The sequence below is a fragment of the Microbacterium tumbae genome, from assembly GCF_054780175.1.
In genome coordinates, this window is the sequence record NZ_BAAGWV010000001.1 from 1 (window position 1) to 54,567 (window position 54,567).

At 68.7% G+C, this 54,567-nt stretch carries 61 protein-coding genes and 1 tRNA gene; 9 read left to right on the top strand and 53 right to left on the bottom strand.

The window, feature by feature from the left end:
- Window positions 1-513: 513 nt before the first annotated feature.
- The 6 genes from ACYVGQ_RS00005 to ACYVGQ_RS00030 all read right to left on the bottom strand — a co-directional run bounded on the left by ACYVGQ_RS00005 (window position 514) and on the right by ACYVGQ_RS00030 (window position 3,723).
- Window positions 514-879 (bottom strand): iron chaperone, encoded by a 366-nt coding sequence (locus tag ACYVGQ_RS00005; RefSeq protein ID WP_460782435.1) that lies wholly within the window; start codon window positions 877-879, stop codon window positions 514-516.
- A 76-nt stretch (window positions 880-955) separates the two neighbouring features.
- Window positions 956-1,645 (bottom strand): 50S ribosomal protein L1, encoded by a 690-nt coding sequence (gene rplA / locus ACYVGQ_RS00010; RefSeq protein WP_460782436.1) that lies wholly within the window; start codon window positions 1,643-1,645, stop codon window positions 956-958.
- Window positions 1,646-1,659: 14 nt separating this feature from the next.
- Window positions 1,660-2,091, bottom strand: a complete 432-nt coding sequence (gene rplK / locus ACYVGQ_RS00015; RefSeq protein WP_460782437.1) for a 50S ribosomal protein L11 — start codon at window positions 2,089-2,091, stop codon at window positions 1,660-1,662.
- A 197-nt stretch (window positions 2,092-2,288) separates the two neighbouring features.
- Window positions 2,289-3,299 carry a transcription termination/antitermination protein NusG gene (nusG, locus tag ACYVGQ_RS00020; protein ID WP_460782438.1) on the bottom strand — a complete coding sequence of 337 codons (1,011 nt, stop codon included), beginning with the start codon at window positions 3,297-3,299 and terminating at the stop codon, window positions 2,289-2,291.
- Window positions 3,300-3,346: 47 nt separating this feature from the next.
- A complete protein-coding gene (gene secE, locus ACYVGQ_RS00025; RefSeq protein ID WP_452329467.1) occupies window positions 3,347-3,610 on the bottom strand; it encodes a preprotein translocase subunit SecE in 264 nt (87 codons plus the stop codon).
- A 40-nt stretch (window positions 3,611-3,650) separates the two neighbouring features.
- Window positions 3,651-3,723 (bottom strand) — tRNA-Trp (locus ACYVGQ_RS00030).
- A gap of 155 nt (window positions 3,724-3,878) precedes the next feature.
- On the opposite strand from ACYVGQ_RS00030, the gene ACYVGQ_RS00035 reads away from it, so the two are divergent.
- Window positions 3,879-5,696: an HSP90 family protein gene (locus tag ACYVGQ_RS00035; RefSeq protein ID WP_460782439.1), complete on the top strand. Its 1,818-nt coding sequence runs from the start codon at window positions 3,879-3,881 to the stop codon at window positions 5,694-5,696.
- Window positions 5,697-5,716: 20 nt separating this feature from the next.
- Window positions 5,717-8,515 (top strand): hypothetical protein, encoded by a 2,799-nt coding sequence (locus tag ACYVGQ_RS00040; protein WP_460782440.1) that lies wholly within the window; start codon window positions 5,717-5,719, stop codon window positions 8,513-8,515.
- Between the two features lie 650 nt (window positions 8,516-9,165).
- Here the strand turns inward: ACYVGQ_RS00040 and ACYVGQ_RS00045 are convergent.
- From ACYVGQ_RS00045 to gabT, 8 genes are all read right to left on the bottom strand, one after another.
- Window positions 9,166-9,603 carry a pyridoxamine 5'-phosphate oxidase family protein gene (locus ACYVGQ_RS00045; protein ID WP_460782441.1) on the bottom strand — a complete coding sequence of 146 codons (438 nt, stop codon included), beginning with the start codon at window positions 9,601-9,603 and terminating at the stop codon, window positions 9,166-9,168.
- Window positions 9,604-9,665: 62 nt separating this feature from the next.
- The gene (poxB, locus tag ACYVGQ_RS00050) at window positions 9,666-11,390 is read right to left on the bottom strand and encodes a ubiquinone-dependent pyruvate dehydrogenase (RefSeq protein WP_460782442.1); all 1,725 of its coding nucleotides are present in this window, start codon (window positions 11,388-11,390) and stop codon (window positions 9,666-9,668) included.
- A 428-nt stretch (window positions 11,391-11,818) separates the two neighbouring features.
- Window positions 11,819-13,180 (bottom strand): aldehyde dehydrogenase family protein, encoded by a 1,362-nt coding sequence (locus ACYVGQ_RS00055; RefSeq protein WP_460782443.1) that lies wholly within the window; start codon window positions 13,178-13,180, stop codon window positions 11,819-11,821.
- Window positions 13,181-13,257: 77 nt separating this feature from the next.
- The gene (locus ACYVGQ_RS00060) at window positions 13,258-14,730 is read right to left on the bottom strand and encodes an NAD-dependent succinate-semialdehyde dehydrogenase (RefSeq protein WP_460782444.1); all 1,473 of its coding nucleotides are present in this window, start codon (window positions 14,728-14,730) and stop codon (window positions 13,258-13,260) included.
- A 43-nt stretch (window positions 14,731-14,773) separates the two neighbouring features.
- Window positions 14,774-16,315 (bottom strand): APC family permease, encoded by a 1,542-nt coding sequence (locus ACYVGQ_RS00065; protein WP_460782445.1) that lies wholly within the window; start codon window positions 16,313-16,315, stop codon window positions 14,774-14,776.
- Window positions 16,312-17,208: a universal stress protein gene (locus ACYVGQ_RS00070; RefSeq protein ID WP_460782446.1), complete on the bottom strand. Its 897-nt coding sequence runs from the start codon at window positions 17,206-17,208 to the stop codon at window positions 16,312-16,314. Before ACYVGQ_RS00070 ends, ACYVGQ_RS00065 begins: the two co-directional genes overlap by 4 nt.
- Window positions 17,205-18,563, bottom strand: coding sequence for a flavin monoamine oxidase family protein (locus ACYVGQ_RS00075; protein WP_460782447.1), 1,359 nt, complete (start codon window positions 18,561-18,563; stop codon window positions 17,205-17,207). Before ACYVGQ_RS00075 ends, ACYVGQ_RS00070 begins: the two co-directional genes overlap by 4 nt.
- A 95-nt stretch (window positions 18,564-18,658) precedes the next feature.
- Window positions 18,659-20,017, bottom strand: coding sequence for a 4-aminobutyrate--2-oxoglutarate transaminase (gabT, locus tag ACYVGQ_RS00080; RefSeq protein WP_460782448.1), 1,359 nt, complete (start codon window positions 20,015-20,017; stop codon window positions 18,659-18,661).
- Between the two features lie 359 nt (window positions 20,018-20,376).
- Between gabT and ACYVGQ_RS00085 the strand changes: the two genes are divergently transcribed.
- Window positions 20,377-21,867 carry a PucR family transcriptional regulator gene (locus ACYVGQ_RS00085; RefSeq protein ID WP_460782449.1) on the top strand — a complete coding sequence of 497 codons (1,491 nt, stop codon included), beginning with the start codon at window positions 20,377-20,379 and terminating at the stop codon, window positions 21,865-21,867.
- A gap of 86 nt (window positions 21,868-21,953) precedes the next feature.
- Here the strand turns inward: ACYVGQ_RS00085 and ACYVGQ_RS00090 are convergent, their stop codons facing one another.
- Window positions 21,954-23,390 (bottom strand): helix-turn-helix domain-containing protein, encoded by a 1,437-nt coding sequence (locus ACYVGQ_RS00090; protein WP_460782450.1) that lies wholly within the window; start codon window positions 23,388-23,390, stop codon window positions 21,954-21,956.
- A 178-nt stretch (window positions 23,391-23,568) separates the two neighbouring features.
- Between ACYVGQ_RS00090 and aceA the strand changes: the two genes are divergently transcribed.
- From aceA to ACYVGQ_RS00110, 4 genes are all read left to right on the top strand, one after another.
- Window positions 23,569-24,882 (top strand): isocitrate lyase, encoded by a 1,314-nt coding sequence (aceA, locus tag ACYVGQ_RS00095; protein WP_460782451.1) that lies wholly within the window; start codon window positions 23,569-23,571, stop codon window positions 24,880-24,882.
- Window positions 24,883-25,023: 141 nt separating this feature from the next.
- Complete coding sequence (aceB, locus tag ACYVGQ_RS00100; RefSeq protein WP_460782452.1) at window positions 25,024-26,652, top strand: malate synthase A; 1,629 nt, start codon at window positions 25,024-25,026, stop codon at window positions 26,650-26,652.
- A 94-nt stretch (window positions 26,653-26,746) separates the two neighbouring features.
- Window positions 26,747-27,142, top strand: a complete 396-nt coding sequence (locus tag ACYVGQ_RS00105) for a hypothetical protein (protein ID WP_460782453.1) — start codon at window positions 26,747-26,749, stop codon at window positions 27,140-27,142.
- A gap of 21 nt (window positions 27,143-27,163) precedes the next feature.
- Window positions 27,164-27,598, top strand: coding sequence for a hypothetical protein (locus tag ACYVGQ_RS00110; RefSeq protein ID WP_460782454.1), 435 nt, complete (start codon window positions 27,164-27,166; stop codon window positions 27,596-27,598).
- Window positions 27,599-27,631: 33 nt separating this feature from the next.
- On the opposite strand, the gene ACYVGQ_RS00115 is transcribed toward ACYVGQ_RS00110, so the two are convergent.
- The gene (locus ACYVGQ_RS00115) at window positions 27,632-28,450 is read right to left on the bottom strand and encodes an NADPH-dependent oxidoreductase (protein WP_460782455.1); all 819 of its coding nucleotides are present in this window, start codon (window positions 28,448-28,450) and stop codon (window positions 27,632-27,634) included.
- Between the two features lie 140 nt (window positions 28,451-28,590).
- On the opposite strand from ACYVGQ_RS00115, the gene ACYVGQ_RS00120 reads away from it, so the two are divergent.
- Entirely contained in the window at window positions 28,591-29,790 is a 1,200-nt protein-coding gene (locus ACYVGQ_RS00120; protein WP_460782456.1) for a pyridoxal phosphate-dependent aminotransferase, read from the top strand.
- Between the two features lie 88 nt (window positions 29,791-29,878).
- Here the strand turns inward: ACYVGQ_RS00120 and ACYVGQ_RS00125 are convergent, their stop codons facing one another.
- Genes ACYVGQ_RS00125 through ACYVGQ_RS00150 form a run of 6 tightly spaced genes read right to left on the bottom strand, consistent with a single transcriptional unit; the run spans window position 29,879 to window position 33,993 of the window.
- Complete coding sequence (locus ACYVGQ_RS00125) at window positions 29,879-30,274, bottom strand: VOC family protein (protein ID WP_460782457.1); 396 nt, start codon at window positions 30,272-30,274, stop codon at window positions 29,879-29,881.
- Window positions 30,275-30,314: 40 nt separating this feature from the next.
- Entirely contained in the window at window positions 30,315-31,451 is a 1,137-nt protein-coding gene (locus tag ACYVGQ_RS00130) for a UDP-N-acetylmuramate dehydrogenase (protein ID WP_460783901.1), read from the bottom strand.
- A gap of 5 nt (window positions 31,452-31,456) precedes the next feature.
- The gene (locus ACYVGQ_RS00135) at window positions 31,457-31,855 is read right to left on the bottom strand and encodes a MaoC/PaaZ C-terminal domain-containing protein (protein WP_460783902.1); all 399 of its coding nucleotides are present in this window, start codon (window positions 31,853-31,855) and stop codon (window positions 31,457-31,459) included.
- Window positions 31,856-31,857: 2 nt separating this feature from the next.
- Window positions 31,858-32,310 (bottom strand): FAS1-like dehydratase domain-containing protein, encoded by a 453-nt coding sequence (locus tag ACYVGQ_RS00140; protein ID WP_460782458.1) that lies wholly within the window; start codon window positions 32,308-32,310, stop codon window positions 31,858-31,860.
- A 30-nt stretch (window positions 32,311-32,340) separates the two neighbouring features.
- On the bottom strand, window positions 32,341-33,132 hold the full coding sequence (locus ACYVGQ_RS00145; RefSeq protein WP_460782459.1) for a sulfite exporter TauE/SafE family protein: 792 nt from the start codon (window positions 33,130-33,132) through the stop codon (window positions 32,341-32,343).
- Between the two features lie 9 nt (window positions 33,133-33,141).
- The gene (locus ACYVGQ_RS00150) at window positions 33,142-33,993 is read right to left on the bottom strand and encodes an ion transporter (protein ID WP_460782460.1); all 852 of its coding nucleotides are present in this window, start codon (window positions 33,991-33,993) and stop codon (window positions 33,142-33,144) included.
- Window positions 33,994-34,170: 177 nt separating this feature from the next.
- Here ACYVGQ_RS00150 and ACYVGQ_RS00155 point away from each other — a divergent pair, with 177 nt between their 5' ends.
- Complete coding sequence (locus ACYVGQ_RS00155; RefSeq protein ID WP_460782461.1) at window positions 34,171-35,745, top strand: AMP-binding protein; 1,575 nt, start codon at window positions 34,171-34,173, stop codon at window positions 35,743-35,745.
- A gap of 346 nt (window positions 35,746-36,091) precedes the next feature.
- Here the strand turns inward: ACYVGQ_RS00155 and rplQ are convergent, their stop codons facing one another.
- The 31 genes from rplQ to rpsJ form a co-directional block, all read right to left on the bottom strand.
- A complete protein-coding gene (gene rplQ / locus ACYVGQ_RS00160; RefSeq protein ID WP_460782462.1) occupies window positions 36,092-36,625 on the bottom strand; it encodes a 50S ribosomal protein L17 in 534 nt (177 codons plus the stop codon).
- Window positions 36,626-36,659: 34 nt separating this feature from the next.
- Window positions 36,660-37,649 (bottom strand): DNA-directed RNA polymerase subunit alpha, encoded by a 990-nt coding sequence (locus tag ACYVGQ_RS00165; RefSeq protein WP_460782463.1) that lies wholly within the window; start codon window positions 37,647-37,649, stop codon window positions 36,660-36,662.
- Window positions 37,650-37,768: 119 nt separating this feature from the next.
- Window positions 37,769-38,167, bottom strand: coding sequence for a 30S ribosomal protein S11 (gene rpsK, locus ACYVGQ_RS00170; RefSeq protein ID WP_045249905.1), 399 nt, complete (start codon window positions 38,165-38,167; stop codon window positions 37,769-37,771).
- Window positions 38,168-38,196: 29 nt separating this feature from the next.
- Entirely contained in the window at window positions 38,197-38,571 is a 375-nt protein-coding gene (gene rpsM / locus ACYVGQ_RS00175) for a 30S ribosomal protein S13 (protein WP_460782465.1), read from the bottom strand.
- Window positions 38,572-38,810: 239 nt separating this feature from the next.
- Window positions 38,811-38,927 (bottom strand): 50S ribosomal protein L36, encoded by a 117-nt coding sequence (gene rpmJ / locus ACYVGQ_RS00180; RefSeq protein WP_005050492.1) that lies wholly within the window; start codon window positions 38,925-38,927, stop codon window positions 38,811-38,813.
- A gap of 64 nt (window positions 38,928-38,991) precedes the next feature.
- Entirely contained in the window at window positions 38,992-39,213 is a 222-nt protein-coding gene (infA, locus tag ACYVGQ_RS00185; RefSeq protein ID WP_013583992.1) for a translation initiation factor IF-1, read from the bottom strand.
- A gap of 166 nt (window positions 39,214-39,379) precedes the next feature.
- A complete protein-coding gene (locus ACYVGQ_RS00190) occupies window positions 39,380-40,042 on the bottom strand; it encodes a DsbA family protein (RefSeq protein ID WP_460782467.1) in 663 nt (220 codons plus the stop codon).
- Window positions 40,043-40,257: 215 nt separating this feature from the next.
- Window positions 40,258-41,238 (bottom strand): hypothetical protein, encoded by a 981-nt coding sequence (locus ACYVGQ_RS00195; protein ID WP_460782469.1) that lies wholly within the window; start codon window positions 41,236-41,238, stop codon window positions 40,258-40,260.
- Between the two features lie 205 nt (window positions 41,239-41,443).
- Entirely contained in the window at window positions 41,444-42,268 is an 825-nt protein-coding gene (map, locus tag ACYVGQ_RS00200) for a type I methionyl aminopeptidase (protein ID WP_460782470.1), read from the bottom strand.
- A 2-nt stretch (window positions 42,269-42,270) separates the two neighbouring features.
- Window positions 42,271-42,867: an adenylate kinase gene (locus ACYVGQ_RS00205; protein WP_460782471.1), complete on the bottom strand. Its 597-nt coding sequence runs from the start codon at window positions 42,865-42,867 to the stop codon at window positions 42,271-42,273.
- A complete protein-coding gene (gene secY / locus ACYVGQ_RS00210; RefSeq protein ID WP_460782472.1) occupies window positions 42,864-44,186 on the bottom strand; it encodes a preprotein translocase subunit SecY in 1,323 nt (440 codons plus the stop codon). Before secY ends, ACYVGQ_RS00205 begins: the two co-directional genes overlap by 4 nt.
- Before the next feature lie 101 nt (window positions 44,187-44,287).
- Window positions 44,288-44,959 carry a 50S ribosomal protein L15 gene (gene rplO / locus ACYVGQ_RS00215; protein ID WP_460782473.1) on the bottom strand — a complete coding sequence of 224 codons (672 nt, stop codon included), beginning with the start codon at window positions 44,957-44,959 and terminating at the stop codon, window positions 44,288-44,290.
- On the bottom strand, window positions 44,959-45,144 hold the full coding sequence (rpmD, locus tag ACYVGQ_RS00220; RefSeq protein ID WP_067194508.1) for a 50S ribosomal protein L30: 186 nt from the start codon (window positions 45,142-45,144) through the stop codon (window positions 44,959-44,961). The genes rplO and rpmD overlap by 1 nt, the downstream gene beginning before the upstream one ends.
- A complete protein-coding gene (rpsE, locus tag ACYVGQ_RS00225) occupies window positions 45,144-45,824 on the bottom strand; it encodes a 30S ribosomal protein S5 (RefSeq protein WP_460782474.1) in 681 nt (226 codons plus the stop codon). The genes rpmD and rpsE overlap by 1 nt, the downstream gene beginning before the upstream one ends.
- Window positions 45,821-46,180 (bottom strand): 50S ribosomal protein L18, encoded by a 360-nt coding sequence (gene rplR, locus ACYVGQ_RS00230; protein WP_460782475.1) that lies wholly within the window; start codon window positions 46,178-46,180, stop codon window positions 45,821-45,823. Before rplR ends, rpsE begins: the two co-directional genes overlap by 4 nt.
- A gap of 2 nt (window positions 46,181-46,182) precedes the next feature.
- Entirely contained in the window at window positions 46,183-46,719 is a 537-nt protein-coding gene (gene rplF, locus ACYVGQ_RS00235; RefSeq protein ID WP_460782476.1) for a 50S ribosomal protein L6, read from the bottom strand.
- A gap of 7 nt (window positions 46,720-46,726) precedes the next feature.
- Complete coding sequence (rpsH, locus tag ACYVGQ_RS00240; RefSeq protein WP_460782477.1) at window positions 46,727-47,125, bottom strand: 30S ribosomal protein S8; 399 nt, start codon at window positions 47,123-47,125, stop codon at window positions 46,727-46,729.
- A gap of 163 nt (window positions 47,126-47,288) precedes the next feature.
- Window positions 47,289-47,879: a 50S ribosomal protein L5 gene (rplE, locus tag ACYVGQ_RS00245; protein WP_460782478.1), complete on the bottom strand. Its 591-nt coding sequence runs from the start codon at window positions 47,877-47,879 to the stop codon at window positions 47,289-47,291.
- Window positions 47,879-48,238, bottom strand: coding sequence for a 50S ribosomal protein L24 (gene rplX, locus ACYVGQ_RS00250; RefSeq protein ID WP_460782479.1), 360 nt, complete (start codon window positions 48,236-48,238; stop codon window positions 47,879-47,881). The genes rplE and rplX overlap by 1 nt, the downstream gene beginning before the upstream one ends.
- Window positions 48,239-48,240: 2 nt before the next feature.
- Window positions 48,241-48,609 (bottom strand): 50S ribosomal protein L14, encoded by a 369-nt coding sequence (gene rplN / locus ACYVGQ_RS00255; protein WP_067354309.1) that lies wholly within the window; start codon window positions 48,607-48,609, stop codon window positions 48,241-48,243.
- Entirely contained in the window at window positions 48,606-48,923 is a 318-nt protein-coding gene (rpsQ, locus tag ACYVGQ_RS00260) for a 30S ribosomal protein S17 (protein WP_460782480.1), read from the bottom strand. Before rpsQ ends, rplN begins: the two co-directional genes overlap by 4 nt.
- Window positions 48,923-49,237 (bottom strand): 50S ribosomal protein L29, encoded by a 315-nt coding sequence (gene rpmC / locus ACYVGQ_RS00265; RefSeq protein WP_460782481.1) that lies wholly within the window; start codon window positions 49,235-49,237, stop codon window positions 48,923-48,925. The genes rpsQ and rpmC overlap by 1 nt, the downstream gene beginning before the upstream one ends.
- The gene (gene rplP / locus ACYVGQ_RS00270; RefSeq protein ID WP_310018780.1) at window positions 49,237-49,656 is read right to left on the bottom strand and encodes a 50S ribosomal protein L16; all 420 of its coding nucleotides are present in this window, start codon (window positions 49,654-49,656) and stop codon (window positions 49,237-49,239) included. The genes rpmC and rplP overlap by 1 nt, the downstream gene beginning before the upstream one ends.
- Window positions 49,656-50,408 carry a 30S ribosomal protein S3 gene (gene rpsC, locus ACYVGQ_RS00275; RefSeq protein WP_460782482.1) on the bottom strand — a complete coding sequence of 251 codons (753 nt, stop codon included), beginning with the start codon at window positions 50,406-50,408 and terminating at the stop codon, window positions 49,656-49,658. The genes rplP and rpsC overlap by 1 nt, the downstream gene beginning before the upstream one ends.
- Window positions 50,408-50,806, bottom strand: a complete 399-nt coding sequence (gene rplV / locus ACYVGQ_RS00280; protein WP_460782483.1) for a 50S ribosomal protein L22 — start codon at window positions 50,804-50,806, stop codon at window positions 50,408-50,410. Before rplV ends, rpsC begins: the two co-directional genes overlap by 1 nt.
- A 25-nt stretch (window positions 50,807-50,831) precedes the next feature.
- Window positions 50,832-51,113, bottom strand: a complete 282-nt coding sequence (gene rpsS, locus ACYVGQ_RS00285; RefSeq protein WP_120229702.1) for a 30S ribosomal protein S19 — start codon at window positions 51,111-51,113, stop codon at window positions 50,832-50,834.
- Between the two features lie 12 nt (window positions 51,114-51,125).
- Window positions 51,126-51,965 carry a 50S ribosomal protein L2 gene (rplB, locus tag ACYVGQ_RS00290; RefSeq protein WP_460782484.1) on the bottom strand — a complete coding sequence of 280 codons (840 nt, stop codon included), beginning with the start codon at window positions 51,963-51,965 and terminating at the stop codon, window positions 51,126-51,128.
- A 20-nt stretch (window positions 51,966-51,985) separates the two neighbouring features.
- Window positions 51,986-52,309, bottom strand: a complete 324-nt coding sequence (gene rplW / locus ACYVGQ_RS00295) for a 50S ribosomal protein L23 (RefSeq protein ID WP_460782485.1) — start codon at window positions 52,307-52,309, stop codon at window positions 51,986-51,988.
- Window positions 52,306-52,968: a 50S ribosomal protein L4 gene (gene rplD / locus ACYVGQ_RS00300; protein ID WP_460782486.1), complete on the bottom strand. Its 663-nt coding sequence runs from the start codon at window positions 52,966-52,968 to the stop codon at window positions 52,306-52,308. Before rplD ends, rplW begins: the two co-directional genes overlap by 4 nt.
- Window positions 52,969-52,970: 2 nt before the next feature.
- Entirely contained in the window at window positions 52,971-53,630 is a 660-nt protein-coding gene (gene rplC / locus ACYVGQ_RS00305) for a 50S ribosomal protein L3 (RefSeq protein ID WP_460782487.1), read from the bottom strand.
- 8 nt (window positions 53,631-53,638) lie between these two features.
- Entirely contained in the window at window positions 53,639-53,947 is a 309-nt protein-coding gene (gene rpsJ / locus ACYVGQ_RS00310; protein WP_017201594.1) for a 30S ribosomal protein S10, read from the bottom strand.
- Between the last annotated feature and the right edge of the window lie 620 nt (window positions 53,948-54,567).

Sequence of the window (54,567 nt, forward strand, 5' to 3'; positions counted from 1 at the left end):
CCAACCAAAAAGGCTGAGACGAGGTTATTTGGCATTTGACAAGTGCACGCTGTTGAGTTCTCAAGGATCGGACGCACCCACGACCCAGCCATCACAACCAGGCCCGCAAGGCAACTTCTCAATCTTATCCGCGCTTCTCAGCCTGTCAAAACGACATGCGAGAGCGAGGAACCAGAGGTGCCGCCCGAAGCTCTTCGAGCTTCGGGACAACTTCTCTAGCTTATCCGTTTCGCGGCTGTTGTCAAATCGGCGCTTCCGGATCGAAGATCCGCTGCACGACCGCTGACGACGTACCACGAGGTGGATCCCCCATCCTAGACGCGAACGCCAGGACTCTCAAGAGCGAGAGCGGATCGGGGTGGTTCTCCGCTTGAGGGGGGTGAGGCTCTCGGCCTTTCCGCTTCCCTGTGGGGCGAACAGGTAATAACTTACGCGGGATCCGGCCTCGGGCCAAATCGGAACCGAATCCCTGGCGTGTCGCGCGGTTCTCCACGGCTCCCCTGCGGCGCGAGCTCAGGATCTGCGACGCAGAGAGGGGTCTTCGATCTCCGCGATCCGCGCCAGGACGATCGCGCGGATCGCGTCGTCCGGCAGCGGATGCTCCGGCTGGAACCGGATCGTGCCCTTGTCGTGCTCGTACCCGGTGAGCGCATGCGCGACCGCCTCCGGCACCCGGCCGCTGTACGGGTACACGCCGATGTGCTTCCTGGTCCGCATGACCGAGAGCAGAGCCTTCCCGCGATGCAGCAGCGCCGGCATGCCGTAGCTCGTGCCCTGCTCGGTCTCCCCCGCCGCCTCGGCCGCCACGGCGTAGACGTGCGCGATCACCGCGCTGTCCACGGCGTCGAGTCCCTCGAGATAGTCGTCGATCGTTCCCATGGACGCATCATGGCACCGCCGGAGAGAACGCGGAAGAGCCCCCACCGCACGGTGAGGGCTCTTCCGCGACGCGAGATCAGATGGCGTTGACGTCCAGCGGGATGCCGGGGCCGAACGTGGTCGACACGGCGCCCTTCTGGATGTAGCGGCCCTTCGAGCTCGACGGCTTGAGGCGGACGATCTCCTCGAGCGCCGCGCCGATGTTCTCGTTCAGCTGCTCGGCCGTGAACGAGGCCTTGCCGACGACGAAGTGCACGTTGGCGTGCTTGTCGACGCGGAACTCGATCTTGCCGCCCTTGATGTCCTCGACGGCCTTGGCCGTGTTCGGGGTCACCGTGCCGGTCTTCGGGTTCGGCATCAGGCCGCGCGGGCCGAGCACCTTGCCCAGTCGACCGACCTGGCCCATCAGCTCGGGAGTCGAGACGGCCGCGTCGAACGCGGTCCAGCCGCCCGCGACCTTCTCGATGAGCTCGGCGCCGCCGACCTCATCCGCGCCTGCGGCGATCGCGGCCTCGGCCGCGGCGCCGGTGGCGAACACGATGACGCGGGCGGTCTTGCCCGTGCCATGCGGGAGGATGACGGTGCCGCGCACCATCTGATCCGCCTTACGCGGGTCGACGGCGAGCTTCAACGCGACCTCGACGGTCGAGTCGAACTTCGCGGAGCCGGTCTCCTTGGCCAGGGCGACGGCCTCGGCGGGAGTGTAGAAACGGTCTGCCTCGATCTTCTCGGCGGCAGCCTTGTAAGCCTTGGACTTGGTAGCCATGTTCGTTCTCTCCCTCAGCCCTCGACCGTGATGCCCATGGAACGGGCGGTGCCGGCGATGATCTTCGAGGCGGCCTCGATGTCGTTCGCGTTCAGGTCCGCCTGCTTGGTCTCGGCGATCTGACGGACCTGGTCCTTCGTGATCTTGCCGACCTTGACGGTGTGCGGGGTCGCCGAGCCCTTCGGGAGGCCGGCGGCCTTCTTGATGAGCTCCGCGGCCGGCGGGGTCTTCAGGACGAACGTGAAGCTGCGGTCCTCGTAGACGGTGATCTCCACGGGGATGACGTTGCCGCGCTGCGACTCGGTCGCAGCGTTGTACGCCTTGCAGAACTCCATGATGTTGACGCCATGCTGACCGAGCGCGGGGCCGATCGGGGGCGCCGGGTTGGCGGCGCCGGCGTTGATCTGAAGCTTGATCAGGCCGGTCACCTTCTTCTTGGGTGCCATTTCCTCTTCCTCTCATCGAGCGGATGCCCGGGGCATCCCTCTCCCGCGGATCCGGCATCTCCGAACCGCGGTGGCGTCTGCAGCGCGCCGAGCGCGCACGCAAACCACATGAGTCTACCCGATCCCGAGCGGATGCCGGAAACGCGGAACGGCCGCCCCGAAGGGCGGCCGTTCCGGAAGCGTTCTCCGAGGTCTCGTCACAACATCTTGGTGACCTGGTCGAACGAGAGCTCGACCGGCGTCTCGCGCTCGAAGAGGGAGACCAGGACCGTGAGCTTTCCGCTCTCCGGCTTGATCTCGCTGATCGAGCCCGGAAGGCCGGCGAACGAGCCCTCCTTGATCGTGATGGTCTCGCCCACCTCGAAGTCGACCTCGGCGGGGAGCGGGCGGGCGACGGCCACGCCGCCCTTCGACTGGACGTTCTTCGCGGTCGAGACGTCCTTGACCTCGACGAGCGACTTCAGCATGTTGAAGGCCTCTTCGAAGCGCAGCGGCGTCGGGTTGTGGGCATTGCCCACGAAGCCGGTGACGCCGGGGGTGTGACGGACCACGGACCAGGTGTCCTCGTTGAGCTCCATGCGCACGAGCACGTAGCCGGGGATCCGGACGCGCGTGACCATCTTGCGCTGACCGTTCTTGATCTCGACGACGTCCTCCATCGGGACCTCGATCTGGTAGATGTCGTCCTCGACCTCGAGCGTGGACTTGCGCTGCTCGATGTTGGCCTTCACCTTGCGCTCGAATCCGGCGTAGGAGTGGATGACGTACCACTTGCCCGGGAGCAGACGGAGGTCCTGGCGGAAGGACTCGTAGGGGTCCTCCTCCTCGGAGTCGTCGGCCTCGTCGCCGTTCACGTCGGGACCGTCGTACGGCGTGACCTCTTCGGCCTCCTCCGCCTCGATCTCCGCGGCCTCCTCGGCCACTGCGTCGTTCAGGACTTCAGCGGCGGCCTCAGCCTCGGCCGCCTCGTCCAGGTTGAGAGCGTCGTTCACGATCGCGTCCGCCTCCGGGTCGTCGATGTCGATGTCTTCGTTCGTGTCTTCTTCTTCGCCGTCCTCATCGGACTCGATGTGCACCGCGACCTGCTCCGCGGCCTCGACGGCACGCTCTTCGGCCTCGAGGACGTTGCCCTCCTGCGCCTCGTCGTCCTCGCTGGACTGCTCCGCGGCGGTCGCCCAATCGGCGTCGTCGGAATATCGTTCAGACACGTTGTTTCTTTCCGTTCACTGCGGCAGGGATGCCGCACGGGCATCCGCTACTGCGGAACCCCGAAGACCTGGGAGGTCAGCCACGAGAACGCGGTGTCCAGGCCGTACACGAGCGCCATGACGATCACGACGAACACGAGAACGACCCCGGTGAACTTGAACAGCTCCTTGCGGGTCGGGGTGACGACCTTGCGGAGTTCACCGATGACCTGACGGAAGAAGAGCGCGATCCGGCCGAAGAAGCCGAGCTTCTTCACTCCGGCTGCGCCGCCTGCCGCGATGATCTCGCCGCGCGGTTCGTCCTGATCCATCGTGACTGTACCTTTCGTGTGCCAGCGTGGCGCTGACGCGCAGGGCGGACAGGAATCGAACCTGCAACCTGCGGTTTTGGAGACCGCTGCTCTGCCAATTGAGCTACCGCCCTAGAGACCGGATGGCCCCTGGATCCGCATCGCCCGCCGCACCCGTGGGCACGGCGAAAGAATGCAGACAACTGCCTGTCCAGTGTAGGGCATCCCGGGCACCCCGGCGAACCGGGCCGCGCCTGTTAGGCTCGCAGCCGGGCAGAGGGGAACTGACGTGCACGACGACGTCCAGCAATTCCAGGTCGATCTGCGAGGCGTGGTCGACCTGCTGAGCCGGCACATCTATTCGAGTCCGCGCGTCTATCTCCGGGAGCTCCTGCAGAACGCGCGCGACGCGATCGCCGCCCGCGCGGACGTCGACGGCGCCGGCGGGACGATCCGCATCACGCCGCTCACCGACGCGTCCGGCGAGTTCGTGCTGCGCGACGACGGCGTCGGCCTGAACGCCGTAGAGGTGGCCGAGCTCCTCGCGACGGTCGGGCGCAGTTCGAAGCGCGACATCTTCGACCTCCCGCGCAGCGACTACCTCGGCCAGTTCGGCATCGGCCTGCTCAGCTGCTTCATGGTCGCCGACACGATCGTGATCCGCTCGCAGAGCGCTCGCGGAGGCGCGAGCGTGGAGTGGACGGGGAACTCGGACGGGACCTTCCAGGTCACGGAGCTGGAGGAGCGGCTCCCCGTCGGCACGAGCGTGCACCTCGTCCCCCGCTTCGACCAGGACGAGCTGCTGCGCCCCGCCGCCGTGCGCGAGCTCGCGACCGCGTTCGGCGAGTTCCTCCCCGTCCGCGTCCTGCTGGACACCGGGAGCGGCGATGTCGACATCACCCGGCGAGCGCCCTTCCTCGACGCCGGGGCCGACGTCGATGCCGCGCTCGCCTACGGCAGGGATCTTCTCGGCGCGGCCCCGCTGGACGTCATCGAGCTCGCGGAGCCGGCGACCGGGACGCGCGGGCTCGCCTACGTCCTCCCCTATGCCCCTCCGCCCGGCGCCCGGCAGGCGACCCGGATGTACCTCGGACGGATGCTGCTCTCCGAGCGCACCGATGAGGTGCTGCCCGACTGGGCGTTCTTCGTCAGGGCCGTCGTCGACTCGACGGGCCTCTCCCCGACGGCCAGCCGCGAGTCTCTCGTCGAGGACGCCGCGCTCGAGCACGTCCGCGAGCAGCTCGGCGCCGGCATCCGGCGCTGGGTGCTGGAGCTGGGCCTGCGCGAGCCGCACCGGCTCGCGCAGTTCGTCGCCGTCCACGAGGTGGGGCTGAAATCGCTCGTCCGCCACGACGAGGAGCTCGCGCGGTTCATCACCCGCTGGCTGACGCTGGAGACGACGCAGGGCACCATGCGCATCGGCGATCTCGTCGAGCGGCACGCGCACCTGCGCTTCGCCGAGACCGTGGACGAGTTCCGCCAGGTGGCCGGCATCTCACCGGCATCCGAGGTGCTCGTCAACGGCGGCTACCTCTACGACGCCGACCTCGTGCGGATGCTGCCGGAGCTGTATCCGCACGTCACCACCGAGAAGGTCGACGTCATCGGCGAGCTCGACCGCCTCGATCCTCCTCCACTGGACGACCGGGCCTCTGCCGTCGGCCTGGAGGAGCGCGCGGGCGCGGTGCTGCACGCCGCCGGCTGCGCGGTCGTGGTGCGCTCGATCGACCGCACGGATCTCCCCGCGCTGTATGTCGCGGATCCCGAGGTGCTGCGGTCCCTCGACCGCTCCCGCACCAAGGGGATCACCGGATCCCTCTGGGGCGGGGTGCTCGACCGCATCGACGACACCCTGTCGGCCGGTCGTGACGACGACCTCAGCGCGCGGCTGTGCCTGAACTGGTCGAACAGGGTCGTCCGGTCCCTCGTCGGACTGCGCGACGATGCCGTCTTCGCGCGCACCGTGCAGCTGCTCTACATCCAGGCGCTGCTCACGGGGCACCATCCGCTCTCCGATGCGGACCGCACGCTCATGACCACGGCGCTGGCCGATCTCGTCTCGCTCTCCGCAGGACTCGACGTCGACACGATCGACGACCCCCGCTGACCCACATCCGAAGGAATCCGATGGCCCGTCCGAAGAAGCAGTTCCAGCAGCTCATCGAGGAGATCGACCGCACCCCGTGGGGGCCGGCGGAGCAGACCCTCGTGACCGAGGCCGTCGCGCTCGCGCAGGAGATCGGCGACGATCGGCTGGAATACCAGGCGCGGATGCGTCAGACCGCATCCGCGAACATGAACGGCGCCACCGACGTGATGCTGAACTCCTTCGCGTGGTGCCTCACCCGGCACGATGCGGACCCGCGCCGCTTCCCCGCCGACATCGACAACGGCGGAGCCGACCTGATGTGGCAGTTCAAGTGGATGGCGTCCGCGCTGCGCTCCTCCCCCGCGTTCTCGCAGGAGCAGATCGCCGCCGTGCTGGACGACATGGAGGCGCACTACCGCAAGGCCGGCCTCGGCATGAGCGGGGTGCTCACGGCCCGCTTCGAGGACGCCTGGGACGCCGGGCGCATCGACGACGCCGAGCGTCTTCGCGTGCAGCTGGAGGCGACGCCGCGCGACGAGCACAGCCACTGCGACGCCTGCGGTCGCAGCCAGGTCGCCGGGTTCTTCGTCGACACCGACCGGGATGCCGAGGCCATCCGCCTCGTCGAGGAGATGATCGAGGGCGGCTTCTCCTGCGGCGAGGAGCCGGAGCATGCGCTGTCGCGCGTCCTCCTCCCCTACCTGCGCGCCGGGCGCTTCGATGAGGCCAAGACGACGCACCTGCGCAGCTACCGCCTCGCCAAGGACAACGCGGACAACCTCACGATCGTCGCCAACAACATCGTGTTCTGCGCGGTCAGCGGCAACGAGGCGCGCGCGCTCTCGCTCGTGGAGCGTCATCTGCCCTGGCTCGCGCACGACGGCCTGAACGTCGACGCGCACTTCTCGGCGCTGGCCGCCTTCGCGTTCGCGCTCGACCGCGTCACGGCGGCAGGGCACGGAGAGACCCCGGTGCGCGGAGCGGATGCCGCGGCGCTGCATCCGTTCTTCGGAGAGCACGAGGGCATCTGGACCGGCGCCGATCTGGCCGCCACCGCCTGGGCGGCCTCGGAGCGCATCGCGCGCGACTTCGACGCCCGCGACGGCGGCACGGCGCACACGGATCGCCTGCAGCGCATGCGTTCGCTCGCCGTCGTGCGCTACGACGTCCCGATCCGTTCGGACGTCTTCGTCGCGCAGGTCGCGGAGCCGGCGCCCGCCGACGCCGAGGAGTGGTTCGACCGCGCGATGAACCTGGCGCAGTACGGCACGGAGCAGGAGACGCTCGAGGCGCTGCCGCACGCGCTGGAGGTCGCGGACCCCGCCAAGAGGGCTCAACTGCTCTCCATGCGCACCGGCATCCTCGTCGCCCTCGACCGCGCGGACGAAGCGCTCGCGCTGCTCCCCGAGCGCATCCAGGCCCTCCGAGACGCGGGCCTCGATGCGCAGGCCGATCTCGAGCAGCGCCTGCGGCTCGCGACCTTCGGCGCGAACGCACCCGAGGACGTCGCAGCGCTCGACCGCGAGCTCGCCGCGGGCGCGGACCTTCCGGCCTGGAGCCGCGGCGACCTGGCGTTCAGCCGCGCCTCGCTGCACCTGAGGGCGGAGGAGGCGGATGCCGCGCTGAATCTCATCGAGCGCGCCGCCCGCGAGTTCACCGAGGCCGGCGACACCCGGCTCGTCAACACCACGACGCACCTGGCGATCTCGACGCTGCTGCACAAAGGGGATCTGGAGGCCGCACTGGCCGTCACGGACCGACTCCTGTCCCAGGACGACGTCAGTCCCGGTCACCGCGCGCAGGCGCTGGAGACCCGCGCGCGACTGCGCGGCGGGCGCGAGGAGTTCGCCGCGGGGGCCGCGGACGCCGACGAGGCGTGCCGCATCCTCGCCGGGCTCGGCGCGAACCGCGCTCTCGCTACGGCCCACCTCCTCGCCGGTGCGCTCTGGGAGGACGCCGGAGAGCCGGAGAAGGCCGTCGCCCGCTACCGGCTGACCGCGCGCCTGTCCGCACAGCATGGCGGCGATGTGACCGGAGCCGACTTCCGCCTGGCGCGGGCCATGCTGGCATCCGGCGACGCGGCGGAGGCCGCAGAGCTCTTCGGGGACGTCCTGCAGCGCGAGGAGCAGGCGGAGGTGCCGGCCGGCTCGCGAGCGATGACGGCGATGCTGCTGGCCCGCGCGCTCTCCTCCGACGGCGAGTTCGGGCAGGCGGTCCGCGCCTTCGGGTATGCGGCGCAGCTCTTCGGCGAGGCCGGAGAGGGCCCGGACCAGGCGGCCGCGCTCAGCGAGCAGGCCAGGATCCTCGCGCGCTTCGACGAGCACGACGATGCGATCGAGCTGCTCGAGCAGGCCGCAGGCATCGCGCGCAGGACGCCCGAGGCGGCGGGGCCGCTCTCCGAGGTGCTGCACAATCTCGGCCAGGCCTATGCCTCTCGATCGGATGAGCGCGCCTTCGCCCTGTTCGACGAGGTGGCCGCACTCGCGCAGGAGCACGAGGCCGGCTGGCTGCTCGCCGATGTGACCGACTCCCGCGCCCGCGCCCTCGCGACGCTCGGCCGGACGGACGACGCCGTCGCCACGGCTCTCACCGCCGCCGACGGCTTCGCCGCGATCGGGGACCTCGGCGCCGCGGGCGGTTCGGAGCTGTTCGCCGCTCGAGTGCTCGCGGGCGAGCAGCGCGGTGAGGATGCGGTCGCGATCTACCGGACCGTGATCGAGCACGCCGCCGACGTTCCTCCGCTGCGCCAGGTCGCGGCCCTCGAGCTCGGCGACGTGCTCGAGACGCTGGGACGCTTCGCGGAGGCCGCCGATGCGCGCGCCCTCGCGGAATCCTGAGGCTCGACGAGAGCGCGATTCCGAGCGCCGAGCGAGGCCGGCGCAGCCGACGTCCCCGCCCATCGAACGAGGATCGCGCACCTGCACCCTGCTCGTTGAGCGCGCAGCCGACCGAGTCGAGACGCTCCCGCACCAAAAAGCGTTTCGACTCGCTCCGCTCGCTCAACGAACGAAAGGGAAACGATCGAGAAGACGACGCAGCGCCTTACTTCCCGCTCGTTGAGCGCGCAGCCGACCGAATCGAGACGCCCCCGCACCAAAAAGCGTTTCGACTCGCTCCGCTCGCTCAACGAACGAAAGAGAGACGAACGAGAAGACGACACAGCGCCTTACTTCCCGCTCGTTGAGCGCGCAGCCGACCGAATCGAGACGACCCCGGCACAAGACCCGTTTCGACTCGCTCCGCTCGCTCAACGGACGAAGGGGAAACGAACGAGAAGACGACGCAGCGCCTTGCTTCCCCGCTCGTTGAGCGAGGACGGCACAGCCGACCGAGTCGAAACACCCCCGCACCAAAAAGCGTTTCGACTCGCTCCGCTCGCTCAACGAACGAAGGGGAAACGAACGAAAGACGACGCAGCGCCTTGCATCCCCGCTCGTTGAGCGAGGACGGCACAGCCGACCGAGTCGAAACGCCGGACAGGGCGCGGTCAGTACGGCTGCGGGCCGTCGCGAGGCGGCTCCTCATCGCGACGGAAGGCGCGGCCGGAGATCGCGGTCGGGACGATGCTCACATAGTTATGCTTGAGTGTGGGGATCCAGGGCCGCAGGCCCAGTCCGTCCGCGTGCTGCACCTCATCGTCCGTATCCAGGCGACGGGCCGTGCCCCGCACGATCACGCTCCAGGCATCGGTGTCGGTGTGATCGTCGACCTCGAAGAGCACCTCGTCGTTGATCGTGAGCTCCAGCAGCTTGCTGCCCTCCGCGGTGCGGAACACGATCTCATCGCGATCGACGACGAAGTTGACCGGGAAGATCTCGATCACGTCCCCGACGTGCGTGACGAGGCGTCCGAGCTCCTGAGCGCGAAGATGGGCCCAGGCGTCGGCGGTGCTGAGGGAGACGACCGGCTCCTGCGTGTTGTCCATGCCTCCATTCTGGCCCTGATGCCGCAGCGGCGACAGGGGCATCGACGATCCGATCCCCCTGTTCAGAACAGCTGGCGCCAGTTCGCGCGGGCGAGATCCAGCAGCTCGTCACCGCGGCCGGACATGACGGTGCGGATCGCGTAGAGCGCGAAGCCCTTCACCTGCGCCGCCTCGATCGCCGGCGGCATGGACAGCTCCTGACGCTCCGTCACCACATCCAGCAGAGCGGGGCCGTCGTGCTCCAGCACCTCGCGGACGGCTTCCGGCAGGTCCTCGCTCCGCTCCACGCGACGCGCGAAGATCCCCATCGCCTCCGCGATGGCGGCGAAGCTCGGGTTCACCAGATCGGTGCCGTAGGTGACGAAGCCGGCAGCCTTCATCTCCAGCTCGACGAAGTTGAGCGAGGAGTTGTTCACGACGATGGTCTTCACCGGCAGCCGGTTCTGAGTCAGGGAGATGAGCTCTCCGAGCATCATCGAGAGGCCCCCGTCGCCGGCGAGCGCGACGACCTGACGGTCCGGATGCGCGACCTGCGCACCGATGCCGTGCAGGAGAGCGTTGGCCATCGAGCCGTGCGTGAACGATCCGATCAGCCGCCGTTCCTCCGTCATCGTCAGGTACCGGGCCGCCCACACCGTCGGCGATCCGACATCGGCGGTGAAGATCGCATCGTCGGCCGCGTTCTCGTCGAGAAGGCGCGCGAGGTACTGCGGATGGATCGGGCGCCCGCCCCTGGCGGGCACCGCGAGGTCGTCGAGCTTGGCGCGGGTCTTCCGGTAGTGCGCGACGGCGTCCTCGAGGTGACTGCGCTCCGTCTTCTCCGCCAGACGGGGAAGCAGCGCCTCGGCGGTCGCGCGCACATCGCCCACGAGCCCGAGGTCGAGCGGATGCCGCTTGCCGAGCTGCGACCCGCGGATGTCGACCTGGATGGTCGTCGCCTGTTCGGGATAGAACTGCTCGTAGGGGAAGTCGCTGCCGAGCACGAGGAGCGTGTCGGCGGCCTCCATCGCCCGATAGCCGGACGCGAAGCCGAGCAGGCCCGTCATCCCCACATCGAAGGGGTTGTCGTACTCGATGAACTCCTTGCCCCGGAGGGCGTGCACGATGGGCGCACCGAGCCGGTCGCCGAGAGCGACGACCTCGTCATGCGCACCCTCGACGCCCGCGCCGGCGAGGATCGTGACCTTCTTCGCCGCGTTCAGCAGCGTCGCGGCGCGCTCCAGCTCTTCGGCGCCGGGCACGACCACGGGCCGGGCCCGCTCGATGACGGTGGCCCTCTCGTCGGCGATGTCGGCGAGCGCCACGTCGCCGGGGATCACCAGCACGGCGACTCCGCGCTCCTCGATCGCCGCGCGCATCGCTATCTCGAGCAGGCGCGGCATCTGGCGCGGATCCGCCACGTACTCGACGTAGACGCTGCACTCGCGGAACAGCTCCTGCGGGTGCGTCTCCTGGAAGTAGCCCGTCCCGATCTCCGTGGTCGGGATGTGCGCGGCGATCGCCAGCACGGGCACGCGCGACCGATTCGCATCGAAGAGGCCGTTGATGAGGTGCAGGTTGCCCGGCCCGCAGGAGCCCGCGACGACCGCGAGCTCGCCGGTCGTCGCGGCATCCGCGGCGGCGGCGAAGGCGGCGGCCTCCTCGTGGCGGACATGGACCCATCGGATCGTGCCGTCCTTGCGGAGCGCATCCGTGAAGCCGTTCAGGGAATCCCCCGGGATGCCGTAGACCCGGTCGATCCCGTTGGCGTGCAGAGTCTTGACGATGTTCTCAGCGACGTTGGCCATGCTTCGAGCGTACGCCCGGGCGATGCGGCGGGTGCCGGCCGGTCGGCGAGAAGACGGTAAGGCATCCGCAGCCCGCCCGTTGAGCGAGGACGGCAGAGTATCCATCTCGCTCGTTGAGCGAGGACGGCAGAGCCGACCGAGTCGAAACGCGCTCGTACCAGAATGCGTTTCGACTCGCTGCGCTCGCTCAACGAACGGGGGAGAGAGGCGCTCGCTCAACGAACGGGGGAGAGAGACGCTCCCTCAACGAACGAGGGCGCCGGGCGCCGTTGTGCAGGACGTCCCGGCGTTGTGCAGGACGAACTGCGGAACAGCGCACCGGTGCACGGCGTGTCTCAGCAATATCGGCCCGTCGGTCCTGCAGAACGGCCGGTCGGTCCTGCAGAACGGTCAGCGAGCCGAGGACCCGGGCCGACGCCGAAGGCCGCTCAGGCCTTCCGGATGAGCTTCTTGTTCACGAACTCGTCCGCGGCGAGCAGCCCCAGCTCCCGCGAGGTGCCGCTGCGCTTGACGCCGCCGAAAGGCAGCTCGGGGCTGTCGGCCAGCACGAGGTTGACGTAGACCATGCCCGCCTCGATCCGGTTCGCGACCCGTTCCGCCTGATCCGGGTCCGTCGTGAACACGTAGGAGCCGAGGCCGAAGCCGGTGTCGTTCGCGAGCGCGACCGCGGCGGCCTCGTCCGCGACCCGGTAGACGACGCCGGCGGGGCCGAAGAGCTCCTCGCGGTACACGTCCATCTCCGGCGTGACGTCGGCGAGCAGCGTCGGAGCGAAGAACGTCCCCTCCCGTGTGCCGCCCGTCAGCAGCGTGGCGCCCTGCGCGACCGCGGTGTCGATCTGCTCCTGCAGGCGCTCGGCGGCCGCCGGCGACGAGAGCGGGCCGAGGACGGTGTCCTGCCTGGTCGGATCCTGCGCCGTGACGGCCGCGAGGGACGCCGCGAACTTCGCCGCGAACTCGTCGTAGAGCCCGTCGACGACGATGAAGCGCTTGGCGCCGTTGCAGGACTGGCCGTTGTTGTCCAGCCGCGCGTCGACGGCGGCCTGCACGACGACGTCCAGATCGTCCGCGGAGAGCACGATGAAGGGGTCGGATCCGCCGAGCTCCAGCGCGACCTTCTTGAGCGCACGTCCCGCGGCCTCCGCGACGGCGGCTCCTGCACGCTCGGAGCCGGTCACCGAGACGCCGTGCACGCGCGGGTCGGCGATGATCGTCGCCGCCTGCTCGTTGGTGGCGTAGACGTTCACGTAGCCGCCGTCCGGCAGGCCGGCGTCCCGGTAGATCTCCTCCAGGAAGGCGGAGGACTCCGGGCACTGCGGGGCGTGCTTGAGGATGATCGTGTTGCCGATCGCCAGGTTCGGGGCGGCGAAGCGCGCCACCTGATAGGCGGGGAAGTTCCAGGGCATGATGCCCAGCAGCGCCCCCAGCGGGGCCCGGCGTACGACCGCTGTGCCGTCGCCCAGGATGTCCAGCGGCTGATCGGCGGTGATCTTGTCGATGTTGTCCGCATAGAACTCGACGATGTCGGCGGCGAAGTCGACCTCGCCCTCCGCCGCCGCGATCGGCTTGCCCATCTCGCGCACGATGATCGCCGCGAGCTCGTCACGACGCTCGCGGTGCAGCTCCGCGATGCGGCGGACGACGGCGGCTCGGTCGGCGGGCGACGTCGCCGCCCAGGCGGTCGCGGCGGAGGCCGCACGGGCGACCGCATCCTCGATCTGCGCATCCGTGAACGTGTCGTACTCGGCGACGGTCTCGCCGGTCGCGGGGTTGATGACGGCGTACTCGGTCATGATGTGTCGTCCTTTCGGTGGTGCGGTGTTCCGACTCGCTCCGGCCGCTCGACGAGCGGGCGGAGGGGACGGAGAGCTCAGTTCGGGATCAGCGTGTACTTCGTGGACAGGTACTCGTGGATGCCTTCGAGGCCGCCCTCGCGGCCGACGCCGGACTGCTTGACGCCGCCGAAGGGGGCGGCGGCGTTCGACACCACACCCACGTTCAGCCCCATCATGCCCGTCTCGAGCGCGTCGATCATCCGGTGCCCGCGGGCGAGATCCTCCGTGAACACGTACGAGACGAGTCCGTACTCGGTGTCGTTGGCGAGGCGGACGGCCTCCTCCTCGGTGTCGAAGGTGGCGATGGCGAGCACCGGGCCGAAGATCTCCTCGCGGAGGATGTCGCTGCCCGCCGCGACCTCGGTGATCACGGTCGGCTCGAAGAACGTCCCCACGCCCTCGATCGCGCTTCCGCCCGCGAGCACGCGCGCTCCCCGGCCTACCGCGTCCTGCACCAGCTCGGACGCCTTCGCCACGGCGTCCTCGTCGATGAGCGGGCCGATCGCCACGCCCTCCTCGGTGCCGCGGCCGATGGTCATCGCCCTGACGCGCTCCGCGACCCGGTCGGCGAACTCCTCGGCGACGGAGGCGTGCACGATGAAGCGGTTCGCGGCCGTGCAGGCCTGCCCGATGTTGCGGAATTTCGCCGCCATCGCGCCGTCGACGGCCTTGTCGAGATCGGCGTCGTCGAAGACGACGAACGGGGCGTTCCCGCCGAGCTCCATCGACACCCGCAGGACGCCCTCCGCGGCCTGGGCGATGAGCTTGCGTCCCACCTCCGTCGAGCCGGTGAAGGACAGCTTGCGCAGGCGCGGATCGGCGATGAGGGGCGCCGAGACCTTCGACGACGTCGAGGTCTGCACGACGTTGACGACGCCGGCGGGCAGGCCGGCCTCCTCCAGCAGCTTCGTGAAGTAGAGGGTCGTGAGCGGGGTCAGTGCCGGCGGCTTGATGACGACCGTGCACCCGGCGGCGAGCGCCGGGGCGATCTTGCGGGTGGCCATGGCGAAGGGGAAGTTCCAGGGGGTGATGAAGAACGACGGCCCCACGGGGCGCTGCGAGACGACCATGCGGCCCGTGCCTTCCGGGTTCAGCCCGTAGCGGCCGCTGATGCGCACCGCCTCCTCGCTGAACCAGCGCAGGAACTCGCCGCCGTAGACGACCTCGCCGCGAGCTTCAGCGAGCGGCTTGCCCATCTCGAGGGTCATGAGCAGCGCGAGGTCCTCCTTGTGCGCCTGGACCAGATCGAAGGCGCGGCGGAGGATGTCGCTGCGCGTGCGCGGGACTGTGGCCGCCCAGCTCTCCTGCGCGGCCACGGCCGCGTCGAGAGCCCGGATGCCATCGGCCGGCGTCGCATCCGCGATGGAGCGGATCACGGCGTTCGTGGCGGGATCGCGGACGTCGAAGGTGCGGCCGCCCTCGGCATCCTGCCAGGTCCCTGCGATGAACAGGCCGGTGGGGACGCTGTCGAGGAGCGTCTGCTCGTGTGGGGCGAGTGCGGTGGTCATGTCTCTCTTTCCGTGGGGTCTGAGGCGGAGTGCGGGTTCGCGGTCAGCGGCGGCGGATGCTCGGCGGAGCGTCCATCGTGAGGGTCTGGCCCCGGAAGAACGCCGGGCGACGGATCGCGTTGACGATCATCACGACGATGCCCACGCCGATGATCAGCACGCCGAGGATGAACACGATCCCGACGCCGCCGATCTGCGAACCGGACCCGTAGGCCGGATCCATGGAGTCGACGAGCGTCGTGACGAACAGCGCCGCGAGGATGATGCCGCCCACGAGGGGGAACAGGAAGGTGAAGAACACGTTGCGCGTCGAGTCGAACCACTGCTTGCGGAAGTACCAGACGCACGCGAAGGCGGTGATGCCGTAGTAGAAGCAGATCATCATCCCGAGCGTGAGGATCGTGTCCCAGAGGGTGTCCTCGCTGACCACGCGCATGACGGCGTAGAACACGCTGGCAACGATGGCGGAGACGATCGTGGCGTAGCCGGGTGTGAAGAACCGAGGGCTCACCTTCGCGTACGAGGCCGGCAGCGCTCCGTAGTGCCCCATCGCGAGGAGCGTCCGCGCAGGGCCGACGAAGGTCGACTGCAACGAGGATGCGGAGCTCGTCAGGACCGCGAGAGAGACGAGGAACGCGAGCGGGCCGAGGATCGGACCGGAGAGGTGGAAGAACACGTTCTCCTGGATGTCCTCGTTGCCCAGGCCAAGCTCGCCCGTGCCGGTGCCTGCGAACATGATCATCGCCACGGCGAGCAGGAGGTACAGGAACACGATGATGAGCACGGTCCCCGTCGCGGCACGGCCGGGGGTCTTCTCCGGATCCTTGGTCTCCTCGTTCATCGTGAGGGTGACGTCCCAGCCCCAGAAGATGAAGATCGACAGCGACAGGCCGGCGGCCACAGCGCTGAAGGACGAGACGGCGAACGGGTTGAACCAGTTCATGTCGAACGGCTGATAGTCGAACCCGTTCCCTCCCACGGCCTGCACGATCGCCGCGATGGCGAAGAAGAGCAGCACCAGGACCTGGAATCCCACCAGCCAGTACTGCAGCTTCTGGGTGGTCTGCATGTCGCGATAGGAGACGAACGTCGCGCCCAGCATGAAGAGCAGGCAGACGAGGATGTTGATCCAGGTGACGCCGGCGAGGTCGGCGATGGCCTCGTTGCCCGTGATCTGCGAGATGAGCAGGAAGAGGAAGTCCACGGCGACGCCGGCGAGGTTGGACAGCACGAGGATGGTGGCGACGATCAGGCCCCAGCCGGCCATCCAGCCGATCCACGGCCCGAAGGCGCGCGCGGCCCAGGTGAAGGAGGTGCCGGAATCCGGCATCCGGTTGTTCAGCTCGCGGTATCCGAAGGCGACGAGCAGCATCGGGATGAAGCCGACGAGGATGATCGCCGGGACCTGCGCGCCGACCTCGGATGCGGTCGGTCCTACGGCGGCGGTGAACGTGTAGGCGGGGGCGATGCAGGAGATGCCGATCACGATCGCGCCGATCAGGCCGACGGTTCCCGCGCTGAGGCCCTTCTTGGTGATGCCGCCGGTGACGGGCGCGGGCTCTGCGGTCTCGGGGGTGGTGCTCATGCGAGGTCTCCTTCGACAGCGGCGTCGGCGCGGGTGCGGGGCACGACGACCAGGGGAACGGGCAGCTCGTGGAGCATCTTCGCCGCCGTCGAGCCCAGGAAGAGCCGACGCGGCTGCGCCAGCCTGCTCGATCCGACGAGGAGCACCTCGCCGGGGAGCCAGTCCAGCGCGGCGACGGCATCCTCGACGGTGTCGCCGGCGGCCTGCTCGACGGCGGTCGGGATGCCTGCGGGCACCTCCGCCCGGGCGCGGGACAGGACGGATGCCGCATGCTCGTCCCGGACGATCCGGATCGCACCGGTGTCCAGTCCAGGGGGCGCGTCGAACGACATGAGCGACACGAGCCGCAGCGGCACTCCGGCCTCGCTGCTCAGCACCGCGGCCTCGTCGAGGAGAGCGTCGGCGCCAGGGCGGGCGCCGACGGCCGCGGAGATCCGCGGCACCGCGTGATCGTCCTGCTGGGCGAATCCCGTCGGCGCGAGGGCGACGGGGATCGTGGAGGAGTGCAGCAGCTCGCTCGCGACGCTGCCGAGGCGATGCCGTCCGAACAGCCCGCCACGAGCGGCTCCGACCACGATGATCCTCGCTGCGAACTCCTCGCCTGCGGCGATGAGGCCCTCGGCGAAGGACTCCGCGAAGCGGACGTGGCCCGAACGCGTGAGATCCTGCGGGAGCGTCGTCATCGCCTCGGCGAGCCACTGCTTCCCCTGCGCGCGGATCACATCCTCATAGGCGCGCTCCGGCGGGACGGCCGCGCTGCGGGTGCCTTCCGAAGGCAGCACGATCACGAGATGCAGCCGCGCGCCGAGGCTGCGGGCCAGCCGCGCCCCGAGGGCTGCGGCATCGGCGCCGGCATCCGTCGCGGTGTATCCGACGACGACGGCGCCGCTCACGAACGGCTCGCTTCCAGGATGTCCGCCGCGGCACGGCGTCCCATGCGGATGGCGCCGTCGACGTGCTGGTAGCCGGCCCCGGCCATGTCGCTGCAGGCGAAGTGGATCGGCCCGACGGCCGACCGGAGGTCGGCTCCGTAGCGGTGCAGGCCCCCCATGTCGAAGCTCGCCGCGTACGCGCCGCGAGTCCACTCCTCGCTGCCCCAGTCGCTCTCGTAGTAGACGATCGGGTTCTTCGCCTCGGGGCCGTAGTAGTGCGACAGCGACTCGAGGATGCACTCCTTGCGCTCCTCGGCGGGGAGCGAGAAGACGTCGTCGGCGTTCTGATCGCTCACGAACCCGACCAGCGTGCCGCGCTCGTCGCCGTGATTCGTGTTGTCGTAGGCCTCGTGCGAGAGCTCGTACGGGCTGAACGCCGTGCCGCTGAGGCCCTGTTCACGCCAGAACGGCCGGTCGTACACCGCGTGCACCTTGATGACGAAGCCCATCGAGAGGTGCTGGTGCAGCTGATGCTGGCGACGGGGCAGCGGCGGGACGAACGAGATCCGGCTGTACAGCACCGGTGCGTGCGCCAGGACCGCGAAGCGGGCCCGCACGGTGTGCTCCTGCGTCTCGGCGACCACGCCGGCCTCGGACCATTCCAGGGATCGCACCGGCTGGTTCAGGAGCACGTCGTCGCCGAGGCGCTCGGCGAGCAGCAGGGGCACCTGCTGGAGGCCGCCGACCACGCGCTTGTCGAGGATGAAGTCCGCGTCCACGAGGTGCGAGTACGAGCCGGCGGATGCGGCCATGAGCAGCGACTGCAGCAGCGAGAAGGTGTGCGTCGGCTTGGTGAGCATGGCCGATCCGGTCGCGAAGGCGAGATTGCGGACCGCTTCGTCGTCGTCGGTCTGCGCGCGCAGCCAGGCATCCCACGAGACCCTGTCCCACTCCTCGGCGTTCGGGTGCTCCCAGGGACGCTCGGGGTCGATCTCCGCCACCATGGCGTCCAGGCGCTCGGTGATCTCGGCGATCACCTGCTCGGTCGCGGGCGACACGGGGAACATCTCGCCGGTGAAGCGGTGCACCTGCCCGTCCGGTCCGACGTAGACGCTGTCGCCCTCGCGATAGCGGCTGAAGGTGTCCAGGCCCAGCTCGGCGACGGTGTCGATGAGCGCGTGCTGATCGGGCGAGATCCACTGGCCGCCGATCTCCAGCATCGCGCCGTCGACGACGTCGGTCCACAGTCTCCCTCCGACCCGGTCGCGCGCCTCGAGGACGGCGACCGAGAGGCCGGCGCCTCGCAGCTCGTTCGCGGCGGTGAGCCCGGCGGCTCCCGCTCCGATGATCACGACGTCGCGTGCGATCTCGGCCATGTGCAGCTCCTTCTTCGTGAGTGCTCTGCGGTTGTGCTGTCGTTCAGGTGCCGGTCGCGACCCGCAATCCCCCGATCAGGGTCGCGACCGGACGTTCATTGGGCGGCCAGGGATGCCGCGACGACGTCCAGGCCCTCGTTCAGCAGCTCGTCGCCGATCGAGAGCGGGGGGAGGAAGCGGATCACGTTGCCGTAGGTGCCGCAGGTGAGGACGATCACGCCCTGGGCGATGGCCGCCTTGGCGACCGCCGCGGTGAGCGCGGCATCCGGCGCCTTCGTCTCGGGGTCGACGAACTCGGCGGCGACCATCGCGCCGTGCCCGCGGACGTCGCCGATGCGAGGATCGGCCTCGGCGAGCGCGCTCAGACGGGCCTTCAGGATGTCGCCGATCTGCTGCGCCCGCTCGATCACGCCGTCGTTCTCGAACACGTCGATCGCGGCGAGCGCGGCGGCGCAGGCGATCGGATTGCCGCCGTAGGTGCCGCCGAGACCGCCGGCGTGCGAGGCGTCCATGATCTCGGCCCTGCCGGTGACCGCTGCGAGCGGAAGACCGCCCGCGATCCCCTTCGCCGTGGTGACGAGGTCGGGCTCGATGCCGAAGAGCTCGCTGGCGAACATGCGCCCTGTCCGGGCGAAGCCGGTCTGCACCTCGTCGGCGATGAAGACCACGCCGTTCGCGCGGCACCAGTCCTGAAGGGCGTTCAGGAATCCCTCGGCGGGGACGATGAAGCCGCCCTCGCCCTGGATCGGCTCGATGATGACGGCCGCGAGGTTGTCCGCGCCGATCTGCTTCTCGATCTGCAGCAGGGCGCGAGCCGCCGCCTCCCCGCCGTCGAGGTCGTCGCGGAAGGGATACGACATCGGCGCGCGGTAGACCTCGGGGGCGAACGGGCCGAAGCCGCTCTTGTAGGGCATGGCCTTCGCCGTCAGCGCCATGGTGAGGTTGGTGCGCCCGTGGTAGCCGTGGTCGAAGGCGACGACGGCTTGGCGTCCGGTGTGCTTGCGGGCGATCTTGATCGCGTTCTCGACGGCTTCGGCGCCGGAGTTGAACAGGGCGCTCTTCTTCGCGAAGGAGCCGGGCGTGAGCCGGTTGAGGGCTTCGGCCACCGCGATGTACGACTCGTAGGGCGAGATCATGAAGCAGGTGTGCGTGAACTGCGCGGCCTGGGCCGCGACCGCGGCGGCGACCTTCGGGTGCGCGTTGCCGACCGTGGTGACGGCGATGCCGCTGCCGAGGTCGATGAGGGAGTTGCCATCGGCGTCCACGACGACCCCGCCACCCGCCGCGACCGCGGCGACAGGGACGGTGTGCCCGACGCCGGCGGGAACGGCCTCGGCCTTGCGCGTGAGGATCTCGGCGGATCGGGGGCCGGGCAGCTCCGTGACCAGGCGCCGTTCCTGAGGGAGTCCTGGGCCGCCGAGGGGGAGGGGGCTCGTCTGATCGAGAAGTGCCATGCCGCGAGCGTACGACGCGAGTGAGCGAGGATGCATTCGCCGTTCTGTATAAATTTGGGAGAGAAATAGCCTTGGCGTATACTGCGTTTCGACTCCTCGCTGCGCTCGTCGCTCAACGAACGGGGGAGGCCACACCCGCACGTCGCTCAACGAACGGGGGGAGGCCACACCCGCACGTCGCCCAACGAACGGGGGGAGGCCACACCCGCACGTCGCTCAACGAACGGGGGCCAGACCCGCACGTCGCTCAACGAACGAGGGGGGCCAGACCCGCACGTCGCTCAACGAACGGGGCGAGGCCAGACCCGCACGTCGCCCGACGAACGGGGGGACTCAGAGGTCGCCCGGGAGCGAAGAGCATGACGGAACCCACACTGCGCACGCTGCTGCGCCGTCCCGACCTCGGACTCCAGCTGGTGTCCGACGAGAGCGCGCTGCACGAGAACGCGCTCGACCGGCCGCTGCGATGGGTGCACTCCACCGACCTCGCGGATCCCACGCCGTTCCTCGCCGACGAGCTCGCGCTGCTCACGACGGGGACGCAGTTCGCCGACGACGATCCGGCGGGTGTCCTCGCCTACGTCTCGCGCCTCCGCGAGCGCGGCATCGTCGGACTGGGCTTCGGCACCGAGGTGCACCGCTCCGGCATCCCGGAGGAGCTCGTCGCGGCGTGCGCCGACGCGGGGATGCCGCTGTTCGTCGTCCCCTACGACACCCCGTTCATCGCCGTCGCCCGAGCCCACGCCGAGGCCATCGCCGCCCAGACCTACGCGCGACGCACCTGGGCGCTCGACACGCAGCGAGCCCTCGCCGTGGCGGCGTTGCGGCCGCGCGGGCTGGAGGCGACGCTGTCGGAGCTGTCGCAGCGGCTCGGCCAATGGGTCGGGATGTTCGACGCCACCGGATCGCTCGTGCACGAGCGACCGCCCCACCGCTTCGACGCCGCCGATCTCGAGGAGCTCACCGGACGCGCGACCGATCTGATCACACGCGGAGGACAGGCCGGGCAGTCCCTCACCCTCGGATCCGGGTCGTTCACGCTGTTCACGTTCGGCCGCACGGGACATCTCCGCGGCGTGATCGCCATCGGCACGGCCGCGCTGGACTCCGAGGCCCGCGCCGTGGTGACCTCGGTGATCGCGATGGCCGGACTCGCTCTGGAGCAGAACGAGCAGCTCACCCGCGGGCGCCGCCGCCTGCGCCGCCAGGTGCTCGAGTCGCTCCTGCTCGACGACCCGACGCTCGCCCGGCGCGTGCTCGGATCGCTGCCGCATGCACCGATCGTCGTCGCCGTCACCGATCCGGACGCACCCGCGGATGCGATCGAGGAATGGGGAGAGCGACGACGCGCGGAGCACGGAGCTGACGTGTTCGCCGCCGACTCCGGCGAAGGGCTCGTGCTGTGCCTATCGGCTGCCGACGCCGACCTGTTCGATGAACTGGCCACGCGCTTCGGCATCGTGCTCGGGGTCTCCGACCCCCAGGGATACGGAGACTTCTCACGCGCGCACGCCCAGGCCGCCTCCGCCAGGCGTCGCGGAGGCCTGGGCGCGATCCGCTACGCCGACACCGTCTCCACGAGCATCCTGGCCGCACTGGCCACCGATGAGGCACGCCTCGTGGCCGAATCGCACCTCGCACCGCTGCGCACGCACGCGGAGCTGGAGCCGTCGCTGCGAGTGTGGCTGGAGCACGATGCGCGCATCGAGCAGGCCGCGCACGCTCTCGGCATCCATCGCCATACCCTGCGCTCGCGGATCGCCCAGGCATCCGCCCTTCTGGCCGTCGACCTGTCGACGTTCCCGGCGAGGGCGGAGCTGTGGGCTGCGCTGCAGACGCTGCGGGAGTGACACCGCCCCGGGGCGAGCGCGAGATCGAGCCTCCTCCACGAGGCGCCGATCCCGAGGGATTCGGTCTCGCACCGCGCGCGGAAGTCTCAGCGCGGGGCGTGCGCCTCGAGGAATTCGTACACGTCCGTCGTGTCCACGCCGGGGAACGATCCGGTCGGCAGCGTCGCGAGGAGGGTCCGCGGCGTCTTCACGTTCGGCCAGGAGTTCTCCCGCCAGCGCGCCTCCAGCTCCACCGGCGCACGCCGGCAGCACACCTCCACGGAATGCTTCGACACTCCGCGGTTGACGGTGTCCCGCCCCACGAACCACTTCGTGTCGTCGAAGCGCACGCCGACGCTCACCGAGTGAAGCCCTTCGCTGGATGCCTCGACGCGCGCCGTGCACCAGTAGGTGCCGTTGCCGGTGTCGGTGTACTGGTAGTACGGGTTGAACCGGTCGTCCTCGTCGAAGACCGCCCGGCTCGTCCACCGCCGGCAGCACATCTGCCCCTCGATGGACCCCAGCCGATCGGTGGGGAAGTTGACGTCGTCGTTCTCATAGGCCTTGGTGATCGTGCCGGATTCGTGCACCTTCAGGAAGTGCACGGGGATGTCGAGATGCCGGGTCGCGAGATTGGTGAAGCGATGCGCCGCCGTCTCGTACGACACCGAATAGGCATCGCGAAGGTCCTCGATCGAGATCGCCCTGCGCTGCTTCGCGTCCGCCAGGAACGGCACCACATGCGCCTGCGGGATCAGCAGGGCGCCGGTCAGGTAGTTCGTCTCGACGCGCTGCCTCAGGAACTCCGCATAGCTGTGCGGCTCGCCGTGGCCGAGGATGCGGCTGGACAGCGCCTGCAGCACGGCGGTGCGCGCATCGCCCTTGGCGGGCACGCTGCCGGACAGGTACAGCCGGCCGTTCGCGAGGTCCGCGACGCTGCGCGTGGTCTGGGGCAGGTCGGGGGCGTAGTGCAGGGTGAAGCCGAGATACGCGGCGATCTCGGATGCCGTGCGCTGGGTGAGCGGGCCGCCCGGGTGCCCGACGGCGTCCAGGATCTCGGACGCCTTCTCCTCGAGGTCGCCGAAGTGGTTGTCCTGGCTGCGCATGAGGTGGCGCAGTTCGACGTTCGCGCGCCTGGCCTCCTCGGGGGTGGCCGCGCGCTCGTCCTTCAGCCGGTCGATCTCTCCGTGCAGCGCGAGCATCGCCTTGAGCGCATCGGTCGGAACGCTCTTGGCGATCCGGAACGGCTCGATGCCGAGCGCCTGGAACGTCTGTCCCTTCATCGCGCGCTCGAGCGCGATCTCGACGGCGCTGCGCTCATCGAGGGGCTCACCCTCCAGCAGCGCGTCGATCGTGGTGCCGAGGGCGCGGGCGATCGCCTGCAGCTGGGTGAGCTTGGGCTCGCGCTTGCCGGTCTCGATCATGGAGAGCTGGCTCGGCGCACGATCCACGGCCGCGGCGAGCGCTTCGAGCGTCATGCCGCGCGCGGTGCGCAGCCGCCGGATGCGGCGTCCGATCGTGAGGGCGTCGGCGTCTTCGGTCATCGATGATCCTCCATGACTCATCCGTCCCGGTCCGCTCCACCCGCTCGGCCGGAAGAGGTGCGACCGATTCTGTCACAGAAACAGAATTATTCTCAATCTTCACCGCGGAATCGGTCAGCGGAACCCACGATCTTCACGCAGAGTGGACGACAAGCCACCCCGCATCGAAGGAGACGCCATGACGAACACCGCTCACCGCCCCGCCGGACTCCGCGCGGGAGACCAGCTCCAGACCGCCGCCGAGCTGCAGGAGGCCTGGAACGCCGACCCGCGCTGGGACGGCGTCGAGCGCACCTACTCGGCCGAGGACGTCATCCGCATCCGCGGCTCGGTCCGCGAGGAGTCCACGCTCGCCCGCCGCGGCGCGGAGAACCTGTGGAACCTCCTGCACACCGAGGACTACGTCCGTGCGCTGGGCGCCTACACCGGAGGACAGGCCGTCCAGCAGGTGCGCGCCGGTCTCAAAGCGATCTACCTCTCCGGCTGGCAGGTCGCCGCCGACGGGAACCTCGCCGGTCAGACCTATCCCGACCAGTCGCTGTACCCGGCGAACTCCGTGCCGTCCGTCGTCCGGCGCATCAACAACGCCCTGATCCGCCAGGATCAGCTCGAGCACGCCGAGGGGGAGATCACGCAGGACTGGCTGGCGCCGATCGTCGCCGACGCCGAGGCCGGCTTCGGCGGACCGCTGAACGCCTATGAGCTCGCGCAGTCCCTCATCCAGGCGGGAGCCGCAGGCATCCACTGGGAGGACCAGCTGGCCAGCGAGAAGAAGTGCGGCCACCTCGGCGGCAAGGTGCTCGTGCCCACGCAGCAGCACATCCGCACGCTGAACGCGGCGCGTCTCGCGGCCGACGTCGCCGATGTCCCGACGGTCATCATCGCCCGCACGGATGCCCTCGCCGCCGACCTCCTCACCAGCGACGTCGACGAGCGCGACCAGCGCTTCACCACCGGCGAGCGCACGAGCGAGGGCTTCTACCGCATCCGCGCGGGCATCGAGTCCGTCATCAGCCGCGGTCTCGCGTTCGCCCCCTACGCCGACCTGCTGTGGGTCGAGACCGGGGAGCCGGACATCGAGCTCGCCCGCGAGTTCGCCACGGCCATCCACGCGCAGTTCCCCGGCAAGCTGCTCGCCTACAACTGCTCGCCGAGCTTCAACTGGCGCCGTCATCTGTCGGACGCCGAGATCGCGACGTTCCAGCAGGAGCTGGCGGAGCTGGGCTACAAGTTCCAGTTCATCACGCTGGCCGGCTTCCACGCCCTGAACCACTCCATGTTCGACCTCGCCCGCGGCTACGCCGAGCGCGCCATGAGCGCGTACGTCGAGCTGCAGGAGGCCGAGTTCGCCGCCGAGTCCGTCGGTTACACCGCCACCAAGCATCAGCGCGAGGCGGGCACCGGCTACTTCGACGTCATCTCGACCGCGCTCAACCCCGACAGCGCCACGCTCGCCCTCGCCGGCTCCACCGAGACCGCGCAGTTCCACTGATCCGCTCGCCCTGCTCGTTCGTCGAGCGACGACGGCGCAGCCAACGGAGTCGAAACGCCGTTCCCCGCGGACCGCGTTTCGACTCGTCGCTCCGCTCCTCGCTCAACGAACGGATGGGGACCCACAGAAAAGGACGCCATCATGACCACGCTCACCCCCACCCAGCAGGGGCCGGCAATCGAGATCTCCGGCCCCCTGCGCGACCGCTACGACCAGATCCTCACACCGGACGCCCTCGCCTTCCTCACCGAGCTGCACCATCGCTTCGCCGCCCGCCGCCACGACCGGCTCGCGGACCGCATGCGCCGCCGCTTCGAGATCGGCAACGGACACGACCCGCGCTTCCGCGACGACACTGCGCACATCCGCGAGGATGCCGACTGGCGCGTCGCCGGCGCGGGGCCAGGACTCGAGGATCGGCGCGTCGAGATCACCGGCCCGACCGACCCGAAGATGACGATCAACGCGCTCAACTCCGGGGCGCGGGTCTGGCTCGCCGATCAGGAGGATGCGACCAGCCCCACCTGGGCGAACGTCATCGGCGGTCAGCTCTCGCTGCGCGACGCCATCCGCGGCCGACTCTCCTTCACCTCGCCGGAGGGCAAGGAGTATCGCGTCACCGCCGAGCGCACGCCCACGATCGTGATGCGCCCGCGCGGATGGCACCTCGTCGAGAAGCACCTGACCTTCATCGACCGCGCGGGTCGCGCCATGGCCGCATCCGGATCCCTCGTCGACTTCGGGCTGTACTTCCTGCACAACGCGAAGACATTGATCGAATCGGGTCGCGGGCCCTACTTCTACATCGCCAAGCTCGAGTCGAGCGAGGAGGCGAAGCTGTGGGACGACGTGTTCCGCTTCAGCGAGGAGTATCTCGGCATCCCGCACGGCACGATCCGCGCGACGGTCCTCATCGAGACGCTGCCCGCGGCCTTCGAGATGGAGGAGATCCTCTTCGAGCTGCGCGACCACTGCGCCGGGCTCAACGCCGGCCGCTGGGACTACATCTTCTCGATCATCAAGAACTACCGCGGCCGTGGCGCCCGGTTCGTGCTGCCGGACCGCAGCGAGGTGACGATGACCGTTCCGTTCATGCGGGCGTACACCGACCTGCTCGTGCAGACGTGCCACCGACGGGGTGCGTTCGCCATCGGCGGGATGAGCGCGTTCATCCCGAACCGCCGCGACCCCGAGGTCACGGCCAGGGCGGTCGACAAGGTCTCCGCCGACAAGAGGCGCGAGGCCGGCGACGGCTTCGACGGCACCTGGGTCGCGCATCCCGACCTCATCCCGACGGCACAGGCGGAGTTCGACGCGGTGCTCGGCGAGCGTCCGAACCAGCTCGACCGGCAGCGGGACGACGTCCGGGTGCACGCCTCCGATCTGCTCGACCTGCGCATCGGGCGCCCGATCACGGCGCGAGGCGTCCGCGACAACGTCTCCGTGGCGATCCGCTACATCGAGGCATGGCTGCGCGGGATCGGAGCGGTCGCCATCGACGACCTCATGGAGGACGCCGCCACGGCGGAGATCAGCCGTTCGCAGGTGTGGCAGTGGATCCACCAGGACCGCAGCACCGAGGACGGCGCCCCGATCACGGCCGACTACATCGAGGGACTCATCGCCGCGGTGCTCGCGGAGGCGCCGCGCACGCCGGACGACCGCTTCGACGACGCGGCCGAGGTCTTCCGCGAGGTGTCGCTGGGCGCCGAGTTCCCCGCGTTCCTCACGGTGCCCGCCTATGCGAGGTTCCTCGTCGAGGCGCCCTGAGCAGCGCACAGGCAGGGCTCTGCGATCCGCTCGGCAGGGCCCTGCCTGTGGACAACTCCGAAGGCGTGCGCGCCGGTCCGGCTAGGGTCGCCGCATGTCGATTCCCCCCGCGCCATCGCCGTCGTCGATCCGCGCGCGCCGGATCGTGTCCGTCGTCCTGAGCGGATGCTCTGCATTCATGGCGGCCGTGATCCTGACGGCGTTGGCCGCGCGGAACGGGATCTTCCTCAGCGAGGGCTCGCACGGACTCCCCGGCTGGCAGAAGACCGCCGTCGACGCGCTCGGGATGCTCCCCTTCACCGCCTTCGCCGCGCTGCTGCTCGTGACGAGCATGCCCCGCCACGAGCCGGTGGACCGGATGCCTGCCCGGCTCCCTCTGGTGATGAGCCTGATCGCGCTCTCCCTCGTCGGCGCCTGCTTCCTCTTCCCTGCAGCGCTGGTCGGGCTCTCGCTGCTGATCGGCATGCTCTCCGGCGGTCTCGGCGGCTGAGCACGGGCATACGCTGGAGCCATGGCCGACTTCTGGGATGGCATCGCCGCACAGTTCCTGCAGCACTATCCGAGGGGCGTGCGCGTCCTCGCCGTGGCGGGAGCGGATGCCGAACGCTCCAGGATCGCGGCGGACGGCATCGCCGCCGCGCTCGACCGCGCCGGCATCGCCGCCGAGCGCGAGCATGCGGATGCCGTCGATGAGACGGCGCTGCGCGAGGAACTCGTCGGCCCCTTCCGCGCCGGCCGCTCCGCAGACCGGGTTCTCGTCGTCTCCGGCCCAGCCGCCCTGCTCTCCCCCACGGTCCGCGGCATGTGGCACTTCACCGTCTGGCAGCTGGCCGGGGACGAGCCGCCGCACTCCGCGGCATCCGCGCTCGTCGATCTCAGCGACCCCGCACACCCTGCGTCGCGCTTCGCGGACTACTGCGCACTGCCGGCATCGTACGGAGCGTGACCCGCGTCCGGGCCCCTCAGACGAGCGGCGCGCTCACCGCGACGGGAGCCCCCGCCGCTCCAGCGCCGCGCGCAACGTGTGCCGCCCGTGCAACGATGCGGCGCCTTCGACGCGCCGCAGGACCGCATCCACCCAACCGCGAGCAGCGCCCTGCGAGCGGTAGTACGCCGTGAGACGTTCCTCGTAGTCCTCGATCCGCGCCGCATCCGGCTCGTGGTAGATCTCGCGATGGCGCACGACATCCTGTGAGAGCCGCGGCTTGACGCCCGCAGCATCCGCGGGGTCGGGGTGACCCAGCGCGACCCCGACCACGGGGAACGCACCGTCCGGGAGTCCGAGCAGTTCGGAGAGCTGCTCGGGGTTGTTGCGCACCGAACCGACGAAGACCGCTCCGAGACCGAGCGACTCCGCGGCGACGACCGCGTTCTGCGCGGCCAGGGCGGCGTCGACGAATCCGACGAGCGTCGTCTCGACGAATCCGATGCCGTCCGCGGGCGCGCCCCGGCGCCGGGCGATGAGGGCGTTGCGGCCCCAATCCGCCACGAACACCAGGAAGACCGGCGCATCCCGGATGAAGGCCTGGTCTCCGGCGAGCACGGACGCCGCCGCCTTGCGCACCGGCTCGCGCAGCTCGACGACGGACCAGGACTGCAGGTTGGAGCTCGTCGCGGCGGACTGCGCTGCAGCGATGATCGCGGTCACGGTGGCGTCGTCGACGGGATCGGGCGTATAGCGCCGCACGGATCGATGTCGGTAGAGCAGCTCGATCGTCGCGTTCGAGGGCAGCGCCCCTTCGGGCGCTGCGCCTCCATAGCGCGACGGGAGCGCCAGCGCGGTCGGCGTCTCGGTCATGATCCGACCCTACGGGCGCCACGAGACCTCGGCTTCGAGACGGTCACGTCACGTCACAAGGCGGCGGCCGACCATCCGCGGGCATGACGTGACATCCCGAGACCGCGCGATCCTCGGCCCCGCCGAGTAGCATTTGTGACGTGACCGAACGCGCTCCCCTCTCCCGCAAGCTGTCCGCCATCGCCGAGTCGGCGACCCTCAAGGTCGACGCCAAGGCCAAGGCGCTGAAGGCGGACGGGAAGCCGGTCATCTCCTACGCCGCCGGCGAGCCGGACTTCGCGACGCCGCAGTTCATCGTGGATGCCGCGGCCGAGGCCCTCGCCGACCCCGCCAGCTACCGCTACACGCCGGCCGGCGGCCTCCCCGCGCTGCGCGAGGCCGTCGCCGCGAAGACGCTCAGGGATTCCGGCATCGAGGTCTCCCCCAGCCAGGTGATCATCACCAACGGCGGCAAGCAGGCCGTCTACCAGGCGTTCCAGGCGGTCGTGAACCCCGGCGACGAGGTGCTCCTGCCCGCGCCGTACTGGACCACCTACCCGGAGGCGATCCGTCTCGCAGACGGTGTCCCCGTCGAGGTCTTCGCCGGCGCCGAGCAGGACTACAAGGTCACGGTCGAGCAGCTCGAGGCGGCCCGCACCGAGCGCACCACGGCGATCGTGTTCGTCTCCCCCTCGAACCCGACCGGCGCCGTGTACACGCCGGAGGAGACGGCGGCGATCGGCGAGTGGGCCGTCGAGCACGGGATCTGGATCATCTCCGACGAGATCTATCAGAACCTCACCTACGAGGGCGCCAAGGCGGTCTCGATCGTCGAGGCGGTGCCGGATGCCGCGAACCAGACGATCCTCGTCAACGGCGTCGCCAAGACCTACGCGATGACCGGCTGGCGCGTGGGCTGGATGGTCGGTCCCTCCGATGCCATCAAGATCGCGGGCAACCTGCAGTCGCACCTCTCGAGCAATGTGAACAACATCGCGCAGAAAGCCGCGATCGCCGCCCTCAACGGACCGCAGACCGAGGCAGAGCAGTTCCGCGAGGCCTTCGACCGCCGCCGCCGCCTCATCGTCGCCGAGCTGTCGAAGATCGACGGCGTGACCGTGCCGAACCCGCTGGGCGCCTTCTACGTGTACCCCGATGTGCAGGGACTGCTGAACCGCGCCTGGGGCGGCGTGACGCCGACGACGACGCTCGAGCTCGCCGATCTCATCCTCGAGCAGGCCGAGGTCGCCGTCGTCCCGGGTGAGGCCTTCGGCCCGTCCGGCTACCTGCGCCTCTCCTATGCGCTCGGCGACGACCAGCTGCTCGAAGGCGTCCAGCGCCTGCAGCGGCTGTTCTCCTGACGGCGTCCCCCGCCGCCGCGCCGGGGTCAGGAGGATTCCGCGCGAAGACTCCCGGCCTCGCTGCGTCCCCCTGATCCCCGCAGCGGGCTCAGTCCTGGAACCCGATCAGCCAGCGGATGCCGTAACGGTCGACGACCTGGCCGTCGTAATCTCCCCAGGGACGCTTCTGCAGGGGATCGATGACGTTCCCGTCGTCGGCGAGCGCGTCGAACCAGCGCGTGAGAGTGCCGGCATCCGCGGCGCCCAGCAGGGAGAAGCTCACGCCGACCATGTGCGCGGCGTCCTCATCCGGACCGGCATCAGAGGCGAACAGCCGGACCGGACCGGTGAGCTGACCGTGCGCGACGGCATCGTCGGGGCCGTCGACCCGATTGAACTGCGCATACGTGAACAGCGAGAGCTCGCCCCCGAAGACGCCTTGGTAGAACGACAGGGCCTCCGCGGCGTTCCCGGGGAGGGCGAGATAGGGGACGAGTCCGCTCATGCCCCCACCCTAGACGGTGGGGAGGGGGAGGTCCCTGCGGTCAGAGCTCGACGTCGACGAGCACCGGCTCCGGCTGCAGGACGAGCCCGAACTCGGCGTGCACCCGGCTCTGGATGTACCGGGCGAGCTGGGCGATCTCGCCGGCGGTCGCGCCGCCGCGGTTCGTCAGCGCCAGGGCGTGCTTGGTGGAGACCCCCGCCCGCGACCGCGGCAGGCGGAACCCCTTGGCGATGCCCGCGTGCTCGATCAGCCACCCCGCGCTCACCTTGACGTCGGCGCGCGTCGCGGCGATCGGGGGCACCTGCCCGTCGAACGACCCCAGGGGGATCACGGTGACGGCGTCCAGGTCGGGCGCGACGGGCCACCGCGGGCACTCCGACGGCAGGGTCAGGGCGAAGGACTCCGGGACGATCGCGTTCTGGAAGAACGATCCGGCGCTCGCGGTGTCCGGATCGTCCGGGTTCAGCAGCATCCCCTTCGAGGCGCGCGTGGCGAGGATCTGCGCGCGCAGCCATGCCAGCGGGACGGGATCGTCGCTCTCCAGGCCCAGCGCCCGGCGCAGCTGCTCTCCGCGGACGACGCGCCCGGCATCCCCCACCTCGGCGAGATCGAGCGTCACGGACAGGATGACGGCACGGCGCCGGGCGACGTCGCCGTAGTGATGCTTGAGCACGGAGGTGCGGAAGCCCAGCCCGAGCTCGGACGCCGGCACCGTCGTCACCGCTCCGGTGCTCTCGTCGATGAGATCGACCTCGACGAGCGTCTCCTGGATCTCCTGACCGTAGGCGCCGATGTTCTGCACCGGAGCCGCTCCGACCGTGCCCGGGATTCCGCTCATCGCCTCGATGCCGGCGAGACCGTGCTCGACCGTGTACGCCACCAGCGCGTCCCAGTCGTGACCGGCCTGCACGCGCACCCTGGCACGCCCCGTATGCGGAGAGGGCAGGCGTTCGATCCCCTGCGTGAGCACCCGGATCACCGTGCCCTCGAAAGGCTCGTCGCCCACGAACAGGTTGGATCCTCCGCCCAGGACGAACCACTCGTCGCCCGTCGCCCAGACCTCGCGCAGAGCGGCGACGAGGTCCTCGGCGTTACGCGCTTCGAGCATCCGCTCCGGCGCCGCGCCCGTGCGCAGCGTCGTGAGCTCGGAGAGCGGGATCGGAGAGACCTCGGTCACGGCCGTCACAGCGCGACGCGCAGCTGCGCCTTGCCGAGCACGGTGGTCTCGCCGTGCTTCACGGTGAGGTCGATGCGGGCGCTCGTCTCGTCGACGGCGCCGACGACGGCTGTGACGGACACATCCGCCCCGGCATCCGGATCGACGACGACGGGGCGCGTGAACCGCACGCCGTACTCGCTGATCGTCGCGGCGTCGCCCAGCGCCGCGACGACGGCCGAGGCGGCGATCCCCATCGTGAGCATCCCGTGCGCCAGGACGCCGGGGAGCCCCACCGATGCCGCGACGTCGTCGCGGTAGTGGATCGGGTTGAAATCTCCCGAGGCGCCCGCGTAGCGGACCAGCGACTCGCGAGTGAGATGGACGGTGCGCTCGGCCACCACGTCTCCGACGGCGAACGACATGCTCACTCCCCCTCCTCGGAGCCGACCAGCAGCACGCTGGTGGCGGTCACGACGTGGGCCCCGGTCGCATCGGCGATCTCGGCCTCGCTCGTGATCATCGCGTTCCCGCCGACGGCGCGGATGCCGGTCACGGTCAGCCGGGCGCTGAGCTCGTCACCGGCGACGATCGGACGCGAGTACGCGAACCGCTGCTCGGCATGGATCGTGCGCGCCAGCTCGATGCCGGATCCCGGCTCGCTGAGCAGCTGCTGCAGCGTCTGGTCCTGGACGACCATCGCGAAGGTCGGCGGAGCGACGACGTCGGCGTAGCCGAGGGCGCGCGCGGCGTCCACGTCGGTGTGCAGCGGAGCATCGGCGAAGACGGCACGGGCGAACTCGCGCACCTTCTCCCGTCCGACGAGGTAGGGGGGCGTCGGCGGGAACTCCCGGCCGACCAGTTCGGTGTTCACAGGCACCACTCGAGTCTACCGATCGCCCCTGGGCGCTCAGCGCCGACGTCCCCTGATCGCCTTGAGCGCCATCTGGACGGCGATCACGACGAGGTATGCCGCGAAGAGCATGTTCGCGAGGAACGGGTCGATGAGGGTGGCGAGCCAGGCGCCGAACGCCGTCGTGGTGCATGCGGAGAGGCCGATGAGCCCGGCTCCGAGCAGATCGACATTCCGATTGCGCAGATTGCCGATCGTCCCGGAGATCGCGGTGGGGATCATCATCAGCAGCGAGGTCCCCTTCGCCTCCAGGTCGCTCGTGCCGAAGGCGAGCATGAGCACCGGGACGACGATCACGCCTCCTCCGACGCCGATGAGCCCGGCGAGGATGCCGGTGCCGACGCCGACCAGGAGGAGCGCCGCGCCGGACAGCCAGGTCAGCGCGAAGACGGCATCCCGCGAGGGGATGACGAGGAACAGGCTCACGATCACGACGACGAGGAAGCCGACGAACGCCCAGCGCAGCGCCGTCTGCGAGATCCTGGGCAGCAGCCGGGTGCCGATCTGCGCACCGATCACCGCGCCGATGGCCAGGAGGAGCGCAGGAATCCATGCCACGGACCCGGAGGCCGCGTAGGAGATCACGCCGACGGCGGCGGTCGGCACGATGGCCGCGAGCGAGGTGCCCGCTGCGAGCCTCTGATCGAAGTGCAGCACCAGGACGAGCAGCGGGACGATGACGGTGCCTCCGCCCACGCCGAACAGTCCGGAGAGGAGACCGGCGATCAGGCCGATGACGATGAAGGTGACGTAGGCCCTCGGGCCACGATGGATCCGGGTGTCAGTCACCCGACAACCCTACTCCTGCGCGACGACCCGTCCGTTCACCTCGACCGCCTGCGCGAGCGCAGCGATCTGCTCGCTCAGCAGCGCGAGCTCGGCGAGCACCTCGGCGTCCTCGTGATGACCGAGCGTCACCTCGTGCCGCGGCTCCTCCCCCTCCTCGACCCGGGATGCGTCGAGACCCTGCATCGCATCGACGATGATGGCGATGAAGAGGTTCAGCACGGTCAGCGCGCTGACGAGCACGAACGGGACGAAGAACGCCCAGGCCCACGGCAGCTCCGCCGCCACCGTCCTCGCCATCTCCGACCAGCCGTCCAGGGTCATGATCTGGAAGAGGGAGAACAGCGAAGCCGCGAGGTCTCCGAACATGTCGGGGAAGTCCCGGCCGAACAGCATCGTCGACATGACGGCGCCCACGTAGAAGATGATGGCCAGCAGAGCCGCGATCGACGCGATCCCCGGGACCGCCTTCACGAGGGCGTCGACGACCCGCCGCAGCGAGGGGATCACCGAGATGAGACGCAGGACGCGCAGGACCCGCAGCGCCCGGAGGACGGCGAGGCCGTCGGCGCCGGGGACGAGCGAGGCGGCCACGACGAGGAAGTCGAACACGTTCCACGCGTTCGTGAAGAAGCGCAGCCGCTGCGCGTAGAGCTTCAGGAGGATCTCGATGACGAAGATCCCGAGGCAGGCCGTGTCGATCACGTGCAGGACGTCCGCCAAGCCGTGCGCGATGTCCGGTACGGTCTCCAGGCCCAGGATCGCCGCGTTGATCAGGATGATCGCGACGACGATGCTCTGGACGGGTGCGGAGAGCACGAAGCCTCCGACGGCCTCGCGCGAGTGCCAGCGTGCTGTCGTCATGGTCGCCCCCTCCGAGCAGATGACAGCGGATGCTGAGAGCGACCCTTCCATGCCGAGGCCCCTGGGACGGCGTACCGTTCTGTGCGACACTGAACGCCAGCGGCCGTGCATGCGCCGGATCACGGCGGCCGATCCCGCGCATCGCACGGGCGAGACGAACTGATCGAAGGAGATCACATGGTCCAGAGCACTCTTCCCGCTGTCGAGATCCCCACGGTCCCGGTGTTCGACTTCCTCTTCGGCGACCTCGATCCGGCGCTGCTCGATTCGGTCGCCGTCATCGACGGCACGAGCGGCTCGGAGACCACCTACCGGCAGCTCATCGGGCAGATCCAGCTGTTCGCCGGCGCACTGGCGGCCCGCGGGGTCGGCGTCGGGACGAGGGTCGGGCTGCTCTGCCCGAACGTGCCCGTCTTCGCGGCCGTGTTCCACGGCATCCTCCGGGCGGGAGCGACCGCGACGACGATCAACTCGCTCTACACCGCCGAGGAGATCGCGATCCAGCTGCGCGACGCGGAGGCCTCGTGGCTCATCACGGTCACGCCCCTGCTGCCGGGGGCGAAGGCCGCAGCAGCGGAGGTCGGCATCCCCGACGACCACGTCATCGTGCTGGACGGGGCGGAGGGCCACCCCGATCTGCGATCGATGCTGGGCGAGGGGCGCGCAGCGCCGGAGGTGAGCTTCGACCCCGCCGAGCACCTCGCGGTGCTGCCATACTCCTCGGGGACCACCGGACGCCCCAAGGGCGTGATGCTCACGCACCGGAACCTCGTCGCGAACGTGGCCCAGTGCCGCTCGAACATCTCGCTCACCGACGAGGATCGCGTGCTCGCCGTCCTGCCGTTCTTCCACATCTACGGCATGACCGTGCTGCTGAACTTCGCACTGCGCCAGCGCGCGGCCCTCGTGACGATGCCGAAGTTCGATCTCGCCGAGTTCCTGCGCGTCGTGGACGACCACCGCACCACCTGGTTGTTCATCGCGCCGCCCATCGCGGTGGCGCTGGCGAAGCATCCGCTCGTGGAGCAGTACGACCTCTCCAGCGTGAAGGTCGTGTTCTCCGGAGCCGCTCCGCTCGACGGCACGCTCGCCGCCGCCGTCGCCGCACGCCTGGACTGCGTCGTCTGCCAGGGCTACGGGATGACGGAGACGAGCCCGGTCACCCACGCGATCCCGGTCGACCGCGACGATCTGGATCGCTCCACCGTCGGCCTGCTGCTCGCGAACACCGAGGCGCGCCTGGTGGATGTCGAGACCGGACGGGACGTCGCCGTGCCCGCCGAGGGCGCGAGCGCGCCCGGCGAACTCCTCATCCGCGGGCCTCAGGTCATGAAGGGATACCTGAACCGGCCGGAGGCGACGGCCGAGATGATCGACCAGGACGGCTGGCTGCACACCGGCGACATCGCGACCGCGACGCGGGACGGCGTCTTCCGCATCGTCGACCGGCTCAAGGAGCTCATCAAGTACAAGGGGTATCAGGTGGCACCGGCCGTGCTCGAAGCCGTGCTGCTGGAGCATCCCTCGGTCGCCGACGCCGCCGTCATCGGCGCCCTCGACGAGGACGGCCAGGAAGTGCCGAAGGCGTTCATCGTCACGCAGCAGGGCGTCTCCCTCACGGAGGCGGAGGTGACGGACTATGTCGCGGGGCGGGTCGCGCCGCACGAGAAGGTCCGTCAGGTGGAGTTCATCGCGGCCATCCCGAAGTCCACGTCGGGGAAGATCCTCCGAAAGGACCTCCGAACGCGCTGAGCGGGACGGCCGCTGTGCCTGTGCACAGATGCCGGCGACAGGCGCCGGCGACGATCCCTGGATGCCGGGGAAGGCGACGATCCACGGACCTCGTGACGATCCGCGGATAGTTCCGGTCCATCCGTCCGTGTTCCGTCACCGGATCCGTCTTCCGTCACGGCTCCTTCGTCGAGCCCGTTTCCGTCACGGCTCCGTCACCGGGTCTGTGCTCCGTGACGAGTCCGAGTTCCGCGCCGGGTCCGTCACCGAGCCCGTGCTCCATCACCGGATCGGTCTCCCGTCGCCGGTACGACGAAGAAGCCCGCCTCCCCTTGCGGGACGGCGGGCCTCTTCACGAAGCGGATGCTTACTCGGACTTCTCCTCGGCCGGAGCCTCGGCAGCCTCCTCAGCGGGAGCCTCCTCGACGGGCGCCTCAGCGGCCTCCTCGACGATCTCCTCCGCGGGAGCCTCCTCGGCGGGAGCCTCCTCGACGACCTTCTCGGCCTTCGGCGCGGCCTTGGCGGCCTTCTTCTTGGGCGTGACGGGCTCGAGGACGAGCTCGATCACGGCCATCGGAGCGTTGTCGCCCTTGCGGTTGCCGACCTTCGTGATGCGGGTGTAGCCGCCCTCGCGCTCCGCGACCAGCGGGGCGATCTCGGCGAACAGGACGTGCACGACTTCCTTGTCACCGATGACCGACAGCACGCGACGGCGTGCGTGCAGGTCGCCGCGCTTGGCGAAGGTGATCAGGCGCTCGGCGAGCGGACGGAGGCGCTTGGCCTTGGTCTCGGTCGTCTTGATCGACTTGTGGGTGAACAGGGCGGCAGCCAGGTTGGCCAGCAGCAGGCGCTCGTGGGCGGGGCCGCCTCCGAGGCGGGGACCCTTGGTGGGCTTGGGCATAATCGTCTACCTCTTGGTCAGAATTTCGGGAAGGTCAGAAGGACTCGTCTTCGCTGCCGCTGTAGAAGTGGGCGCCGTCGAAACCGGGCACCGAATCCTTGAGCGACAGACCGAGCGAGATGAGCTTGTCGCGCACCTCGTCGACCGACTTCTGGCCGAAGTTGCGGATGTTCATCAGCTGCGTCTCGGACAGCGCCACGAGCTCGGACACCGTGTTGATGCCCTCGCGCTTGAGGCAGTTGTACGAGCGGACCGACAGGTCGAGATCCTCGATCGGCATCGACAGCTCGCTGGAGTTCACGGCCTCCACCGGCGCGGGGCCGATCTCGATGCCCTCCGCCTCGACGTTCAGCTCGCGGGCGAGGCCGAACAGCTCGGTGAGGGTCTTGGCGGCCGAGGCGACGGCGTCGCGCGGGCTGATCGCGGACTTCGTCTCGACGTCGAGGACGAGCTTGTCGAAGTCGGTGCGCTCACCGGCACGGGTGGCCTCGACGCGGTAGCTGACCTTGAGGACGGGCGAGTAGATCGAGTCGATCGGGATCTGACCGGCCTCGGCGTACTCGTTGCGGTTCTGCGTCGCGGACACGTAGCCGCGGCCGCGCTCGATGATGAGCTCCAGCTCGAACTTCGCGGTGTCGTTCAGCGTCGCGATGACGAGCTCGGGGTTGTGCACCTCGACGCCGGCCGGAGCGGAGATGTCGGCGGCGGTGACCTCGCCGGCGCCCGTCTTGCGCAGGTAGGCGGTGATGGGCTCGTCGCGCTCCGACGAGACGACGAGCTGCTTGATGTTGAGGATGATCTCGGTGACATCCTCCTTCACGCCGGGGATGGTGCTGAACTCGTGCAGCACGCCATCGATGCGGATGCTCGTGACGGCAGCGCCGGGGATCGACGACAGCAGGCTGCGGCGGAGCGCGTTGCCGATCGTGTACCCGAAGCCGGGCTCAAGCGGCTCGACGATGAACCGGCTGCGGTTCTCGACGATCTTTTCCTCGGTGAGTGTGGGACGCTGTGCGATGAGCACGGTGTGTTCCTTTCGATCACATGCCCGCTATATGACATGTGGTGGGTGAGGTGTTGAGTTGTGGAAACCTGCGTCGAGGATGCCGGCCCCTGTCGGGACCGGCATCCTCGTTCACGAGATCAGACGCGGCGGCGCTTCGGCGGACGGCAGCCGTTGTGGGCCTGCGGCGTCACGTCCTGGATCGAGCCGACCTCGAGGCCGGCGGCCTGCAGCGAGCGAATCGCGGTCTCGCGGCCCGAGCCCGGACCCTTCACGAAGACGTCCACCTTCTTGACACCGTGCTCCTGAGCCTGGCGTGCGGCCGACTCGGCGGCCATGCCTGCCGCGTACGGGGTCGACTTGCGCGAGCCCTTGAAGCCCACGCCACCGGACGACGCCCAGCTGATGACGGCGCCGGACGGGTCGGTGATGGAAACGATCGTGTTGTTGAACGTCGACTTGATGTGGGCCTGGCCCAGCGCGATGTTCTTCTTCTCCTTGCGGCGCGGCTTGCGCGCGGCGGCCTTGGGTGCAGCCATGAAAGTCTTCTCCTAGTCCCTGGCCGCGCTCAGCGGGCCTTCTTCTTGCCGGCGACGGTGCGCTTCGGGCCCTTGCGGGTGCGGGCGTTGGTCTTGGTGCGCTGACCACGGACCGGGAGGCCACGACGGTGGCGGATGCCCTCGTAGGAGCCGATCTCGACCTTGCGGCGGATGTCTGCTGCAACCTCGCGGCGCAGGTCGCCCTCCACCTTGTAGTTGCCTTCGATGTGGTCGCGGAGTGCGACGAGCTGGTCGTCCGTGAGGTCCTTCACGCGGATCGACTCGTCGATCTCGGTGGCCTTGAGGATCTCGACCGAACGGGTACGGCCGACGCCGTAGATGTAGGTAAGGGCGATCACCACGCGCTTGTCGCGCGGGATGTCAACGCCGGCAAGACGTGCCATGCGATTCTCCTGGGATGAGTAGAGGTGTGGAGCAGGATGGGGACCCGGGCCTCTGTCCCGAGGTGTCCCCCACGCGCGTGGGATCTTGATCCTGCCTGAATGCGTATTGAGTTGTGAGTCGGATCCGACGAGCCGCCGCGGGGCCGGCCTGGACTGAGCTGCGGCTCAGCCCTGGCGCTGCTCCCCGGCTTCGCCGGGCTTACGAGCACCGCGTGACGGGCACGAGCTGCGGTGGGGCGTCAGCCCTGCCGCTGCTTGTGCCTGGGGTTGCTCTTGCAGATCACCATGACGCGGCCGTGACGTCGGATCACCTTGCAGTGATCGCAGATGGGCTTGACGCTGGGGTTGACCTTCATTGTGTTTCCTGTTCGCTGTCTTCACCGGGCAGGCATGTCGCCTGGGGCGTTACTTCTCGACCGATCAGCGGTAGCGGTAGACGATGCGGCCGCGGGTCAGATCGTAGGGGCTGAGCTCCACGACCACGCGGTCCTCGGGGATGATGCGGATGTAGTTCTGCCGCATCTTTCCGGAGATCGTCGCCAGAACCTTGTGCCCGTTGGTGAGCTCAACGCGGAACATCGCGTTGGGCAGCGCCTCGGACACGGTTCCCTCGATCTCGATGACACCGTCTTTCTTAGCCATAGCCTCGCTGACGCTTCTGCAGACCGGTCGATCTGCGGTGGATGGGATGGGTGGATGCCCGCCTCGCCGGACACGCCGAACCAGGCGCAAAGCACCAAAGATCTATATTAGACGACGGCAGCGCATCCGGCAAATGGAGCGCTGCCGTCGCTCCTGCGATCCCGGCTCAGCCGAAGATCTCGGCGAACCGGGTGGGGATGTCGCCGTTGTCGATGCGCTCTCCGTCGATCTCGACGGTCGGCGTGCCGCCGATCTCGTGCGCGTCGGCCTGGTCCTCGGTGAACTGCATGTAGGAGCCGTCCGCGATGCAGTCCGCGGCCGCGCTCGCGCCCGCCTGCTCCGCGAGGGCTGCCAGCTCATCGGCGGTGAGACCGGCGGTGTTCTCCTCCGGCTGATTCGCGAACAGGAGGTTGAAGTAGTCCAGCGCGGCATCGGGGGCGGCCTCGGCCACGCAGTACATCGAGCCGGCCGAGAGCGAGGAGTACTCGCCGGTGGTCGAGTAGCGGTTCAGGATCGAGATCGGGTGGATGTTCAGCGTGATCTCGTCGTTCGACGCCGCCGTCTGCAGGGTCTCCCCGTAGGCATCCTCGAACTGACCGCAGATCGGGCACATGAAGTCGACGTAGGTGTCGATCGTGGTCTCGCCCTCGCCGAAGGAGATCGCGCCGCTCTCCTGGTCGATGAGCGCGCTGCTCTCCGGAGCGGTGCCGGGCGCGGTGGCCTGGTTGTTGAGGAACACGACGAGCCCGGCGATCGCGACGAGGACGACCACCACGGCCGTGGAGACGCCGATCACGAACCAATTGGGCCTGCTCTGTGCTGCTGCCATTGTCTTCCGATCTTCCAGGGCACACGCAGGGCGCGGTCCCGCTGACGCTTGCGGGCGCAGACGCGCCTCAGCATGCATCCTGTCGCATATTCCTATGCCCCTGTTGTGAACCCGCCTCCCCCTCTCCTCCCCCTCTCTCTCCCGGCGAGACTTGGGTTGTGGAGCGAGACGTGTCCAGGCTGTGCCATTGTCACCTCGCAAAGTAAGTCCGGCGGTCAGGAGACCTTCAGCGCCCGTGGACGGGAACGCAACGTCGCGAGCAACTCAGGTCGGGCGAGGCGGACCCGGCGAACGCCGGCGCTGTCGAGCGCTGCGCAGAGCGGGCCGACCTGCCACGCATCTGCCGGCATCCACCTCGCGAACGGATGCCCGTGCCGGCGCAGGCGATCCTCTCGCCGCTTTTCGTCGGCGAGCTTGCGAGCAGCCTCGTCCGGGGAGTCCAACGCGTACTTGCCCCATCCGTCCGCCTCACCGACCGTCTTGCTCCGTATGAAGAAGAAATCGCAGCGATCCAGGTGCCCGTCATAGCGGAACACCTGCTGGAGAACGGGCGGCTCGTAGCCCGCCCAGAGGATCACCGCACGGCTGACGCTCTCATGGGGCGACTCGGCCCGGCCATCGGCGTTCGCCCAGACCCAGCGCATCCGCGCACGTCCGCGACTGGAGCTCCGCTCTGCGCTTCTAGCGCAGAGGTCGTCGAGGATCAGCGTGCCGCCCTGGACCGCAGACAGGGCAGCATCCGCCACCGCGAGCGCGTCGGCAGGGCGCATCACGCCGGCGAGATCGATGACGGTGTCCTGAAGACTCGTGACGAGGATCCCACCGATCCGCTGGACCTCCCGTGGCGTCTCGCTCACATGGACGCGGACATCTCCGGATGCTTGCGCGCTGACGCCCGCCGGGTCGTACACATGGATGCAGCACGTCTCTCCGAACGAAGGCAGCCCGTGCACGAGCGCGGCGGACTCGAGGCACAGCACCGCGTCCGGATGCCGGCGGAGGTAGGCATGCACGCGCACCGCATAGCGCTCCCACGGTGTGAGCTTCGCGTACCGCTGCGCATGCACGTACACCCCCTTGCGCAATCGCCTCCAGCTCGCGGAGGTCAGGTCCAGCCCGAGCAGCACAGCATCCGCAGTGGTGTGGATCGGCACGGGCGATTCGAGCACGGCCCGGTCCGAGAGCAGAAGCGGCATGCGCTCATTGTGCACATTCCTCGGTCGCCGTGCTCGCGCGCGATCCCCGTTCCCACGACAGCTGTGGACAACGCGCTCCGCCCCGCCCCCTGTGCAGGCCCGCCGCCCCCGCCCGGGGCGGCGTCGAGACTTGTCTTGCCGAGTGAGGCTGGCACTGCCGAGACAAGCGCCACCCCGCAACATAAGTCTCAGCGGGCGAGCCAGGCTAAAGCGGGACGGGAGTCACGCCGAAGGGAGCGAGGCCCGCGGCCCCGCCGTCGGCCGCGGTCAGCACCCAGATGCCGTCCGCGTGCAGCGCGACGCTGTGCTCCCAGTGCGAGCCGTCACTGCCGTCGACGGTGGTGACGGTCCAGTCGTCGTCCTCCACGAACGTCGCCTCGCCGCCGGCGGTCACCATCGGCTCGATCGCGAGGACCAGGCCCGGCTTCAGCTCGGCGCCGGGATCGGGAGTGCGGTAGTTGAACACGCTCGGCGATTCGTGCATCTTCCGGCCGATGCCGTGGCCGACGTACTCGCGGAGGATGCCGTACTCGCCCTGCGCCTCGATATAGCCCTCGATCGCTGCGCCGATGTCGCCGACGTTACGGACGGCGGTCATCGCGGCGATGCCGGCCCACATCGATCCCTCGGTCACCCGTGAGAGCTCTTCGCGCGCGGCGACGAGCTCCGGCCGCGCAGCGTCGGGGACGATGAAGGTGCGAGCGCTGTCGCCGTTCCATCCGCGGAACTGCGCACCGCTGTCGACGGAGACGATGTCCCCCGGCTGCAGGATGCGATCCCCTGGAATTCCGTGCACCACCTGGTCGTTCACCGAGATGCAGGTGGTATGACGGTAGCCGCGCACCAACTGGAAGTTCGACTCCGCGCCGCGAGCGAGGATCGCCGCGTTCGCAGCCGCGTCGATCTCCGCAGTCGTGATGCCGGGACGCACCAGATCGCGCGCGGCGTCCAGCGACGCCGCCGTGATCAGTCCAGGCTCGATCATCGCCCTCAGCTGCGCGGGGGTCTTGTAGATCGAACGGCGGAACACGCTCAGACCGTCACGCGCAGACCGCGCGCGTCCAGCGCTGCGGTGATGCGCTCGGTGATCTCGTCGAGCGAGCCGACCCCGTCGATCCGGTCGACGATGCCCCGCTCGCCGTACACGGCCACGATGGGCGCAGTCTCGTTCTCGTAGATGTCCAGACGATGCGCGATGGCCTCTTCGGTGTCGTCCGAGCGGCCCTGCTCCTCGGCACGCAGCTTCAGACGGGCGATGCTCTCGCCGCGCGGCACGTCCAACAGGATGACCGCGTCCAGCGCCTCGCCGCGCCCGGAGAGATACTCGTCCAGGTCGCCGACCTGGACGGCGTTGCGCGGATACCCGTCCAGCAGGAAGCCGTTCACGGCATCCTGCTGCGACAGACGATCGCGCACGATCTCACCGGTGAGCTCATCGGGGACGAGGTCGCCGCGATCGAGGATCTCCGTGACCTGCTTGCCGAGCTCGGTGCCGCCCTTGATGTTCGCGCGGAACATGTCGCCGGTCGAGACCACCGGGATCCCGAACGCCTCGGCGATGCGCACGCCCTGAGTGCCCTTGCCCGATCCCTGCGGGCCGACGATGAGAAGACGAGCGGATCGCGTCATCGGAGCAGCCCTTCGTAGTGACGCTGCTGCAGCTGCGCGTCGATCTGCTTGACCGTCTCGAGCCCCACGCCCACGATGATGAGGATCGACGCGCCGCCGAACGGGAAGTTCTGGTTGGCGCCGACGGTGGCGAGGGCGACCAGCGGGATCAGCGCGATCAGACCGAGGTAGATCGAGCCGGGAAGGGTGATGCGGGTGAGGACGTAGTCCAGGTACTCCGCGGTCGGGCGTCCCGCGCGGATGCCCGGGATGAACCCGCCGTACTTCTTCATGTTGTCCGCGACCTCGACCGGGTTGAACGTGATCGCCACGTAGAAGTACGTGAAGCCGATGATCAGCAGGAAGTACGCCGCCATGTAGAGCGGGTGGTCGCCCGTCGTGAAGTACTGCGAGATCCATGTGACCCAGGCCGCCGGCTCTGTGCCATCCTGCGGAGTGTTGAACTGCGCGATGAGCATCGGGATGTACAGCAGCGAGGAGGCGAAGATGACCGGGATCACGCCGGCCATGTTCACCTTGATCGGAATGTACGTGTTCGTCCCGCCGTAGGTGCGGCGTCCGACCATCCGCTTCGCGTACTGCACGGGGATGCGGCGCTGCGACTGCTCGACGAACACGACGAGGCCCATCACGATGATGCCGACGGCGAGGACGAGGAGGAACACCTCGAAGCCGTTGGTCTCCCAGATGGTCCACATCGCGGCCGGGAAGGTCGCCGCGATGGACGTGAAGATCAGCAGGGACATGCCGTTGCCGATGCCGCGCTCGGTGACGAGCTCCGCGAACCACATGATGAGGCCGGTACCGGCGGTCATCGCGATGATCACGAGCAGCTGCGCCCACCAGACATCGTTGGTCAGCAGGTTCTGGCACGCCGCGACATCGGTGGTGCCGAAGAGCTGCCCGCTGCGGGCCACCGTGACGAGGGTCGTCGACTGCAGCAGCGCGAGGGCGATCGTGAGGTAGCGGGTGTACTGCGTGAGCCGTGCCTGACCGGCCTGGCCCTCCTTGTGCAGTGCCTCGAAGTGCGGGATGACCACGCGCAGCAGCTGCGTGATGATCGTCGCCGTGATGTACGGCATGACGCCCAGCGCGAAGATCGACAGCTGCAGCAGCGCGCCGCCGGAGAAGAGGTTGACGAGACTCAGCAGGCCCTCGGTGCCCGAGTTGATACGGAGGCACTCCTCGACGTTCGGGAAGTGCACGAACGGAGCAGGGATATGCGAGCCGAGACGGTAGATGGCGATGATCGCCAGGGTGAAACCGATCTTCCGACGCAGGTCGGGCGTGCGGAAGATCCGCGCGATGGCGCTAAACAAGGGCTTTCCTCCTGAAAGGTCGCCGATCCCCGTAGGACGGCCGAAACTCCAGAGTAACGCACAGAGGGGCCGGAGAATTCTCCGACCCCTCTGAGCAGTGGTTACTTGACGGATCCGCCCGCAGCCACGATCTTCTGCTCGGCGGAACCCGAGACCTTGTCGACCGTGACGGTGAGCTTCACCGCGATGTCCCCGTTGCCGAGGACCTTGACCTTCTCGTTCTTGCGAACCGCACCCTTGGCGACCAGGTCGCTGACGGTGACCTCTCCGCCCTTCGGGTAGAGCTCGGCGAGCTTCTCCAGGTTCACGACCTGGTACTCGACGCGGAACGGGTTCTTGAAGCCGCGGAGCTTCGGGGTGCGCATGTGCAGCGGCATCTGCCCACCCTCGAATCCGACGCGCACGGTGTTGCGGGCCTTGGTGCCCTTCGTGCCGCGACCGGCGGTCTTGCCCTTGGAGCCCTCACCGCGGCCGACACGGGTCTTGGCGGTGTTGGCGCCGGGGACCGGACGCAGGTGGTGCACCTTCAGGACGCCGGGACGCGAAGCCTCGGCCTCCTTCTTGGCGGCGGGCTTCTTGGCGGCAGCCGGCTTCTTGGCGGCGGTCTCGCCGGCGGCCTTGGCAGCAGCGGGAGCCTTCTCGGCGGCGGCGGCCTTCGCGGCCGGCTTCCTGGCGGCAGCCGGCTTCTTCTCCGCGGCAGCCTTGGGAGCGGCGGCCTTCTTGGCGGGGGCCTTGACGGCCTCCGCCTCGACGGCTTCGTTCTTCTCAGCCATTAGTCGATCTCCTCAACCTTGACGAGGTGGGCGACGGTCCGGACGTAACCGCGCGTCTGCGCGTCGTCGGGGCGGACGGTGGAGTCACCGATCCGCTTCAGACCGAGGCTGCGCAGCGTGTCACGCTGGTTCTGCTTCTCGCTCACCTTGGACTTGATCTGCGTGACCTTGAGGCGCGCGGCCATCAGGCACCTACCTTCTGCGCGGCGATGGCCTCGGCCTCCGCACGGACCAGACGCGCGGGGGCGACCTGATCGAACTCGAGGCCACGGCGCGCGGCGACCGCACGGGGCTCCTCGAGCTGCTTCAGAGCCTCCACCGTCGCGTGCACGATGTTGATCGTGTTCGACGAGCCGAGCGACTTCGACAGCACGTCGTGGATCCCCGCGCACTCCAGCACGGCGCGGACCGGACCGCCGGCGATGACACCGGTACCGGCGGCAGCCGGACGGAGCAGCACGACTCCAGCGGCGGCCTCACCCTGCACGGGGTGCGGGATGGTGCTGCCGACGCGCGGCACGCGGAAGAAGTTCCGCTTGGCCTCTTCGACGCCCTTCGAGATCGCGAGGGGGACCTCACGAGCCTTGCCGTAGCCGACGCCGACCAGACCATCGCCGTCGCCGACGACCACGAGAGCGGTGAAGCTGAACCGGCGTCCGCCCTTCACGACCTTCGAGACGCGATTGATGGTGACGACGCGCTCCAGGAACTGGTTGTCGCCGCGGTCGCGAGAATTTCGGTCGCGGCCCCCCTGGTTGCGGTCGCGGCCGCCGCGGCGGCCCTCACGCTGCTCACGAGCGGGCTCAGCGGCCTCGGTCGAGGCAGCAGCCGTCTCGGTCACTTCGTTCTCCTTGATGTCACTCACAGTGCCAGCCCCCCTTCACGGGCGCCTTCGGCGATCGCCGCGACACGACCCGCGTAGCGGTTGCCGCCACGGTCGAACACGGCCTCGGAAACCCCGGCGGCCTTCGCACGCTCGGCGACGAGCTCGCCGACCTTGCGGGCCTTGGCGGTCTTGTCACCCTCGAAACCGCGCAGGTCGGTCTCGAGCGTGGATGCGGAAGCCACGGTGTGGCCCTTGCTGTCGTCGACCAGCTGCACGAAGACGTGGCGGGCCGAACGGTTCACGACCAGGCGCGGACGAAGCTCCGTGCCGACGATCTTCTTGCGAAGACGTGCATGACGACGCGAACGGGCGTCAGACTTTGACTTGAGAGCCATGGTTACTTACCACTCTTTCCGGCCTTGCGACGCACGACCTCGCCCGCGTAGCGGACGCCCTTGCCCTTGTACGGCTCCGGCTTGCGGATCTTGCGGATGTTCGCAGCTGCCTCGCCGACAGCCTGCTTCGAGATGCCGCTGACGGTGAGCTTGTTGGTGCCCTCGACCGTGAGCGTGATGCCGGCGGGCGGGTCGACCAGGACCGGGTGCGAGAAGCCGAGGGCGAACTCGACGGAGCCGCCCTTCTGCGCCACGCGGTAACCGGTGCCGACGACCTCGAGGCCCTTGGAGTAGCCCTGGGTCACGCCGATGATGTTGTTGTTGATGAGCGTGCGGGTCAGGCCGTGAAGCGACCGGGACTCGCGCTCGTCGTCGGGCCGGGAGACCAGAACCTGGTTCTCCTCGACCACGACCTCGATGGGGTTCGCGACCGTCAGGGTGAGCTCACCCTTGGGGCCCTTCACCGCGACCTCACGGCCGTCGACCGTGACGGTCACGCCCGCGGGGATCTCGATGGGAAGTCGTCCAATACGCGACATTTCGGTATCACCACACGTAGGCGAGAACTTCTCCGCCCACGCCCTTCTGCTCTGCCTGACGGTCGGTGAGAAGACCGGAGGAGGTGGACAGGATGGCCACGCCGAGTCCGCCGAGGACCTTCGGCAGCTCCGTCGACTTCGCGTACACGCGGAGGCCGGGCTTCGAGACGCGCTTGATGCCGGCGATGGAGCGCTCACGGTTCGGACCGTACTTGAGCGTCAGCGTGAGGTTCTTGCCTACGCGAGCGTCGGCGACGTCCCAGCCGGCGATGTAGCCCTCCTGCTGGAGGATCTCGGCGATGTGCGTCTTGAGCTTGCTCGACGGCAGGGTCACGGAGTCGTGATGCGCCGAGTTCGCGTTGCGCAGACGGGTCAGCAAGTCTGCGACCGGGTCTGTCATTGTCATGGTGTTCTTCTTTCGATCATGAGGTTCCGGCTGCCGTTACACGACAGACGGCCTGCGATGAGCCTTACCGTGGGCCGCTGCGCGACCCACGGGACGATCGTTGAGCGAGGCGGCGGAGCCGCGGAGTCGAAACGCCGCGTGACGCCCCGCCCAACGTTCGATCCTATACCGCGGCGTCGTCGGCCTTGAACGGGAAGCCGAGGTGACGCAGCAGCGCGCGCCCCTCGTCATCCGTCTTGGCCGACGTCACCACGGTGATGTCGAAACCGCGGACGCGGTCGATCTTGTCCTGATCGATCTCGTGGAACACACTCTGCTCCTGGAGACCGAAGGTGTAGTTGCCGTTGCCGTCGAACTGCTTCGCCGAGAGCCCTCGGAAGTCGCGGATGCGGGGCAGCGCCAGCGAGACCAGGCGGTCGACGAACTCCCACGCGCGGTCGCCGCGGAGGGTGACGTGCGCGCCGATGGCCTGACCCTCGCGCAGCTTGAACTGCGCGATGGACTTCCGGGCCTTCGTGACGATCGGCTTCTGACCGGTGATCTTGGTGAGGTCGTCGACCGCGCCCTCGATCACCTTGCTGTCGCGAGCCGCCTCGCCGACACCGGTGTTGACGACGACCTTGACGAGGCCGGGGATCTGCATGACGTTCGTGTAGCCGAACTGCTCCTGCAGCGCCTTCTTGATCTCGTCGTTGTACTTCTGCTTCAGGCGGGGCTGGATCTTGCCAGCCACCGCGGCAGTGTCGGTGCTCATCAGAGGTCCTTACCTGACTTCTTCGCGTAGCGGACGCGGACGGTGCGCTTGACGCCGTCCTTGGTCTGCTCCTCGACCCGGTGGCCGACGCGGGTCGGCTTCTTGGCCGACGGGTCGACGACCGCGACGTTGGAGATGTGGATGGGAGCCTCGACGGTCTCGAGGCCACCCGTCTTGGTGCCGCGCTGCGTCTGTCCGACGCGCGTGTGCTTCGTGACGTAGTTGACGCCCTCGACGATCACGCGGTTCGACTCGACGAGGACCTCGAGGACCTTGCCCTGCTTGCCGCGGTCGCCGCCCTTGTCCTGCTTGCGCCCCGTGATGACCTGAACCAGGTCGCCCTTCTTGATGTTCGCCATGATCAGATGACCTCCGGTGCCAGCGAGACGATCTTCATGAACTTCTTGTCACGGAGCTCACGACCGACCGGGCCGAAGATACGGGTGCCGCGGGGCTCCCCGTCGTTCTTCAGGATGACGGCGGCGTTCTCGTCGAACTTGATGTAGGAACCGTCGGGACGACGGGTCTGCTTCACGGTGCGGACGATGACCGCCTTGACGACGTCGCCCTTCTTGACGTTGCCGCCAGGGATCGCGTCCTTGACGGTCGCGACGATGGTGTCGCCCAGGCCGGCGTAACGACGGCGCGAACCGCCGAGCACGCGGATGGTGAGCAGCTCCTTCGCGCCGGTGTTGTCGGCGACCTTGAGGCGGGACTCCTGCTGAATCACTTGGCCTTCTCCAGAATCTCCACCAGACGCCAGCGCTTCGTGGCGCTCAGCGGGCGGGTCTCGTTGATGAGGACGAGGTCGCCGATGCCGGCGGAGTTCGTCTCATCGTGCGCCTTGACCTTCGAGGTGCGGCGGATGACCTTGCCGTAAAGCGGGTGCTTCACGCGGTCCTCGACCTCGACCACGATGGTCTTGTCCATCTTGTCGCTGACGACGTAGCCGCGGCGGGCCTTGCGGTAGCCACGGGCGCCCGCGTCGCGGACGTCGTGAGCGGCGTGCTCGACCTCGACGGCTGCTGCCTTCTTCTCAGCCATTACTCGGCCTCCTCCTTCGGCGCGTCAGTCTCTTCGGACTTCTTCGCCTTTGCCTTGGACGCCTTCTTGGCCGGAGCCTCGACCGGAGCGGGCGTCGCACGGATGCCCAGCTCGCGCTCGCGGATCACGGTGTACAGGCGCGCGATGTCGCGCTTGACGGCGCGGATGCGGCCGTGGCTCTCCAGCTGGCCGGTGGCCGACTGGAAACGGAGGTTGAACAGCTCCTCCTTGGCCTTACGCAGCTCCTCGACGAGGCGCTGGTCTTCGAACGTGTCGAGCTCGCTGGGAGCGAGCTCCTTGGTGCCGATCGCCATTACGCGTCGCCCTCCTCGCGCTTGATGATGCGTGCCTTGAGAGGCAGCTTGTGGATGGCACGGGTCAGTGCCTCACGAGCGAGCTGCTCGTTGACGCCGGCGACCTCGAAGAGGACGCGACCCGGCTTGACGTTTGCGACCCACCACTCCGGGGAGCCCTTGCCGGAGCCCATGCGGGTCTCGGCGGGCTTCTTCGTGAGCGGACGGTCGGGGTAGATGTTGATCCAGACCTTTCCACCGCGCTTGATGTGACGGGTCATCGCGATACGAGCGGACTCGATCTGACGGTTCGTCACGTAGGCGGACGTGAGGGCCTGGATGCCGAACTCGCCGAAGGAGACCTTCGTGCCGCCGGTGGCCTGGCCGTCACGCTTGGGGTGGTGCTGCTTGCGGTACTTGACCTTGCGGGGAATAAGCATCAGGCGGACGCTCCTTCTGCGACGGGTGCCTCGCTGCGCGGACCACGGCGACGGTCGCCGCGGTCGTCACGACGGGACTTGGGTGCGTTGGCCTGCTCGCGAGCGAGCTCCTTGTTGGTCAGGTCGCCCTTGTAGATCCAGACCTTCACGCCGATGCGGCCGAAGGTGGTCTTCGCCTCGTAGAAGCCGTAGTCGATGTTCGCGCGCAGCGTGTGCAGCGGCACACGACCCTCGCGGTAGAACTCGGAGCGGCTCATCTCGGCGCCGCCGAGACGGCCGGAGACCTGGATGCGGATGCCCTTGGCGCCGGCGCGCTGAGCGCCCTGCAGGCCCTTGCGCATCGCACGGCGGAACGCCACGCGAGCGGAGAGCTGCTCGGCGATGCCCTGCGCGACCAGCTGAGCGTCCGCCTCGGGGTTCTTGACCTCGAGGATGTTCAGCTGGATCTGCTTGCCGGTGAGCTTCTCGAGGTCACCGCGGATGCGCTCGGCCTCTGCACCTCGACGACCGATGACGATGCCCGGACGCGCGGTGTGGATGTCCACACGGACGCGGTCGCGGGTGCGCTCGATCTCGATGTTCGAGACACCGGCACGGTCCAGCTGCGTCTTCAGGAGGCCTCGGATCTTGATGTCCTCGGCAACGTAGTCCGCGTAGCGCTGACCCGGCTTCGTCGAGTCGGAGAACCAACGCGAGACGTGGTCGGTGGTGATACCGAGGCGGAAGCCGTACGGGTTTACCTTCTGTCCCATTACTTGCTCGCCTTCTTCTTGCTGTCGCCCTCGGCCACTGCTGCGACCTCCGGCGTCGAGAGCACGACCGTGATGTGGCTCGTGCGCTTCTTGATCTGGAAAGCGCGACCCTGTGCACGGGGCTGGAAACGCTTGAGCGTCGTGCCCTCGTCCACGTACGCATTCTTCACGTACAGGTCCTGCTCGTCGAGGTACTCGCCGTCACGATCCGCCTTCACCTGCGCGTTGGCGATGGCCGACGCGACAAGCTTGTAGATCGGCTCACTGGCGCTCTGCTGTGCGAACTTCAGGATCGCCAGAGCCTCCTGGGCCTGCTTGCCCTTGATGAGCGCGACGACACGACGAGCCTTCTGAGGGGTCACGCGGATGTGTCGCACGCGTGCGATGGACTCCACCATTTCTCTCTCCTCTATCGCCCCCGCGTCAGCGGCGGCGGCCCTTCTTGTCGTCCTTCTCGTGGCCGCGGAAGGTGCGGGTGGGCGCGAACTCGCCCAGCTTGTGACCGACCATGGTCTCGGTCACGAACACGGGGATGTGCTTGCGACCGTCGTGGACGGCGATGGTGTGACCCAGCATGGCCGGGATGATCATCGAACGGCGCGACCAGGTCTTGATGACGTTCTTGGTACCGGCTTCGTTCTGCACGACCACCTTGCGAAGCAGGTGCTCGTCGACGAAGGGGCCCTTCTTGAGACTGCGAGGCATCTTCTCTTACTCCTACTTGCGCTTCTTGCCGGCGTTGCGACGACGCACGATGTACTTGTCGCTTTCCTTGTTGGCGTGACGGGTGCGGCCCTCAGCCTGGCCCCACGGCGTGACGGGGTGACGACCACCGGACGTCTTGCCCTCACCACCACCGTGCGGGTGGTCCACCGGGTTCATCGCGACACCGCGGACGGTCGGGCGGACGCCCTTCCAGCGCTTGCGGCCGGCCTTGCCCCAGTTGATGTTCGACTGCTCGGCGTTGCCGACCTCGCCGATGGTGGCGCGGCAGCGCGCGTCGACGTTGCGGATCTCACCCGACGGCAGGCGGAGCTGCGCGTAGGGGCCGTCCTTGGCGACGAGGCGCACCGAGGTGCCGGCCGAGCGGGCGAGCTTCGCGCCGCCGCCTGGGCGGAGCTCGATCGCGTGGATCACGGTGCCGGTGGGGATGTTCTTCAGCGGGAGGTTGTTGCCCGGCTTGATGTCCGCCCCTGCGCCCGACTCGACGATGTCGCCCTGGCTCAGCTTGTTCGGCGCGAGGATGTAGCGCTTCTCGCCGTCGAAGTAGTGCAGCAGCGCGATGCGCGCGGTGCGGTTGGGGTCGTACTCGATGTGAGCGACCTTGGCGTTGACGCCGTCCTTGTCATTGCGACGGAAGTCGATGACGCGGTACTGGCGCTTGTGGCCGCCACCGATGTGACGGGTCGTGATGCGGCCCTGGTTGTTGCGGCCACCGGTCTTCGACAGCGGGCGCAGCAGCGACTTCTCGGGCGTCGATCGGGTGATCTCGGCGAAGTCGGCCACCGACGAACCGCGACGACCCGGGGTCGTGGGCTTGTACTTGCGAATAGCCATGATTGTCCTTATCCCCCGGATCAGCCGATTGCCGTGAAGATGTCGATGGTGCCCGACTTCAGGGTCACGATGGCGCGCTTGGTGTCCTTGCGCTTGCCCGTCCCGAAGCGGGTGCGACGGGCCTTGCCGACGCGGTTGATCGTGTTGACGCTCGCGACCTTGACGCCGAAGATCTTCTCGATGGCGAGCTTGATCTCGGTCTTCGAGGCGCGCGGGTCCACGAGGAACGTGTACTTGCCCTCGTCGATGAGCGAGTAGCTCTTCTCGGACACGACCGGCTTCAGGATGATGTCGCGCGGGTCCTTGTTGAGAGCGGTCGCCAGGACGTTTGCCTGCTCGGTCATGCCGAGACCTCCTCGGTAGCGCCGGCCTTCGAGGAGATGAACGCCTCGAGCGCGGCCTTGGTGAAGACGATGTCGTCGGAGACGAGCACGTCGTAGGCGTTGAGCTGGTCGAAGGTGAGCCAGTGCACGTTCGGCAGGTTGCGAACGGACTTGATGGTCACCTCGTCGTCGCGCTGGGTGACGACCAGGATGTTCTTCGGGCCTGCGACCTGGGCGAGCAGAGCTGCCGCGGTCTTGGTCGAAGGGGCGGCGCCAAGGCCGAAACCCTCGACGGCGTGCAGGCGCTCACCGCGGAAGCGGTCGCTCAGCGCGCCCAGCAGGGCGGCGGCGATCATCTTCTTGGGGGTGCGCTGCGCGTAGTCGCGCGGCTTCGGGCCGTGGACGATGCCACCGCCGGTCATGTGCGGAGCGCGGATCGATCCCTGACGGGCGTTACCCGTGCCCTTCTGCTTGAAGGGCTTGCGGCCGGCACCGGAGACCTCACCGCGACGCTTGGTCGAGTGGGTGCCCTGACGCGCAGCGGCGAGCTGGGCGACGACGACCTGGTGGATCAGCGGGATGTTCGTCTTGACGTCGAAGAGCGAGGCGGGCAGCTCGATGGAGCCGGCCTTCTTGCCGTCGGCCTTGAGGACGTCGAGCGCGAGAGTCGAGTCAGCCATGATCAGGCACCCTTCACTGCGTTGCGGACGTAGACGACGCGGCCACGCGCACCGGGGACGGCGCCCTTGACGAGCAGGAGTCCCTTCTCGGCGTCGATGGCGTGCACCGTGAGGTTGAGGACGGTCACGCGCTCGCCGCCCATGCGGCCGGCCATGCGCATGCCCTTGAAGACGCGGCTCGGAGTCGACGATGCGCCGATGGAGCCGGGCTTGCGGTGGTTGCGGTGCGCACCGTGCGATGCCGAGACGCCCTTGAAGTTGTGGCGCTTCATGACGCCGGCGAAGCCCTTGCCCTTGCTGGTGCCGACGACGTCGACCAGCTGGCCGGCCTCGAAGACGCCGTCGACCGTGAGCTCCTGGCCCAGGGTGTAGTCGCCGGCATCCGCGGTGCGGATCTCGGTGACATGGCGACGCGGCGTGACGCCGGCGGCCTCGAAGTGGGCGGTGAGGGGCTTGGTCACCTTGCGCGGGTCGATCTGACCTGCCGCGATCTGGACGGCGTTGTAGCCGTCCTTCTCGGGGGTGCGGATCTGGGTGACCACGTTCGGCGCGAGCTCGATGACGGTGACGGGAACGAGCTTGCCGCTCTCGTTCCACACCTGGGTCATGCCGAGCTTCGTGCCCAGCAGTCCCTTGGAGATCTTTGCGTTGATGTCAACCATGGCGAGCCTCAGAGCTTGATCTCGATGTTGACATCGGCGGGCAGGTCGAGGCGCATCAGCGAGTCGACGGCCTTGGGCGTCGGGTCGACGATGTCGATGAGACGCTTGTGGGTGCGCATCTCGAAGTGCTCGCGGCTGTCCTTGTACTTGTGCGGCGACCGGATGACGCACACGACGTTCTTCTCGGTCGGAAGGGGCACGGGGCCGACGACGGTCGCGCCCGCACGGGTCACGGTGTCGACGATCTTGCGTGCGGACGTGTCGATGACCTCGTGGTCGTACGACTTCAGGCGAATGCGGATCTTCTGTCCCGCCATTGTCTGCTCTCTCTCTTAAGGCGTCTTACCGTCCTCGGCCGGATGACCGAGGGGCATTGGACGCACGTCGGCGCTGTTCGCGCCTCGGCACTCGGACTCCGCGGGGAGCCCTGCGCACCACTGTTCTTCTGTCAGCCCGCACACCTCTCGGCGCACGGCAGAACCTCCGGGAGGAGGTGTTGGATCTCGTTCTGCCACCCGCGGCCTAGAACCCTGCTGCCCGAAACGGACGCCGTCTATGCACTGCCCTGGTGGTGATCCGCTCGGCGCGCACAGCGCACCCACGGAATGTGGAACCTGTCTATTCTGCCATGCCGGATTTCACTTGTGCAAACCCGGGCGTGTCGCGCGTCTCCCGCGCCTCCGGATCGGCGAGCGAGGAATGCGGCGAGGAGCCGGACCAGGGCTTCGTCGAGGAGCGTTTCGACTCGCTCCGCTCGCTCAACGAACGGAGGGAAGAGAGAACGCTCAACGGACGGGCGGATGAAGGCGCTCGGGGACCGGCGAGAAGGACGCTCAGCGAACGGAGGGAAGAGAGCACACTCAGCGAACGGAAGGAAAGAGAGCACTCGGCGAACGGAGGGAGAGAGCACACTCAGCGAACAGGCGGAAGAGAACGC

Bases quoted from the DNA above. Each gene is read 5' to 3' on its own strand.
- ACYVGQ_RS00005 (WP_460782435.1), bottom strand. From the start codon at position 879: ATGGGAACGATCGACGACTATCTCGAGGGACTCGACGCCGTGGACAGC.
- rplA (WP_460782436.1), bottom strand. From the start codon at position 1,645: ATGGCTACCAAGTCCAAGGCTTACAAGGCTGCCGCCGAGAAGATCGAG.
- rplK (WP_460782437.1), bottom strand. From the start codon at position 2,091: ATGGCACCCAAGAAGAAGGTGACCGGCCTGATCAAGCTTCAGATCAAC.
- secE (WP_452329467.1), bottom strand. From the start codon at position 3,610: ATGGATCAGGACGAACCGCGCGGCGAGATCATCGCGGCAGGCGGCGCA.
- ACYVGQ_RS00040 (WP_460782440.1), top strand. From the start codon at position 5,717: ATGGCCCGTCCGAAGAAGCAGTTCCAGCAGCTCATCGAGGAGATCGAC.
- ACYVGQ_RS00045 (WP_460782441.1), bottom strand. From the start codon at position 9,603: ATGGACAACACGCAGGAGCCGGTCGTCTCCCTCAGCACCGCCGACGCC.
- poxB (WP_460782442.1), bottom strand. From the start codon at position 11,390: ATGGCCAACGTCGCTGAGAACATCGTCAAGACTCTGCACGCCAACGGG.
- ACYVGQ_RS00055 (WP_460782443.1), bottom strand. From the start codon at position 13,180: ATGACCGAGTACGCCGTCATCAACCCCGCGACCGGCGAGACCGTCGCC.
- ACYVGQ_RS00060 (WP_460782444.1), bottom strand. From the start codon at position 14,730: ATGACCACCGCACTCGCCCCACACGAGCAGACGCTCCTCGACAGCGTC.
- ACYVGQ_RS00065 (WP_460782445.1), bottom strand. From the start codon at position 16,315: ATGAGCACCACCCCCGAGACCGCAGAGCCCGCGCCCGTCACCGGCGGC.
- ACYVGQ_RS00075 (WP_460782447.1), bottom strand. From the start codon at position 18,563: ATGGCCGAGATCGCACGCGACGTCGTGATCATCGGAGCGGGAGCCGCC.
- gabT (WP_460782448.1), bottom strand. From the start codon at position 20,017: ATGGCACTTCTCGATCAGACGAGCCCCCTCCCCCTCGGCGGCCCAGGA.
- ACYVGQ_RS00085 (WP_460782449.1), top strand. From the start codon at position 20,377: ATGACGGAACCCACACTGCGCACGCTGCTGCGCCGTCCCGACCTCGGA.
- ACYVGQ_RS00090 (WP_460782450.1), bottom strand. From the start codon at position 23,390: ATGACCGAAGACGCCGACGCCCTCACGATCGGACGCCGCATCCGGCGG.
- aceA (WP_460782451.1), top strand. From the start codon at position 23,569: ATGACGAACACCGCTCACCGCCCCGCCGGACTCCGCGCGGGAGACCAG.
- aceB (WP_460782452.1), top strand. From the start codon at position 25,024: ATGACCACGCTCACCCCCACCCAGCAGGGGCCGGCAATCGAGATCTCC.
- ACYVGQ_RS00105 (WP_460782453.1), top strand. From the start codon at position 26,747: ATGTCGATTCCCCCCGCGCCATCGCCGTCGTCGATCCGCGCGCGCCGG.
- ACYVGQ_RS00110 (WP_460782454.1), top strand. From the start codon at position 27,164: ATGGCCGACTTCTGGGATGGCATCGCCGCACAGTTCCTGCAGCACTAT.
- ACYVGQ_RS00115 (WP_460782455.1), bottom strand. From the start codon at position 28,450: ATGACCGAGACGCCGACCGCGCTGGCGCTCCCGTCGCGCTATGGAGGC.
- ACYVGQ_RS00125 (WP_460782457.1), bottom strand. From the start codon at position 30,274: ATGAGCGGACTCGTCCCCTATCTCGCCCTCCCCGGGAACGCCGCGGAG.
- ACYVGQ_RS00135 (WP_460783902.1), bottom strand. From the start codon at position 31,855: ATGTCGTTCGCCGTCGGAGACGTGGTGGCCGAGCGCACCGTCCATCTC.
- ACYVGQ_RS00150 (WP_460782460.1), bottom strand. From the start codon at position 33,993: ATGACGACAGCACGCTGGCACTCGCGCGAGGCCGTCGGAGGCTTCGTG.
- ACYVGQ_RS00155 (WP_460782461.1), top strand. From the start codon at position 34,171: ATGGTCCAGAGCACTCTTCCCGCTGTCGAGATCCCCACGGTCCCGGTG.
- rplQ (WP_460782462.1), bottom strand. From the start codon at position 36,625: ATGCCCAAGCCCACCAAGGGTCCCCGCCTCGGAGGCGGCCCCGCCCAC.
- rpsK (WP_045249905.1), bottom strand. From the start codon at position 38,167: ATGGCTGCACCCAAGGCCGCCGCGCGCAAGCCGCGCCGCAAGGAGAAG.
- rpsM (WP_460782465.1), bottom strand. From the start codon at position 38,571: ATGGCACGTCTTGCCGGCGTTGACATCCCGCGCGACAAGCGCGTGGTG.
- rpmJ (WP_005050492.1), bottom strand. From the start codon at position 38,927: ATGAAGGTCAACCCCAGCGTCAAGCCCATCTGCGATCACTGCAAGGTG.
- infA (WP_013583992.1), bottom strand. From the start codon at position 39,213: ATGGCTAAGAAAGACGGTGTCATCGAGATCGAGGGAACCGTGTCCGAG.
- ACYVGQ_RS00190 (WP_460782467.1), bottom strand. From the start codon at position 40,042: ATGGCAGCAGCACAGAGCAGGCCCAATTGGTTCGTGATCGGCGTCTCC.
- ACYVGQ_RS00195 (WP_460782469.1), bottom strand. From the start codon at position 41,238: ATGCCGCTTCTGCTCTCGGACCGGGCCGTGCTCGAATCGCCCGTGCCG.
- ACYVGQ_RS00205 (WP_460782471.1), bottom strand. From the start codon at position 42,867: ATGACGCGATCCGCTCGTCTTCTCATCGTCGGCCCGCAGGGATCGGGC.
- rplO (WP_460782473.1), bottom strand. From the start codon at position 44,959: ATGGCTGAGAAGAACGAAGCCGTCGAGGCGGAGGCCGTCAAGGCCCCC.
- rpmD (WP_067194508.1), bottom strand. From the start codon at position 45,144: ATGGCCGCGCGCCTCAAGGTCACGCAGATCAAGTCCAAGGTGAGCGAG.
- rplR (WP_460782475.1), bottom strand. From the start codon at position 46,180: ATGGCTCTCAAGTCAAAGTCTGACGCCCGTTCGCGTCGTCATGCACGT.
- rplF (WP_460782476.1), bottom strand. From the start codon at position 46,719: ATGTCGCGTATTGGACGACTTCCCATCGAGATCCCCGCGGGCGTGACC.
- rpsH (WP_460782477.1), bottom strand. From the start codon at position 47,125: ATGACAATGACAGACCCGGTCGCAGACTTGCTGACCCGTCTGCGCAAC.
- rplE (WP_460782478.1), bottom strand. From the start codon at position 47,879: ATGAGCACCGACACTGCCGCGGTGGCTGGCAAGATCCAGCCCCGCCTG.
- rplX (WP_460782479.1), bottom strand. From the start codon at position 48,238: ATGGCGAACATCAAGAAGGGCGACCTGGTTCAGGTCATCACGGGGCGC.
- rpsQ (WP_460782480.1), bottom strand. From the start codon at position 48,923: ATGGCTGAGAAGAAGGCAGCAGCCGTCGAGGTCGAGCACGCCGCTCAC.
- rpmC (WP_460782481.1), bottom strand. From the start codon at position 49,237: ATGGCGATCGGCACCAAGGAGCTCGCTCCCAGCGAGCTCGACACGTTC.
- rplP (WP_310018780.1), bottom strand. From the start codon at position 49,656: ATGCTTATTCCCCGCAAGGTCAAGTACCGCAAGCAGCACCACCCCAAG.
- rpsC (WP_460782482.1), bottom strand. From the start codon at position 50,408: ATGGGACAGAAGGTAAACCCGTACGGCTTCCGCCTCGGTATCACCACC.
- rplV (WP_460782483.1), bottom strand. From the start codon at position 50,806: ATGGTGGAGTCCATCGCACGCGTGCGACACATCCGCGTGACCCCTCAG.
- rpsS (WP_120229702.1), bottom strand. From the start codon at position 51,113: ATGCCTCGCAGTCTCAAGAAGGGCCCCTTCGTCGACGAGCACCTGCTT.
- rplB (WP_460782484.1), bottom strand. From the start codon at position 51,965: ATGGCTATTCGCAAGTACAAGCCCACGACCCCGGGTCGTCGCGGTTCG.
- rplW (WP_460782485.1), bottom strand. From the start codon at position 52,309: ATGACCGAGCAGGCAAACGTCCTGGCGACCGCTCTCAACAAGGACCCG.
- rplD (WP_460782486.1), bottom strand. From the start codon at position 52,968: ATGGCTGACTCGACTCTCGCGCTCGACGTCCTCAAGGCCGACGGCAAG.
- rplC (WP_460782487.1), bottom strand. From the start codon at position 53,630: ATGGTTGACATCAACGCAAAGATCTCCAAGGGACTGCTGGGCACGAAG.
- rpsJ (WP_017201594.1), bottom strand. From the start codon at position 53,947: ATGGCGGGACAGAAGATCCGCATTCGCCTGAAGTCGTACGACCACGAG.